We start from the raw sequence: 56,386 nt of genomic DNA on the forward strand, positions 1-56,386 counted from the left end.
GGAGCAGGTCAAGACCGCCGTGGTAGTCCTGGGCGACTGCATCGACGTCGGAATCGAGGTCGCCGCCGGCAACGAATACAAAGCCATGGAAATCAGCAAGCTTCTGGAAGCTGGAAGCGCAAGCATCCGGAGGCAAATCCAATGACACGAGAACTCGCGGTGCGTGCCGAGCTGGGCAAGGACGTTGCTAGAAGCTGGTCCGAAGAAAGAGAACATCGTCGTCGCCTCGCGTTAATCCAGGCAGAAGGCGTCGTCATCAAAACGAAAATTCGCGCCATCGGGTCAGTGATCGACGAAGCGATTCAATACCCCGACAACGCCACCGTACAGTGGCTGGCCCGACGATACCTGCCAAAAAACTGAAGGAGAGCGAACAATGAAATACTGCATTCGGTGCGGAATCCGAAGCCTTCTGGCCAAACATGAACACTCGCCAAAGCCCAGGGTAGGCATCAGTGATGCTGAGCAAGTAACAACCCAGGACCAACAGCAGAAAGCTCCATTTATGATCGCCCGCAGCTCTGCGGTCACCCATGATCTGCCTCACCCTGCAGGGCTTACGCCAGACGCCCTGACGGAGCGCGAACAGGAGAATCTAAGGACAGCATTCCTGTTCCATCGGCAAGTCCAAGACGCCCAGCGCAACAGGCCAGAATTCGCTCACCTCTATGAGGGCTTCTTGGCCACGACGTCATCCTTAGGGAAGGGCGTGCTACTGGACGCAGCGGAGAGGATCGCGGCCGATTCCAACGTGAAGGTAGTGATACCAGACTCGTCCCCTGGAGGCCCCTAATGCCATCCGTCACAGGCCGATACGTTGCTGCCCAAAGGATTTCACTGAGGGCAGCAGCGTACAGGCTGGCAATTCGACTCGCCGGAACAGGCTGGCTTTGGCCTCTCGTCGCCGGCCTCACGTTGACCATCGTGATTGCCTGCTTCCTGGTCGCCACAGCGCTCGGGTCGGCATCTGCAGAACCGTCCCGGCCGGTAGAGGATCGGGTAGCAGCTTCAGCGGCTCAATCTGCCACCGCGCCACCTGCGCCGTCGGCTCCTACCCCCGAGAGCAAGGCAACGAAAATTGCCCTTGATGGCTACCCTTTCACCGGCACCCTAGTTCCCGGAGACACCGTGATCGAGTTGGCCGTTCAGCATGACGAGGAGCCGCTGGGCAGCTTCCTGGCAAGGGTCGACGTCCTGCCTGTCAAAGGAGTCCTGATGAAAGTTGCCTATGACGGCAAGGCAGGACAGCGCTGGGTGGCTCTCCTCGAAGCAAAATTCCCGAGCCTGACACAGGCATGGGAATGGTGCGAAAAACAGTCCAGCCTCGGCATGGAGTGCTTCGCTGGCACCTACAATCGCCTCTAGGGTGCGCCCTGGTGTTCCGGGACCCGGCTCGGCTTCTCAGGACTCGACGCGCCGAAGTCAACCTTCGGTTCCTGTTGACATGCTTGCCAAGGGCAGCTGAGCGATGTCACCGGAGACCAATCTGTTTTCCAGATCGGAACGGCTCAGAACAGGGGCATTGTTCAGCAGCATGAGCCGAAGCATGCGTGCGTTGGCTTCGACATCAAGTTCGCCCGCAGATCCAAGGAACCCGTTCCCTTCATGGAAGTTCTTGTCATAGACCCGCGCGATCATTTCGAAGAAGAGACTCGGATCGACCACCGCGCATGCCTCATAACGGTAGGCCGAACGGTGTACCACTCCGTGCGTCGCGCCGGCAGCAGCGATGACAAGGATGTTCTGGTGCGATTGGAGCGTCGCCGTGACCTCGTCAACGGTTGCCTGGTTTACGACATCACGGGCAATTTGCAGGAGGGTTTGCTCTTTGCCGTCACCGTCACCGTCACCGTAGGTGATGATCAGGCGCTCGGGTGAACCGGCAGCCATCTCAACAGACAGGCCACTGGCCTCCAGCAGTTCGCAGATGATCTGGAGCCCTCCGGTGCCTGCAACCTTCTCCAGGTCCTCGGCCATGGTTAGCTCGTAGTCCCGCGGGATATGGTGCCCGGCCCAAGGCTGGGCAAGCGACAGGGCAAATCTTTTGCGATCTGCCTCAATCTTCCTGATCTCAGCTGTTACCTTGGCCACCGTCGAGGGGGACAAGGGTTCCCACTTCGCGGCGCGTTGTCCGCGCCCGGGGTTCGTTGTAGGACGCGCCCCCGTATCCTCGAAGTATTTCTGCAAAATATCAGCCAAGCTGTCCCACCGTAGCGCGGGGTCCTCGAGGTAGGGGAGTAGACCGAGCAGGCGCTCCCGGTTCATCGACCGGTGGTTGACTCGAACCAAGGTTGCGAGAACGGCGGGAAGCCCGATTTCGACTTCCGTCTCGAGGTTTTGAAGTGTCCTAAAAGTCATATCGGATGGATCGATCGCAAGCATGTCCGCGGCGGCGCCGATGGCATACGCCACACCCTGTCCCAGTGACTGGATTGCCACTTCGTCGGGTACCCCAGACTGAGCGATCTGCTCGATATCCGTCAACGGAGAGCCGGCCCATCTCTTGAGGAGCACCAAGGCCCGCCATAAAGCCGTTGCGTGTTCCCGGCCGGGCGCCCCCAAAATGTCGTTCGTTGTTAGCGACGCACGGAGCCCATCGGCGATAGTACCTGCGCCGATGACGTCCCGGGTAAGCTGCCCGAAATGGCGGAAGAGCCTGGGGGCTCCTTCAGGCTTCTGCTTGAGGGCTTCTCGTGTCACTTGCAAAATGCCTTCGAGCGCGTTCAGCGGAGTGGAGGGCATATCGAAGCTCATCTGGTACGTCATTCTCAGGCAGATGGGAGCCCGGGCCGCAAGATAGAACAAGGTCAGGGGTCCCGCGCCCTCTGCTGCCGCGTGCGCAATCTTCGCAATTGTGTCCGCGTTTTCCGCACCGAGAGCGTTGACCGCTAAGGCATGTCCCCGGGCGGAAAGGCGGACTTTGTCTCCATCCTGCACAATTGCTCGAGATTCCAGGAGGCTTCTCATCGAGCCATCGGGGAACATGTCTCCGAAGCACCCGGACAGGGTCTTGCTATGAAGCTCCTTCGCCTGCATTTCCAGATCTGTGAGACTGAGAGGTTCTCGCTCGCGGCCCAGCCGCCACAATACGGCGTTCTGAAGCCACAAATTGTTTTGCTTGGGCGAATATTCAGCCCCACCAGTCCAGTCGCTTAAGTAATGGTCGAACACTTTATCGGCGGCTCGCACAGCCTTGTGAACCGCGGTATCAGCTGCGTCGGGCCGTCCACCCAACCCTTTACGTTCGTCGATCCCTATCTCGATTGTGGCGTCACCGATGTGCGACGGCGGAAATTCGTCGGGGCTTACGATGTAGCCCAACCCTTGAAGCTTGAGACCAAGACGTCCAGCGCGCCCAAGCCGCTGGATCACGCTGTCCTTATCGAGCAGCCGGTAGTAGTCGCCAGCCGAAAGCAACATGTCACCGTTGATAACGATATCCGAGGGCAGGTTCACTCCCAGCTTGAGGGTGTCGGTGGCGAAGAGGATTCGGATGTAGCCATGTCGAAACCCATCCTCGACCGACTGCCTGGAGTGGGTGTCCAGAGTCGCTGTATGAAATCCGACGCCATGGGTCAGCGCCTGAGTCACGTAGCGTCTCAGCCTGCCGGGGGGCATTTGATTGAGGTCCTCTATAGCTTCCTCGGGCGTAAGGACGGGATTTGATGCCGGCATTGCTTCGAAACGGCCTCCTGTATATGGCTTATCAATCGAGTCATTGATCTCCCGGAGCCCAAGATGCTTGTGCATAAGCTCCTGTGTTGCCACTGCCAGATGCCGAGCGACCCGGCGGCCATGGACGAAAAACAGGATGGAAGGTGTCGTGCGCGGATCGAAGGTTCCGTCTTTCACGTGCTTGTTGAGCACGTCGAACATGAGTTCCAGCGGCCTCTGGTAGACGCGCGCTAATTCCTTCGTTTTCGGGTGGACCTGGATTTGTTTGAGCGCCGCCCCGAGGTTCGCCAACGCAGCGCGGTCCGTTTGAGGAACCCCGGTATCGTGGGTTTCTCGCTGGAGCGATATTTTCCCGTCAGTGGCAGAAACGGCCAGCGGAACGGGCCGGTACTCCGCATCAATTTGCGGGGCATGGCCAGAACCGTTTTTTGACAACCAATCGCGCAGGAGCTTCCGGGTATCGCGGCCCAGAGATGCCGACAGCCCAACCCAGCGAAGCTCCGGATGCCGCTCGAATATTTCAATCATCAGCAGTTCCAATTCCAAGCCCCGCTGCGGTTCAACAAGATGCTGGAGCTCGTCCACGACGATCAGCGGACAGTCGCTGAGATTCATGCCGATCCTCATCAGCGCAGAGAGCTTCTCCGGGATGACAACGGCGATATCAAAGGTCATGGACCGTAAATGATCGTTGTACTGAGGGTGATCCCTGGTCCCCGCAATGATCTGCCAGTCGCGTGCCTCAGTGCCCCTAATGAGGTTCTCCAGGTCCCTGACTATCTGGTTCACCAAGGCCTTGGTCGGGGCAAGCATGACTACGCGGCCAAGGGCGTCCGGATCTTCCCGTTTCCGTTTAGCGATGGCCTCAAACATGGCCATGTGGGCCAATCGCGTTTTTCCGCTCGAGGTCGGTGCGAAGACAAAAAAGGAGTTCTGTTCCCGGGCCTTGAAGATGAAATCTATCGCCACCCTGTCCAACTCAGAAGTGCCGTTGTCCAAGATCCCGGTCTTCGTGTAACCGAGCGCCTTTACACTCTCCCTGTGTTCCAGAAGGGCGTTCTTCTTTCCGGAGAATTTCCGAGCGAGCTGGCGAGGCATTGCGGACGCGCCTTCTTCGAGGCTGATGAAAGGATCGCTGTCATCAAGCGAAGCTGAAAAGCCTGCCGTCGCAAACAGCATCGATGCAATATTGCGACCGGCCAACGCGATCCCCGGCAGTGACCAGGTGGGTCGAGTGTTCCTCAGGAGACCTCGGGCCCAGACATCCTTCTGTAACTGAGCGCCTGTCTTATTCACTGCCTGATTAGCTGAAAACGACGATGGCTTCAAGAGCCAAGCTATCTGTCCGAGAAGTCCCCATCGAATGAACCTAAGGACCTCAACGGAGTGTTTGGCTTGTTTTTCCGAAAGAGCCTCGGAACCGGCGAAGAGTACAGCGCCTGGGGCCAGCACGTCCTCGGCGGTCTCCAGTACGTTATCAACGCTTTCTACGATGCTGCGAAGTATGGTCTGGCCCCGGAAATAGTCGTCCTGATGGCTCTTCAGAGGAAGGTCTAGTTCTTCCCATAGCAACCGGTCACGGCTGCCGGCGAAGGTGTAGACCTCTTTCCTCAGTTGATTGACCTGAGTATCGCTCACCTTCGTCAAGTCGCCGAGATCGTCTTTCAACTTAAAGAACAAAGGGTTAACCGTCTCGCCGATCAGAGACCACGCTTGCACCCATCCGGTGTCCCTTCCGGCATGACGAGCAAACACCTCGTGTGCCAAATGCCCTCCGTCAAGAAGAAGCCGCCTCAAACGCAGCTGATCCAGCCGGTGACGCAACTCAGCACGTTCCGATTCCGTATAACCCCTAACCGTCATAGCCTCTCCTTCACATGCCAACTTGGGGTCAGCGTAACCGCCGAAGCACCATCGGAAAGATATTTCTAGTCAAATGACAAATAAAGACTTCCCCGCACGTCTTCCCCGCCACACGCAGAAGTCGATGGAGCGGGGAAGCCCCCATCCTCAAGATGGACTCATGACTCAACAAGGAGTCCGAACACAAGGAGCTGATCCCAGTGGGGAACATTAAAGTGACAGGCGGCAATCAGCCGGAAAAGCGCTTCACTTGGAAGGACGGTGTGAAAACCGTGACTACGGACAACGGGTCCCGTATCGACCGATACTCCGGAGGAGATGGGAAACCGGACGGCCCTGGAAAGACGCACGAATGGGAGACACGGAACAAAGCCGGAAAACAAACAGGCGGCGGGATTAGGTGGCGGTAAGCCCAAAAGGAGGGGCCGGGACTAATTGTCCCGGCCCCTCCTTTCGTCGTCCGGGGGTGTCTCATTCTTTCTAGGTTGCTACATGACAGGGGTGGGCCGGGGGCTCATCATGTCGTGACGCGCAGCGCCCTTGACGGAGCAGCAGGAGCAACGACACTCAGAGGCCGGGATGGGGGAGTCCTAGGAGGCTGTACATATCCGCCGGTTGCGTTGAAGGCCGGCTGCCCAGCCCGCGGGCGAAGTCCGCGCGGGAGCGTGCCCTGAGCACCTGGCTTGGGCGCGGGCGCCAGGACGCCGACAACGGCACCCTCTCCCCCACTGTCGAAGCCCGGCTCGGGGAAATCCCGGGCTGGGACGCGCCGCGCCGGCAGAAAGAAAGATGCGAAGCGCTGTGGAATCAGCGCCTGGTCGTACCCGTCGCCTACCGGGCGGAGGGCAAGGACTGGCCGCTGCACAAGAAGGCCGGCACCAAGCAGGAGCGTGTCCTTGGGGTGTGGATCCACGGCCAAAGAATCACCTACCGCCAAGGCACGTTGACCCCTGCCAGGCAGGCAAGGCTGGACACGGAGTTGCCGGGCTGGCGGCAGGGCCGGCCCCGACGGGGCGGCCAACCCAAAACCTCCCTCGCTTGAAAACTAAGCATGCTTTCTCTTAGGTTGGTGTCAGCTTCTCCGCCTGTCCCCCATCAGGCGGAGGGGTTGCCAGGAAGGCCCCGCACGACGAGGCGGGGTTTTTCGCTATCCGCGCTTGCGCAGCAGGTCTTGGACCCGAACGGTAGAGGGAGTGTGCAATGGCTCAGGGTGATATCGAGACGTACTACGAAGACGGTGCGTGGAAGAACAAGCGCGAAGGCACTGACCGCGCGTTCGGTGCCGGCTACGGCACCAAGGACGAGGCGGTGGCCGCCGGCCGCGACGCCGCGAAAGCGGACAAGGTCGAGCACGTCATCAAGAACCAGGACGGCCAGATCGCTGAGAAGAACAGCTACGGCAACGATCCGAGGAACGTCCCGGGCTGAATCGACGCTGAGACTCGGGTTCTCTTGTTAACCCGGAAAGGAGCCGGCATGTGCCGGCTCCTTTCGGGTTTCTCTGCAAGAAATCTATGGCCAGTCTAACTGACGTGATGGCCGTGGTCTGTCCCAGCCTCATTGCTGGAGCACGGCTCTTGTCCTGAATCCTGGTTGTTGCGCGGTACGGCGGTCCGCCGCTGGTGAGTGGTTGCTGTGGTTCGCCCTGGGCGGCGGACCGCCCGACGTCCGGAAGGTTCCTGACCCGCCTGTGGTGATTGGGCTGGGGCCTGTGCCGGGCAGGGTTCGGGATCCGCCGCCCGGCACAGGAGCCGTGGCCTATCCGGCCGTCTCGGTCTTTTCGCCGCTGTCGATGATGATCTGCTCAGTCTCCGATGCGGTGTATCCCCATGTGACCAGCTGATTCAGGTAGTCCCGGTGGGTTTGGCTCGGTGAGCGCCACGAGTCTTTCTGGATGGTCTTTTCATACCCGGCGCAGACCAGCGCGATCAGTCCGAACTCCGGGCGTGCGGTGGCTTTGGCGACGTGGTCCCTGAGCGGGTTCCACGCCCACTGGTTGGATTCTTCGACCTTCGCCCCGACCATCTCTGCGGCCACCTTGCCCTCGTAACCGCTGGCGGTTTCGGCGTGGTGGGTGATCGCATGGAGGGTGAAGTACTGCCAGCCCTTGGGGGCCTGCTTCTTCGCCAGCAGGTTCTTGACCCATTCACGCCTGACCACAGTTGACTGCATCAGCTTGTTGTTCTCGATCAGGGTCTTCCGTTCGGCCTTCTGCTCCTCGGTCATGGGCCCTTTGGGGGCCGATGAGGTGCCGTAGCCGCTGTAGTAGCGGAGCGTGAAGCCCAAGTCCTTCCAGCCGGTGACAACGGCGACGGTGGAGTGCTCGCCGCGATAGTCCGTCTCGATGTAGACGGCGTTTGCGTCCTCGTCGGTAGCCGGTTCCCCGTCTGCCCTTTTCAGGGACGTGACCCGGAGGGTTTCGCTGTCCTCCCCGTACCCGCATTCGGGAACAACAGTGGTTCCGGCTGTTTCCAGCTCTGCGGTGAGGGCGGCCAGCGCGGCGGCGCGGTCGCGGTTGTCGCGCAGCTGCTGGGTGACGTGCAGGAGCATGTCGGGTTCGTCCATGATGACCGACTCCAACTCGGCGGTCGCTTCCTCGTCTGACTCAAACTCAGCGAGAATCAGGGCTGCTTCGATGGTGTATCCCTTGCCCAGGGCGGCGGCTCCGGTGTCGGTGGACTTGGCTTTGAGGGCGGATTCGACGGTGGTCTTGGTCCGTCCGGTCTTCTTGGCGATCGCGGCGGCTGAGACACCGATCAGGGACAGCTGGTGGTAGGCGTCGGCCTCGTCGGATTCGGTCAGTTCGGCGCGCTGGATGTTCTCCACTACTTGCGTGACGATGCGTTCTGCTTCCTCGGGGGAGTCGATGATCATTACCGGGATCAGGGGCCGTCCGGCTTCGACGGCGGCGCGGGTGCGGCGCTGGCCCATCAGGACGTGCACGGTGCCGTCGTCCTTGCGGTGGGCGATCACTGGTTCCATCACGCCGTGTTCCTTGATGCTGGCGATGAAGTCAGCGGTCAGGGCGGCGTCCTTCCGGACGTTGATGTCAACGGTGAGGGTGGCTGGGTCGAGCATTTCGAGCGTGGGTGTTGCGGTCATGGTTTTTGTCCTTGCAGAGACGTGAGGGGTGTGGGGCGACCAATGGTGACCGGCCAGCTCCCCTTCTCCCCCCGCTGTTTTTTGGTTGCTGGCAAGCTTGCTTGCTCGGCGGCCGACGGAGCCCTGTCTACCCGCAGGGCAAGGGGCGGGAAATTCCCGGAGGAAATAAGCGACGAAGGAGCGCCGGAGGGAAATTCCTGCACCGCAGGCCCCGGAGGAACGGAGGGGCTAGACGGGGTGGAGCGGACGCCTAGAATCCGAAGGACAGCAACCAGAAAACGTCGTAGACAAGAAGGGCCAGGGGGTCCGGAGCTCTGCGACGGCGCGCCCTGGACCCAACAGCCGGCCGCGCCAGCGGACGCCCGTCAACTGGTTGGAGCGCAGCGGAGACCAGGGTGAGCCCTGCGAGCCTGCCTCTCCCCCGTCCACGGACAACCCCAGGGTCATTGCCACGAAGGGCTTGCCGCCGGCGGCCGCCGCCCGGCACCTGGCCGCTGCGGGATTGGCGGTCCGCCGCCGGCGACCACCAGCGCAAGCCGGCCACGGCGGCGGACCGCCCGCGGTGACCGGCCCGAAAGGCCGGCCACCCTTTGGGGGTTTAGCTGGTGAGCAGTTCGGTCAGTTCGTCCGCGTCGGTTACCAGTGCCGCGCCGCCGTCTTTCAGGAGTCGGTGGCATCCTGCGGAGTTGGCGCTGTGGACGCTGCCGGGGACGGCGGCGACGTGCCGGGCGATGGTTTCGGCGTGGTAGGCGGTGTTCAGCGCACCGGAGCGCCAGCGTGCCTCCACGACGCAGGTCACCCCTGCAAGGGCCGCGATGATACGGCCCCTTTGCAGGAATCGCGCCCGTGTAGGGGCACTTCCTGGGGGCAGCTCGGAGAGCGTCAGGCCGTTGGCGCGGATCGCGGCCGCGAGGTCCGCATTTCCTGACGGGTAGTCGCGGTCAAGTCCCCCGGCCAGCACCGCGATGGTCGCAGCTCCGTCGCCGAGGCCCCCGGCCAGTGCGGCGCGGTGGGCGTGGGCGTCGATGCCGTAGGCGAGTCCGGCGATGACACAGATTCCGCGCTGGGCCAGGCTGTAGGCGATGTCACCGGTCACGGCCGCGCCGTAGCTCGTGCAGTCCCGTGAGCCGACCAGAGCTGCGCACCGGGACGGGGCCGGGATCCCGTTCCACATGTCGCCCCGGTACCAGAGCCCGTAGGGAGGGTCCGGGAGGTCATCCAAGCCGGTGGGCCAGTACTCATCTCCGGGGATCAGGAAACCGCCGCCCAGGCGTTCGATGGTGGCTAGGTCCTTCTCCGGGGCCAGGTCCGGCACGCGGGGCGCCCAGCGCTTCAGCGCGGCCGCCAATTCTTCGGGCGTTACGTCCGGGAGGGTGTGGGCTGGTTGGGCGCCGGTGGCGAGCCGCAGCGCGGCGTAGGCGCCGAGCCTGCCCACAAGGGTTCGTCCAACCGTGTCGTTAGGTTCGAACAGGCGGGTCAGGGCTGCGCGTGCAATGCGATCGTTCATGGTTTTTGTCCTTGCAGAGACGTGAGGGGTGTGGGGCGACCAATGGTGACCGGCCAGCTCCCCTTCTCCCCCGACGCTTCTATGTCTGTCAAGCGGGTGAAAGAGGGTGCGGGTGCGGACCCTGTTGTCGCTTGGGGCGGTGTTGGTGACCGGCCAGCGTCCCCTCTCCCCCCTTGTTGTTTTGGCTGCTGGCGAAGCTTGCGGAGCTGTGGCCGACGGAGGCCTGTCTACCCTTGGGCAAGCGGTGGGAAATTCCCGGAGGAAATCAGCGACGAAGGAGCGCCGCAGGGAAATTCCCGCCGCGCAGGCCCCGACGAAGGAGGGGCTAGACGGGCCGGAGCGGACACGTACAATCCGTCAGGACAGCAGCCAAAACGTCGAAGACGTAAACAACAGGGCCAGGGGCGGCGGAGCTCTGCGGAGCCGACACTGGACCCCGCAGCCGGCCGCGCCAGCGGACGCCCTTTTCAGCGGTTAAAGGGCTGAGGCCGGCCCCGTGGGGCCGGCCTCAGTTTTTCCCTCAGCAAAAGGAAAACCAGTGCTGCAGCGTCTTCGCTGCATCAAGTTACGGGTCCAGCGGGGATTTCTCCCAGGAGAAATCAACGATGGGGGCGCCTTGCTGCGGCATGGTCAACATCGAGAGCTCGAGAACGTCCTGGACGTGGGTGGCGTCGGTGGGTGCTGCGTCGTCGTCCGTGAGGATGTATTCGTGGCTCATGTGCTGCCCCCAGGCTCTTTAGTGGATCGTGTTCCTTTTCCACTGTAGCCCGGCGTTCGGCCGTTTCCCGTTTCTGGAGCTGCGCCCGCGGCAGCGTGATCGGCGGCCGGAGGAGCGCACGCGGGGGAGGCCGCCCCCGCACCCAAGGGGGCCGGACCGGTGTCCCGGCCCGGCCCGGCCCCACCCGCCTAGCGGTGCCGCTTGTAGGCGGTGGCCTGGTTCTTCGCGACCGGGGCGATGGTTCCCCGGCTCACCAGCTGGTCCATCAGTTCTGCGAGCCGGTAACCCGGCGTGTCAGCCAGGGCGAGCTTGAAGTGGTCTCCAGCGACCGACGATTGACCCTTGAGGTACGCCAACCAGCCGATCAGGGTCAGCAGGGGCGCCCGGTAGCCTTCCGGCGCGGCGTCGATGAGGTCACGCGCCGTGTCCTGCGCCCGGTCCACGCGGTCCCAGTCCGGGGCGATCCCCTCCCCTACGAACAGGTTCCCGCTTCCCTCGGCGTCGGGAAGCTCGGGGGCGATCACGTTGCAGAACAACGTGTCGCGCAGGTCCGGGCGCTGGAAGCACGCCAGCAGCTCCACCGCCGTCTCCGGATCCATCCATCCGTCCCCGGTCAGGGCCTCGGCCCACAGTTCCCGGCCCGGAGCCAGCTCCGCTCCGAGCACTCCCGGGAGCGCGTGACGGATCTGCTCCTCCCTGTCTGCCGGGCCTGCGAACGGAGCATAGTTGGTGCCGGGCGTCTGTTGGTAGCTGCTGCCACGGAACACCAGTTCCGCGTTCAGTTGCCCGTCCGTGATGGATTCCAGCGGTTCGGGCGGGCAGCACCCGGCGTCGCTGTCGCACAGCAGGTTTTGCCAGTGCGACGGGGTGACCAGCCATGCGTCCTGCAGCGGGGTGCCTGCGTTGTCCAGCGCGTCGATGACGGCTTCGACGTGATCGTGGAAAAGGCGGGGCTGCCCGGGCGCTGGGGTGCTGGCCGTGTAGATGGCCAGCAGCACCGCCGTGGCCTGCGTGTCCAGTGTGAGGTAGTCGACCATGGACCGGGCGAAACCGGCGGGTTCGGCGGACGCGGGGGCGTCTACACGCAGTGTCGCGCCGAGCGTCTTGCCCCGCATCGTCAGGAACACAAAGGATTCACGCGGTACGAACCCGAGGGAGTGCGGGATGAAACCGAGGATGTCGGCGGGGCTGGAGATGCGGATTGCGTCGGTCATGTTGTAAGTCCTTTGCTGAGGATGGTGGTGGGTGGGGCGATCAATGGTGAGCGGCCAGCGTCCCCTCTCCCCCCTTGTTGTTTTGGCTGCTGGCGAAGCTTGCGGAGCTGTGGCCGACGGAGGCCTGTCTACCCTTGGGCAAGGGGCGGGAAATTCCCGGAGGAAATCAGCGACGAAGGAGCGCCGCAGGGAAATTCCCGCCGCGCAGGCCCCGACGAAGGAAGGGCTAGACGGGCCGGAGCGGACACGTACAATCCGTCAGGACAGCAGCCAAAACGTCGAAGACGTAAACAACAGGGCCAGGGGCGGCGGAGCCCTGCGGAGCCGGCACTGGACCCCACAGCCGGCCGCGCCAGCGGACGCCCTTTTCCTGGTGAGCTCTGCGAACCCCTCCATCAGCACCCCGGGTCTGCTTTCGGCGTCCCTGACTTCAGCGGCCGCGCGCCCCCGGTCGCCGGCACTGAGTGTGCGAATGGCGGTCCGCCGACGCCCACCCACAGCGCAAGCCGGCCACGACGGCGGACCGCCAGCGGTGACCGCCCCGGTAACGGGACGGCCACCTGAAAGGACTACCCTGCGAGGAGCTCGGCCAGTTCGGCCGCCTCGGAAACCAGCACCGCCCCGCCTTCCTTCAGAAGCCGGTGGCATCCTGCAGAGTTCGCGCTGTGCACGCTGCCGGGGACGGCGGCGACGTGCCGGCAATGGTCTCGGCATGGTGGGCGGTGTTCAACGCCCCGGAGCGCCACCGAGCCTCCACGACGCACGTCACCCCTGCAAGGGCGGCGATGATGCGGTTCCTCTGAAGGAAGCGGTACCGGGTCGGGGCGGAACCGGGCGGGAGCTCTGAGATCGTCAGGCCGTTGGCGCGGATCGCGGCCGCGAGGTCGGCGTTTCCGGACGGGTAGTCGCGGTCCAGTCCTCCGGCGAGGACGGCGATGGTGGCGGGGCCGTTGCCGTTGCTTCCGGCCAGTGCGGCGCGGTGGGCGTGAGCGTCGATTCCGTAGGCGAGTCCGGCGATGACGCAGATTCCGCGCTGGGCCAGGGTGTAGGCGAGGTCGCCGGTAACGGCTGCGCCGTAGCTCGTGCAGTCGCGTGATCCTGCCATTGCCACGCAGTTGGATGGCTCGGGGATCCCGTTCCCGATGTTGCCCCGGTACCAGAGGCCCAAGGGCGCGTCTGGAAGGTCGTCCAGGGCTTCCGGCCAGCGTTCATCTCCCGGGATGAGGAATCCGCCGCCCAGGCGTTCGATGGTGGCCAGGTCCTTTTCCGGGGCCAGGTCCGGCACGCGGGGTGCCCAGCGCTTCAGCGCGGCCGCCAGTTCCTCGGCCGTCACGTCGAGGAGGGTGTGGATCGGTTGGGCGCTGGTGGCGAGCCGCAGCGCGGCGTAGGCGCCGAGCCTGCCCACAAGGGTCCGTCCAACCGTGTCGTTCGGTTCGAACAGGCGGGTCAGGGCTGCGCGTGCAATGCGATCGTTCATGGTTTCTCTTGTCCTTTGCTGAGGATCCGGTGGGTGGGGCGGCCTTGGTGACCGGCCAGCTTCCCCTCTCCCCCGGGCATTTTTTGCCTGCTGGCGGAGCATCGCGGAGCTGTGCCCGACGGAGCCGGGGCAACCCGACGGGCAAGCAGTGGATGGGTTGTGGGAGGAAATAAGCGAAGCGCCGACACAAGGCATCGGCTGCGCAGCCGTCCGCAGGACGGTTGAGCCGGTGGAGCGGGCACGTACGATCCGGAGGACAGCAGCAAAAAACAGAAAACTGCTTTTACAGCCCGAGCGAAGCGAGGCCCGATGTACGGGGTCTAGCCGAAGGGGGAAGGTATCTCGACGCTACACTCGGCTTCATGGAGAAATGTGTGTTGTGGGGGGCGCAGCCATGGCGACAGCGCTAAAGAACGGTTCGCCCAAAGTCCCGTTTCATTTTCGGGTGGGCCCTGCCTACGTTGACCTTTGGGCCCATGAATTTACGCATTGGGACTCCACAGAAGGCCAAATGCACACCATGACAGACCTTGCAGAGTCCCTGCACAACCTTCTCCAGAAGCGAGACCAGCTCCAGATGGCAAGAGGGGTTTTCGGGCAGGTGAGCGTTTACTACCCCGACGTCTACCCAACCCCGCGCCAGCAAGAAGTCCTCTTCAGCGCTACCCACGACTTTTTCCATACCTACTACTCGGCGGTGTCCGCGATGTTGTCCGTGATTCGACGACACACGAACACCTTTGGGGAGGCGCCAACGCACTCCATTGGCAAATTCCTGACCTGGTGGAAGCCGAAAGGCATTTTCATGGACCATGCGTACCCGCTGCTCGAGAAGGCCCGTGCATTCAGGGCGTTTCTTGACCACAAGGAGTCACATCCGCCGTACACATGGCACACTGTCGGCCAAAACGGCCTGACCAAGATCATGCTCGTAGGTGCAGCCAACGCTAAGGGAGGCATCCCTGAAGGAACAACGAAACACCCAAGTGGTTGGGCGCTCATGGCACCTGACGAAGACCTGGTTGTTTCTGCCCTGGCCGTGCAACTGAACGCTTTGATTCCGGAAATCGGGGCAAACGCCGATATTTCTAGGGTTCTGAAGTGCACTTGGGCACCGAAGCCCACCCCCGACGACACCGGGCGCGGCTATCCCATTTTCGCGCACCGAGACGTAACGATCAGCGATATTTACAGGCGCACGGTGAACACCAATGTCACGGTATCCCGGGACACAGCACCACCGAGAGAGTAGCCCTGCGATGCCACACAAGCACTTGGAAGCCAACGTTAGGCATCAGGCCTAGCCTGCGCCTGCTGGTGACGATAAAGAGTTGCGCGGCTCCAGCCCACGAGTCGGGCAGCGGCTTCAGCTGTTCGTCCCTTCGCGCGGGCATCCTGCGCAATCGCGAGTTTGTCAGCGATCATGGCGGGGTCAGACAGGGGCCGACCAAAGCGGGTTCCGTTCTGCTTGGCGGCGGCGATGCCTGCGTTAACTCGTTCGGTAATGAGCTCGCGCTCATACTCGGCAAGGGTTGCGAGCATGTTCAGCATCAACCGGCCGGTCGAGGTGGCCGGGTCGATGCCATCGGAGACGGACCGAACCCGGATGCCACGGCCGCGTAGCAGGGCCACCGTGTTCAGCACGTCGATCAGCGACCGGCCCAGCCAGTCGACCCGCCACACAACAACGGTGTCGCCTTCCTCGGCGTACTCGAGGAGTCTTTTCATTCCGGGCCGCTCGATCGCCGTCCTGCTTCCGGAGGTCACATCGGCGAAGACATCGCGTTTCTGCACACCGGCTGTGACCAGTGCATCCAGCTGCAGCTTTGCGTCCTGGCTGGACGTACTGACGCGGGTGTAACCCAGTAGCCTCACGAGGCAATTCTGACTCGAAAAGCCCCCGATGCACCCGCGGCGAGACGATCTACTGCGAGACGCCTTTACGAGACGCCGAGTGGCCAGTCGTTCCGCCCGTTCGCGCGGCCGCCGTTGTCCCTTCCCAGGCCCGGGTCAGTGTCTTGAAAAGCTGTTGTTTTTCGAGACGTCGTCAGCTCTTCCCTCGGCCAGCACATGGCCACAACCGCAACTGAAGTTCTGAAAAAATGTGCGGGGCCAAGCACTGGAACCACGCTCGGCCCCGCCAGCAGGCCGCACGATCTGGCCTTTGGCCTACGCTTGGCTCATGAATAACTCCAAGAGAGCTACGCTCATTTGGTCGCTGGGGGCAGTTATTTTTTCTCTCCTAGGCGTCTATACCGCGATGGCTTCCGCCGGCACCTGGTATCTCGTGCTTTCGGCCGTCATTCTTCTTCTGGCAGGCGTTGTCTTTGCTTCAAAAGCAGTCCTGACCAACCGCGCGGCTGAAAAGCCCAGCCCTTCATAGTCAGGTAAGTCTTCACGGTCACTGCCGATTGTTGCCGTCATGTTTCCCTTCGCTGCCTTGGGCGTGCCAGCTTCGGTTGTCGTTGCGTCAGGCATCGAGACTGTTTAACCACTCCGAGAAGGAGAACTGTGCTTGCCAGCGACACCTGGAAGAAGATCCGAACGACGACCGCCTACAAAGGCTTTGTGACGATCAACCGTCAAACCTATGAAGAACCAAGTGGAGCCGTGACCGACTGGGACGTCATTGCCGGCCGTGACTCTGCAGCGACACTTGCATTCACACCCGCAGCAAGCCACGTCGTCCTTTCGAACAGTTCCGCGTTGGACCCGAGAAGTCACTCCTCGAACTCCCCGGGGGATACCTCAATAGCGACGAGCAACCCATGGATGCAGCGCTTCGAGAGCTAAGAGAAGAAACCGGCCACCCAGAATCAGCCTTCTACGCTGGTTCAGAATGGTTTGCTGCAAACTCGTCACGACGTAAGCATCTTGTAATCGCGGCTAACGCATCCGAAGAATTTGTAACGACTTGGGATGAGTCTGAATCCGGCCACGTGCACCTTCTTCCTATCTCGGAACTCATGGATTTTCTTGTCAGCGGAGAACTCACCGACGCTGGTCTTGCTTGCCGCGGCCTTGCAGCTCTCGCACGCAGCAATCCCAAAACGGAAGTTCTTGCAGATCTACGTGATTGCATCCGCCAACTTCTAGTGGCACCTTAGTAGCTGCGGCGCATCAGCCCTAACGTGCTCCGGCCCCAAAGAGGAAGCGTCCCGCGACCATTAACTGAAGGATCGGCTAACGGGCGCTTGAGATCGTTCGTGTTTTGCGGAGCTGGGCGATACCGAAGATTGTCATTGCCGCTGTGCCGAGCAGAACCAGGATCAGCAGCCCCAGGAGGGGTAGCTCATGGATGGCGAGCTGGGGAATGCGGCGCGATGGCACTGCGAGAACGCCCACGAAGGCTCCAAGCAGGCCAAAGTAGCTTCCGGTCATGAACCCCCGGTGGGCCCTGATGTTTCTCTTCCAGATGGCCCACAGTCCTGCCGTCAGTGTGCAGAACGTCAGCGCTGAGAGTGCGTGAAGCCAATTAAACCCACCGTCGATGGTCCTGATTCCGAACGAGGTCAGAACTACGACGTACATAGCTACAACCCAGATTCGACCCACGGTCCTATGAACGCTGTCTCCTTTCGTCCGTCGTAGCAGGTTCACGGCTCCGAAGATCAGCGCGTAGCTGGCGGCAATGGCGTGTAGAGAGATCAGAATAGTCCAGGGGGAAGGCATGCCCGGAGCCTAGCGGATCCCGATTCCTTTCACCGCCGACCTGACTCTTCTGAGGGTCCCCTGTTTCGCGACCTCCGCACCCACCCCGCAACAACGATGCGACAAACATCGCCGCGAAAACACCGCCACTTATCGCCGCGAGTCACAACCATGCGCGACAGAGCGAGTGGGACTTCTCATATCCCATGCGTTTCGAGACGGAGCCATGTGTTCGAGGCACCCGCTAGGTCTAGCGAGGGGGGAGCGTGGAGTCCACTCGAGTGACCTGGCGCTGGACGATGATGGCAGCGGCGACTAGGGCCAGGAATGCTGCTGTTGGGATTATGGGCGTCAGGTGGGTTAGTGCCAAGGTCAGAGTGCCGCTCAGCGAGAGTATCCACGAGAGGCGAACCATGACCGGCGCCATTTTGAGGTGCATCTGACGCCAGTTCGAGTCCGAAGCGAGGCTCTTAGTGGTCCGGAATCCGACCGAAGGACTAAGTGGAAGGCTCTGACGCCTGCCTGCTGCTGCAATACGTCCGAAGATTATCCCCAGAACAATGCAGGAAATCCCAACGACATAGCCGATCCAGTCCACACGGTCTCCCTACTAGGCCCTGGTGTCGGGCGCGTTCCCAATCCTATCGGGATGAAGCAGGCGTTTCCCTCCGTCGCGGAGGACTGCCTCTATCCCGTCGAGAGCATTCTGGGTTTTTACGTCGTCACGGGATCCTATATCCCCTACATCGGTGTCGTGAGTCGCAAGGCTTATGAGATACCGCTCTGTGAGCGTTTGTGCGCTTTACCGGCCAGTTTTCCGACAAGGATGGCGGTGAGGACTGTCGATTCGACTGCCTGCACGCCGGAGAAGAACGGCAGCACGGCCAAGGCCGCGGGAAGGATCAGCAACTGACCGGGCCTGACAGACCAAGTAAACCGGCAGTGGGTAACGGCAGCGACGGCAACGGCCATGCCGGCAAGCAAGAGAACCCCGGCGAGCCGGCGATAGAGGCTGCCTCATCCGGTGAAGTCATCCAGGGCAAGTGCGGCGGCCAGATTCACAGCCGCCGCAAGGAGGACCAGTGACAGCCCAGCTGCAAAGGACTCAGTCGCGCAGTTAACCTGCCGGCCTTAATGAAAAGGTTTCTGCCGGCACTGCTGCTCCTAAATTGAAGAGGCCTGCTGACATGGCGCAGGTGCCCCAAAGCTGTCCAGACCATCAGGAGCTCAACAGGGTCCAACGGCCTGATGGAATACGGCTTCACGGGGCCAGAGGAGTGCGACTGCCGTGTAGGCGCCGCCGCAGGAAAGCAAGCCGCCGAATGGGGGCAGGCATGCCTGCCCGCCCGTAGGGTGCCTTAGCGTGGACTGGTTGCTGCGTTCGTTGGCCCCGTAATGCGCGAGGTGATGAGGGAAACGAGTTCCTCGGGCGCAGCGCATGAGGCAATGATCGTGGTGTTGCCGCTTCGAATGCGGATAGACGGGCCGCCAACCAGGTAGCCCGTGCCTTCACCCGGGAGTAAGCGCAAACCCATGCCCTGGACAATTCCTGTGGTTGGTCCCACGGAGACGGCAGATATGTCCCTATAGGGGATGGTGGTTCCGAATACGGCGGCGACCCGGATCGACAGGCACGTTTGCTCCAGCCGAATCCGAACAGTCATCATCATGGCAGCAGCAAGGGCAGTGGCGATCACCACGGCCAACCCGGGCCACGGAGTCATGGTCACCAGAACCGACACGGCCGCGAGGCCAACTGCGGCCAGCAAGGCACGGTATCGGGCGGGCATCAGAGTCCGGACCAGTAAAGGTTTCGAGGTTGCCTCGGGCATAATTCCTGCAATCCTTCCCGGCACTTTCGTAGGAGGACAGCCCACATCCTGACGTAGAGGTTAGTAGCTGACCTCGACGTCGAATTCCGAAGCGGGCTTGCCCGTTATTTTGGCCGCGGCTTCCCTCACTGCTTCCGGAATGTCCTCAACCCTGTGGGCGGTGGCCTGCAACTCCGACAGCTCAAGCGTCCGAAGATCAAACCACCCATCTGCGGCGTCTTTGATGTAGGCAGTGAGTTTCATGTGCCTCCAGTTTCCGCAGTCATGGCTGCCGTTGCACCAGCATCCTCATGGAGGAAACTGGCTCCGGTTGGGCGGTGCCCGGAAGTAATCTTGAGCATGGAGTGGACCAAATATGCGCAGGAGATCGCCAGGGAGTTCGTGGCAATGCGCCCCGAAAACTTTGTGGACCTCTGGCGCAAGTACCAGGACTACGGAGGCCGTGCCGGGCCGTCGGAGTTTCACGCCCTGATCCACGGGGAGGGTGAAGCATTTGAAAAAGACCTCTTCCTGTTGAAAGCGGCGTTTGAAGACATTTCAAAGTAGTCCCCCAACGACCCATACCGCCGATAGAGGGAACGCGATCCCCATAGCTGCCGGTAAGGGCTTGGGGCCGTGTACCAGCCTTTGGGCAGCCAACCCCTTTTTCGGGCCTCAGGTGGTGGCCAGGTCTTTGCGGCGGAAGGTCCCGGCGATGGAGAGCTTGCGGCCGTACTCAATGGACCCGTACCGGAACAGGTGCACGGCCAGGCGCAGGATGAGGATCCCAACGACGAACAACTCGACGATGACGATCCCTGCCTCGAGCGGGCTGAGGGTGCCGAAGCCGTTGCGGAGCAGGGCGGTGACCGGGGCGGTGAGCGGGAAGTAGGTGAAGACCTGCACGATGAGAGCTTCCGGGTTGGAGATGACCATGCTGAATGTGTAGAAGGGGATGAACATCATGGCCATCAGCGGCCCGAAGATCGTGCCGGCTTCCTTGGCGGTCGGCATGATCGCCCCAATGGCCACGAGTACCCCGGTGAAGACGGTGAACCCGCCAATGAGCAGCAGCGCCCCGATAAGCATGGGCCCCGGCTCGAAGACCAGGGATGACAGGTTCATCTCCGGCAGGGCCAGGGAGTCGCGGAAGAACAGGTAGGCCAGCCCGACCGGGGCGAGGAACACCAGGATCTGCACGAGCCCGACCATGAATAGGGAGATGATCTTGCCCGTGATCAGGGTCGTCGGGTTCAGGGTGGTCAGGATCATCTCGGTGACCCTGTTTTCCTTCTCCTCCAGCGTGGAGTTCAGCATCAGGTTCGAGAGCAGGATCATCGACAGGTAGAACACGACCAGGAACAGCAGCGGCGGGATCACTCCCCCAACCCCGGCGGCAATCTGCCCATTTTTGTAGGTCTCCGAGTCGAACTTCACCGTCCCGGTCAGGGCAGCGGCCAGGCCCGGGTTCTTGACCTGGTACTGGGCCGAGGCCTCCAGCAGCTGCTTCGCCACCGCCTCGTATTTGCCGTTCTCGAACATGCCCTTGTCCGCCCCGTAGACCTTCACCGGTTCTTTGGCGGGGTCGGCCGGGTAGGCGAAGTAAGCCTCACTCGTTCCGCTCTTCACCGCCTCAATCGCCGCCGCCGAATCAGAGGCCAGAGTCCCGCCTGCAGCCTGGGCGCCGGCTGCGGGAATGATCCCTGAGGCGTCGGTGTAGGTGAAGGAGAACTTGGCGTTCTTCTGCGCGTCCGCGGTGGCGTGAGTGCTGGTGTTGGAAGCGTAGATGAGGGCGAACACCACGATCAGCAGGACCGGGATCGCCAGGGTCGCGATGGCGAAGCCGCGCTTCTTGATGGTCCTGACGAATTCGAACCCTATGACGGTTCCGAGGTTGTGCCGTGCCAGTGCCATTACTTTGCCTCCGCCAGTTCGTGCTGCTCGCCGTAAACCTTGATGAAGATCTCGTCCAGGGAGATCCGCGCCGGGGTGAAGGACCGTAGACTGACGCCTGCCTCGACGAGCTCGCGCAGGACCTTCTCCTCGGACGCCCCCTGCCCGGGTGTCAGTTCCGCCCGGCCGTCACTGGCGGCCATGACCTCGTACAGGTCAGAGGCGGGCAGGACGCCGTCGTAGCTCACCCGGTAGACGGTTCCGCCGAACTCTTCTTGGACTTCTTCGACGGTGCCGTAGGCGCGGGAGACGCCGTCCTTAAGCAGGATCACCCGGTCACAGAGCCGCTCTACCTCTTCCATCTGGTGGGTGACCATGATAACGGTCGCTCCGGCCCGTTTGTGCTCTTCAATGATGTCCATCAGCAGCCGCCGGTTCACCGGGTCAAAGCCCTTGGTGGGCTCGTCCAGGATCAGCAGCTCCGGGTTGTTCATGATGGTCACGCCCAGCTGGACCTTCTGCTGCTGCCCGCCGGAGAGCTTGTCCAAACGGGTCTTGGCCTTCTCCGGGATTCCGACCCGTTCCAAATAGTTCTCCGACCAGGACCGGGCGGCGGCCTTGGGAAGGCCCTTGAGCCGGCCGAAGTAGACCATCACGTCCAGGACCGGTTCCTTCTTATACAGGCCGCGTTCCTCTGGCAGGTACCCGAGCCGGGCCCCATCACTTGGTTCGAAGACTTTCCCGCCGATGTGCAGGATGCCGGCAGTGGGTTTGTAGATGCCCAGCAGGGCCCGCAGCGTCGTGGTCTTCCCCGACCCGTTACTGCCCAGGAAACCGAAGGTCTCCCCCGCATGGACATCGAACGACAGGTCCTTGATGACTGTCGTGTCCCCGAAGTCCATGCGGAAGTCCTGAATGTGCACAAGCGGCTCCGCCGCGTCCCCCAACGTCATGGAATCAGCCTATCTCTGGCAGTGCGTCCGGCGCTGACCGGCATGCGTAGAGGAGACTCCTACTGGAGTCTTGAGCGAACCTTGTGGCCAACGTGGGTGGTCGTTGCGGGAGAGGTTCTAGCGTGGAGAACAAGGTCCCGCGGTTGGGGGCAGGACCTTGCAAATGGGACAGGGGCCGGCAGCACGGGGCATTCATGAGACGGCGAATGCGGCCCTCCAACACCGCTGCCGGCCCTTACCCCTTGTGCCCAAACTCTGGCTTGGGCATCGCCAGGGTGTTGCCGAGGCATGTGCCCGTGCTTGAATATGGCCTGTGCCGCGCCGGCACTTTCGGGACCTAACGAGCGTCAGGAGAAGCTGTGGCTGGAATCAATGCGAAGTTCGATAAGGAATACCTGGACAAAGGAATCGATGAGCTGGCCAAGGCGCCGGTCGAGGCCTTGAAGGGGCTCTCCGAGGGCGACGCCCAGAAGCTGAAAGAAGCGCTGAACATCAAAACAGTCAAAGACCTTGGCACCAACAAGTTCTTCATCTGGGCCCAATCGGTGGCAAAGCTCGCCGAGTAACAGAAGACACACCGCTCAGGAGACGCCGGGCAACAACAGCTGGGGATCGCGTTGGCGTATAGCGACCTGTTAGCCGCCACCTGGTCTGAGCAGGTCGTGGGCAGTAAGGATTCGCTGGCCATCGGCGGTCAAGGCTTCGATGGTGCTGCCCAGGGCAGCGGCTTCCAGTGCCGCGGTTGTGAGATTTCCCTGGGTGACCAGCGATTGCAGGATGCGGCAGCGGTCCTCGGTGTCGTGGGCGCCGACCCCGGAACCAGCTACGCCTGGTCCAGCGATCCAAACCCCCTCACAGTCTGCCGACGGAACCTTGCGCAAAGCGGTTGCGAAGCATCGGGCCCGACCGTCCAGAGCCGGAAAAGGCACAAGGCCCTGGGGAAGGACAAGGTAGCGTTATGTGCCAGCCGGGCGGCAGTTGGTGCCTGTCCCGTAGTGCAGCCAGTCCGGCAGCGCAGCGGTGAAGGCGTCACGGATTGAAGGACTGTTGGTGACGGTCCAGTCGATCCTGCCGTTGACCTCCGCCTCGTTCTTGTCCCATTCGAACCAGTTGATCATCTTCAGGTTGGGGAACTGGGCGTGGGTCTGGGGGCTGAACACCTGCTCCCACCAAGTGCGTTTGATGTCCACCTCTGCAGCGCCACCGGCGGCGGGGTTGTAGAGGGCAGCTGTTTCGGGGATGGCCACCGGCTTGTTGTGGTCCTTGCCGTAGGTGCCGTAGAAGTCGGGCAGCAGACTGTCATCGCCGTTGGCGCCGTTGTAGGTTCCGGTGAGCTGTTGGGTGAACTTGTCCGCCTCCGGGATCTCGTTCTCGCCCCACGGGTACTTGGCACCCCAGTGGTACAAAGACATGCCAACCCAGTCCACCGCCTCATCACCCGGGTAGTACGGGGCGTAGGGATCGTCCGCCATGGTGAGGGCGCCGTCGTGGTCCGTGTCCAGGGCAGCGAAATCCGCAGTGCCGGGCTCGGCCTCGAACTGGCCGCCGGCAAAGGGGTACCCGCCGGCATAGTTGGGCGCCCACATCATCGCCGACCCCCGGGCGTCCCTGTGCACGGCGTCCGCCACCCGCGTGAACAGTTGCTTGTACTCCAGCGGTTGTTGCGACCAGGGGTACCAGGAGCCGTTCATCTCATGGGCAAGGCGGACAATCACCGGCACCCCCTGGCTGTTGATCCACGCGAGGTCCTTCACCAGGGCGTTCACTACCTCGGGAGTGACGGCGGCCAGCCCCTGCTTGGGCTCAAGCGTCAGCAGCATCATGTGCCCGTCGCCGCGGATCTGCGCAGCGGCCTGCTGCAGGTGGGTCCGCTCCTGATCCGTGTAGGGGAAATCGGCGAAGGAAACGCTAACGGCGGGTTTATGGCCGAAATCAGCGGCGTACTGGGACAGCGGCTTGGCGTCCAGGTTCAGGTTCACCCCAAACAACGCGCCCGACGCCGGCACTAGGGTGTTCCGGTCCGCAGCCTCGCAGTTGGGGGTGGCGGCAGCGCTTTGGCTCGCCGCTGTTTCCTGGGCTTTGCGGTCGCGGTCCGCCAAGGCACCCGTGATGCTGGCAGCGCCCAGACCGGCGGCCACCACCGCCACACCAATCGGAAGTGCCCAGGACTTAAGCCTGTCCATCACGACCCCACGACGCGTGGTCATTGCGCGCCCTTTGTGCTGATCCCCCGTCACAGAAAAACCCCCCATTGACCTGCTGTTTTTCCCATCCTAAACGGCCCGGACAGCGCCTTCCGCTGTTACAGTCCTGTCGAAGACAAACCGTTCAGGACTCACGTGAGGGGGACACATGTCCTTTCAGGCTTATCTGGATGCGATCGAACAAAAGACCGGCCTGACGCCGGCCGAACTGGTTGAAAAGGCGCATGAGCGCGGACTGGACACCCCCAGTACCAAGGCAGGTGACATCCTGGCGTGGCTCAAGGATGACTACGGACTAGGCCGGGGCCACGGGATGGCGCTGGTACACGTGATTACCAAAGGACCCAAAATCAGCTCGAAGCACGTCGGATCCGACGGCGTACACCGCGATGCCTCCGACACGCTAAGCCTTGACGGCACCGCGGCACGGGAAACCACCACGGAGGCGTAATCGGCCGTCCATCGGGGCCTATGGCTCCCAAAAGACTTAACCGCCTCACACAAGCCTGATCGTGGTGATCTGGTCCGTGCTACCGTGAACGCGATTGGGGAGGCACAGTGTCATTACTCGGGTGGGACCTGTTGGAGCGTTTCGTCCACGTCGACGTGTTGATCCGCACGACCCTCAGCGCGGGTGCACCTCCTATGACAGCTCTCGCCGTGCTTGCGGTGGCTGTTGCCGTTGCCGTCTTCATGGCCTATACGTTCCAATCACTGCTGTACGCCCTGCGCGTCCCAACTGCCAGTACCTATCCTCAGGGTCCGGAAGACCAGCCCAAACCAGGCGCCCTGTCCTTACTGTTATCAACACCCGTCGGTGGGACCGGTCCCCGCGCTCCGGGCGTGACGTCACGTCGCCCCGGGAGCCCCAAAACAGCCCACTAGTACCGGCAAACCAGCCAAAAAGCAGCTGGACCCTGCCGATGCGCTTGTTTGCCCTTGCTCCCCTCGGCGACCTCAGGAAACTTTCTGACGCCGTTACCAGGAGCCAATACCCATGCACCGCAATACCCCCTTCCTTCGCAGCAAATCCCCGCGCTACCGCTCACTGCCCCAGCGGCACCTTCGACTGCTGTGCAAGCTCACCAATCGACTCACACGACGATGGGCTGTGCGCACCACCCTCTTCGGCGGGTGGGCCTGGCTCGCCGCCGGCTCGCTCATTGGATTCGAAGCATTCGAGATCATATTCGGAGCGGTCGCCCTGGCCCCCGAGCTGCTCCCGTTCATCATCCTCAGCCTCGCACTCACCTGGTGGCTGCGCAGGCGTGCTCGACGAATCCGCGCACGCGCCAGCGCTTATCGCCGCCTCAGGCGAATCAAACACAATCCCTCAACCATCGGATGTCCCGAGCGACGTGCGATTGCGCCAATAATGCCTTGCACCAGGTTGTTCTGGTGCGCATGGGCTCGTGCCAACGGACCAAGGAGTACGTGGCTAAACGCACGTCAGAGGGAAAGAGCAAACGCGAAATCATGCGCTGCCTCAAACGCTACGCAGCCAGAGAAATCTACCGTCAGATCACCAATCCCCGGCCCGCACCCGACAACTCCGACCTCCGCCGCAGGCGGACAGACCTCGGCATGACCTTAACGACCGTCGCCGGCGAACTTGGTCAATGGGTTTCCATCATTTCGCGTCTGGAACGCGGACATATCCGCAACGATGCCCTGGCCGGCGCCTACCGGAAATGGCTCATCGACCAGGCCGAAATGCCACGCCGCACACCTCCGACGACAGCTGCAGCAAGGACAAATGCGTTACCGGGCGCCGTTAGCTGAGACTCAAGGCTTGACGCTTTACTCAAACCAGACTTACTCTAAAACCATAAAGTTATATAACGACAAGGTTATGGTTTTGATGGTTGATGAATTGAGTGCAGTGTTCGCGGCGTTGGCCGATCCGACTCGGCGGGCTATTCTGCAGCGGCTCGCTGACGGTGACGCGCAGGTGTCCGACCTCGCGGCGCCTTTCAGGATCAGCCAACCGGCGATTTCGAGGCATTTGAAGGTATTGGAAAATGCTGGCCTGATCTCCCGGAACCGGGTAGCGACTGCCCGGTTCAGTCATCTGGAGCCCGACCGGCTTAAGGAAGCGAGCGAGTACATGGAGCGGTACAAGAAGTTTTGGGGTGAGTCCTTCGACAAACTCGACGGCGCGCTGGCCTCGTTTCAGCGCGACACCCCACCTACGGGAAAGGGCCGAGATGTCTGAGGGGCGCCAGCAGGAAGTCACAGAACACGATGTTTTCATTTCCCGCTCTTTCGCCGCCCCCAGGGACACGGTCTGGCGGTTCTGGACCGAACCCCAACTCCTCGCCTCATGGTTCGGGCCTGAAGGAGTTCACGTACCCGTGGACAGCATCATCGTGGAGCTCGTGGAGCAGGGCCGGTGGGAGTTGACCATGGTCGACAACGCTACCGGGGCCGGCCACCCCATCCGGGGGCGCATCACCGCCTTTCAGGCACCGGAATCCCTCGAGATTCAACTGACAGCGCTGACCGAGGCTGGGCCCGTGGACGACGTCGTGCTGCGGCTTCAGTTCCACGATCACGGCGACCGGACGCGCATGACCCTCCATCAAGGCCCGTTCACCGACGAGATCCGGGACATGACCCACGCCGGATGGATACTGTCCTTCACCAAACTCGACACCCTCCTCGAAAGGCCCACAGCATGAAAACCAGCGCCGCCCAAAGCCAGGTCACCCAGATCACCTCAGCGGACGGAACCCCCATCTCCGTCGAACACATCGGCTCCGGCCCCTCCCTGGTCCTGGTTGACGGCGCCTTCTGCGGCCGGTCCTTCGGCCCGGCGCGGGCCCTGGCCACCACGCTGGCCGACTCCTTCACCGTGTACTTCTACGACCGTCGCGGCCGCGGCGACAGCGGTGATACACGGCCCTACTCCGTGGAACGCGAAATCGAAGACCTAGCCGCCGTCATCACCCATGCGGGCGGAGACCCCTACGTCTATGGCATCTCCTCCGGTGCGGCCCTCGCCCTCGAAGCAGCAGCGGCGGGTATCCCGATGCGCAAGCTCGCCACCTACGAGGCCCCCTACACGGGAATCGGGAACGTCGACGGAACGCCCGTCGACCACGCCGGGCACCTGAACTCACTGCTCGCCCAAAACAAGCGCGGCGCGATGGTCTCCTACTTCCTGGTCAAGATGATCGGCGTCCCTGCATTTGTGCCCCTCATGCTGCGCCTCATGCCAAAGATCTGGAAGAGCCAAAAGGACGCCGCCAACACCCTCCCCAATGAAATTGCCGTTACCAACAACTTCACCGCACCCACCGGCCGGTTCGCCAAAATCACGGTGCCGACCCTTGTCATGGCCGGTGGAAAAGCCGCCCCGGTCATGACCTCAGCTCAAGCAACAACAGCCGCCGCGATCCCCCAGGCCCTTCACCGCACCCTCGAGGGCCAAACACACCAAGTCTCAGACGCAGCAATGGCAGCCGAACTCCGCGGGTTCTTCACCAACTGACCCGTTGACCACTCTCACCAAATTCATTTCGCCCACAGACCGGAATAGACCATGCCCAAAATCAGCTATCAGACCGAACATCAGGGATCCCAACGACGCCCGCCCGCCTCCTCTGCCACGCGGGTATTGCTGGCCTGTGGCATCACCGCCGGCCCCCTATACCTTCTGGTCAGCTATGCCCAGGCGTTTCTTCGCCCGGGCTTCGACGCGGCACATAACGACCTCAGCGTCCTAGCCAACGGCGACCTAGGCTGGATACAAACCACAAACCTGATCCTCACCGGCGCCCTAACCCTCCTGACCGCCGTCGGATTCCGTCGCGCACTCAACCCCGGACGAGGAGCCACCTGGGGGCCGGTTCTCGTCGGAATCTACGGTGCCGGATTAGTGGGTGCGGGGATTTTCACCGCCGATCCCATGAACGGATTCCCTCAAGGCGCACCTCCCGGACCCCCTACCTCCGGGTCCCTCCACGGGTTTCTTCACTTCGTTACCGCAGGGATTGGCTTTGCCGCCTTCATCGCTGCCTGCTGCGTTATGGCCCGCCGGTTCTACACATCCGAAAACCGGAGGCTCGGAGCATTCTCCCTTGCTACCGGAATCCTCTTTCTCGCCGCCTTCGTCGGCATTGCCAGCGGGTCAACGTCAGCCGTCATCGTTCTTAGCTTCACAGCAGCCGTAGTCCTCGCTTGGACCTGGCTGGCAATAACGGCCGCCCACCTACGACGCAGCCAACCCCTGCCTCCCACCGTCCGCACCAGCTGAGCGAGCCAACCACTAAAAAGCACGATCAACAGCAATTTGACGACTATAGGAGCATCGTCGTAGACACACCAGGGCCAGGGACGGCGGAGCCCTGCGGAGCCGGCACTGGCCCTAACAGCCGGCCGCGCCAGCGGACGACCGGCAGGGTGAAGCGCAGCGAACCCCAAGCGAGGGGCACCGAGCGCACAACCAGCGCAAAAATCCGGTGTCACCTAGGCTGGTGACCGGTTGACGGGCTCGTGAGGGGAGAACTGGAGTCGATGACGGACAGTCGGCGGGTGGCACCTGACCCTGAGTTCGTCCAGCTGTACCGGGAGGGGACGCCGACATCGAAGATCGCGGCCTGGGCCGGCGTCGCGGAAACGACGGTCCGGTACCACCTGCAGCTCGCAGCGAAGCAGGACCCGGGTATCCGGGGCGAGCACAAAGCGGCGTTGGCGGCGCCGGCACCGCGGACCTCCGAGGCCGGGTTGCGGAACCTTGCCGCCATCCTGGACTTTTATGAGAGCCAGGGGCGGCTGCCGGTCGGGCACGGGAAGACGGCCCGGGAGCGGGCGCTGGGATCATGGCTGGCGAACCGTCGCCGGCAATCCGCCCAAGGGACCCTCTCCCCCGTCTACCGGGACGCGCTGGCCGTCATTCCAGGCTGGGATACGCCCTCGACCCGTAAAGCCCAGGATGCGCAGCGCTGGAAGCAGCGGCTGAAGGAGCTTCAGCGGATCCGCGCCGCCGGTGGCGAGTGGCCCCGCCACCAGAAGACGGACGACCGGGAAGAACGCACCCTGGGGGTCTGGCTGCACCAGCAACGGATCGACTACCGCGCCGGCAGGATGGATCCGGCAAAGGAGGACAAGCTGAACCGGCTCGTGCCGGGCTGGCGGGACGGCCGTGGTCACCGTGGCGGCCGCAGACGCCCGGTCCTCCCCGCCTAGGAGTCGCGGGCGCCTGGCGCGGGCCTGACCGGTTCGGCCAGGCCAGCCCGGGCATGTGGCTTAGGTTTCCTGGTCCTTTCGGGTCTTGGAGGTGGCGCGGTAGGCGGTGATGGAAGCGCCGAGCGCTGCCAGGGAGAGCACGAAGTTGATGATGGTCAGTGGTTCCATGATGGTTTCCTTATCGTTGAGCAGGACTTAGTCTGGGAAGGAGCCGGTGGCCGCAGCCTTGCGGTTACGACCACCGGGTTCGTAGCTACACCTGCTTCCTTGCTTTACGCTTACGCTTCCGAGTTGCCGCTCGGGAGCGTTGGCTCGTTAAGAGCGCGTTCCGCGTGGAGAGCAGAGCGATGAGAGCTGTCATCAGGCTCACGACCGCTGTCGCGAGCTTGATCGCTTCGTCGATGCTCATGTAGCCACCTCCTTCCTGCCCCGCCGTGCGAGGCCCCCGCTGTCGCAGCCGGTCGAGGGTGGGCCGTCAACCCCGAAGAGTGCGCGGGGAATCCCGCGAAATAAGGGAGCCCTGGCGACCGCGTGGGATTGTCCGTGTAAGTGGGTTGATGGGTCGGGCCCCCCGGACGGCTACGATGAGCGGCCCTTGTACGGAGAACAACCCAGCCAGATGTAAGGGAAAAACAAGCATTTACAGTCCGGAGCGCAGCGAAGGACCATCTCCTGGATGCAGCGCAGCGGAGACCATGGCTCTTGGCCCCGGGTTATGCCCATTGGCGGGCAGGTGGAGCCCTCCGCACAGCTCAAAGCTGTCCCCACTGGGTATAACCCGGGGCCTCGTTGTCGTACCTCTCCCCCATGATGGGAGCCGGCGGCCAGCACCATGGCCGCCGTTCTTTGGCGTGTCTATTCGAATATATATTCTAAGGTTGTGGTATGTCCTCCGAAGAGTTCGCTGCCGCGCTGCAGGCGCAGTACGCGCGGCGGGCCGGCCCAATCGGGTTGACCGTGGAAGAGCTCGATTTCGAGCACTTCCCGGTCAAGAACGGGTATCCGGGCATCCCGGTGAAGGCGTGGATCCGGTTCCCGAACTGCGCTGAGCTGGTGGAAGGGGAAGTCTTTGCCTGGACAGCGAAGGCAGCCGAAGTGACATGGAAGGACGGGCCGGTCACGTACCGGACCTGGGTGTGGAGTTCGGCGGTCACCCGCCGGGAGGAAATGATGAACAGGAATTTGGGAGAGCGGACCCGTGGCAAGAACAGCAACTGACAACCCCCTGGACGTGCCGGTGCAGGTCCGGTTTACCGCCAAAGGCATTCCCCTGGCCGTCAGATATGACGACCGGATTTGGGCCGTGGCCGCGGAACCAGTGCGCTGGTTCACGCGGTCGGACTGGTGGAACACCGCCAAGCGGGCACCGGTGGGCTGCGGGGACCTGGTCAGCGTTGAGCACTGGCAGGTACAGGTCAGACTGACCTCGACCTCGGCGCTGCGCACCTTCGAGCTGCGCCGTGACCCGCTGTCGGAGCAGTGGCTGCTGGCGGCGATCACGGACGCCGGGGCGGCCGCCGCCTAAGCCCGACAGGGCCGGCAGCTGTAGCGTGGCGCTATGACAGAGGATGTGCCCCCGGCCCTGCATCCGCCCGTGTCGCTGGCCCTGGCCAAGGCCGTTGATTCGATCCCGACTGAGGCCGCATTGCCGGGCGGCAGCCGATATGAACCCAAGTGGGACGGCTTTATTCACTGAACACTGTCAAGCAGCGGCCTCTCGGACTGCCGCCGAACACCTCAGATCCCAAGAGTTTTAGACAATCCGCTTGTGTAACTTTCAAGCCCCCTTCGCGGGACAGCCTTGCGGGCGGTTCATGCGGGAATTAGCTGCCATCCCTCCGGTGCGTCCCTGACGGCCGCATGCGGCGCGGCCGGTTGAGGACCCTTTACCAGACGAGGAACGTGGCAGGCCAGCTGCTTCCTGTGACAAACCGATGGCTGTATCAATTGTTGTTGCGGACGAGAAAGTTCGGCGCTTGCCGACTCCAGCCGGCCTCGTTCTTCACTGACTCCAAGCTGCTCTCTGCAGCCGCAGGAACCACTAACCAACCCGCTTCAGTTCTATCCGGAGTCTCGATTTTGAGGCCGTAGGACTCGAAGCTCTTCAACAATGTGCATCCCAGCGATTTGCTTTCCCCTCGGGCATCGACGGGAATCATGCAGATCGTCTTTCCGGCAGCGGCGGCGTTTGTGATCTGTTCCGGGGCCGGGGCACCGTAATACCTGATCGTTGCGCTGTGTCCCAAGAACCTGGTCTGTGACGGGTCAATACCCGTATTGGCTAGAACCGGCAGGGCTCCCGCAGGCAGCTTATCCACTTCCTGCTGAGCCCTGGCCAGTGATCCGATGACTCTTGAAGCGTCTTCCGATCGGTCCTCGGGCGTTAGAGCCAGTGCCAACGCACTAAGAACTAACCCACCAGCGAGAGCGCCGGCGCCTACCCGCAGACCCAGTCGTTTTCGAGTACTTGCCGATGAATCCTGCGGCCGCAGGTGTTGAAAGTGGGACCACTGACGCTGAGCATGCTCGCGGTTCTTTACTGCCTCCGACATTTCTATTAGCTGCTGTCGGAGCGCATCACTGCGGTCAGTCTGAAACTGTTGCGGTCTCACCCTGTTCTCCCCTCGTGAAGTGAGTGATCATGTCGTGGCTGGGGTGAATCCAGTTCCCCGTACAAAGCACCGAGCCTGGTCTTCGCGCGGTGAAGGCGGGATTTCACGGTTCCCTCTGCAACACCGAGGGCCGCGCCGGCTTGCCGCAGGCTTAGCCCTTCAAGCACACACAAAGTGATTACGTCGCGATCCTGAAGTTTGAGCCGCGAGAAAGCATCCCGCAAAGCCTTGGCCTCCGCCGCACGCTCCGCAGCGTCAACAACTTCATCGGCGACATCCACCGCTGGGGCCGGTGGCGGAAGCTGTTCCAAGAAGGACCTATAACGTCTTCGCTGCCGATTGTGATTCCGGATTGTGTTGTTTGCCGTGACCAAGAGCCAGGCAAGGATGCTGCCGTTGACTACGCGCACGTACTTCCGGCGGCGCCAGGCTTCATAGAAGACGATGGCCGTGATGTCTTCCGCAGTATGGGCAGATCCAACGACCCTCATTGCGTGGGTCAGGACCCTGTCCCGGTGACGATCAAAAAGGGCCCCGAACGCATCGCCATCACCGTCGACCGCGAGCAGCCACAAGGCCTCATCTGTGTCCTCTGATCCCCCACTCATACTTCATAGTGTCCGGATCATCGGAATGGTTCCATCTTTTGTAAGAGAAAATGCAGAGGGCAAATCAAGACACCGAAAGTCCCCCAGCAAGTCCCGGTGGAGGATCCTCACACGCCGTCCTGCAGCTGCGATCGAACATTGGCCGGGCATAGACGTAGGATTCGAGCATGTTCGCCAGCATGCCGAAGGTTCTGGGTCAGAGCGGGATCGATTTCACCGTGCAGACCCTGGAGACAACTGACACTCACATTCTTATTCGCGTGCGATCGACGGAGATGATCCCAAGGAAGACATCACGCAAGTGCAGTCTTTCCGGCAATCGCAGGCGAAGGGCTTACGCTCTCAGACAATCACGGCGCCTTAGCGCCGATGGTCCAGAGTAGTTCGTCTTCAGGACTTTTTCTCGGGCTCGTCGACTTCTCTTATTCCTTGGACGCAGGCCTCGATCTCACCTCCCCGCTGACGCTTTCCTCTGCCAACGCCCAGTTGACCTTCCAGCTCTAAAGACCCAGGATCCCGTTGGTCGATTGGCTTATGGGCGGCGCACTCTTTGCACGCGCAAGCTGGCCTTCGATGCGATGACCGCCTAACAGGGCAAGATGCTTGCATGAGCAAGTTGAACCATGAATGGGCAATCAAGGAAATCGACCAGTTCCTACGCGTGACTGACCAGGTCGGCTACGACAACAGCGGCGGAGGAGTCGTAGTGCTTGGAACACGCATGCGGGGATCGCAGACTGAAGCGTCCCAGCGTGCGCATGTTGTGGAACAAATACTTGATCGTGCTCTGCCCGGTTGGAGACAGGATCGGCCAGAGAAGGACGCGAAACTTGCTTGGCTCCGGGACCAAGCCTCAAGAGCCAAAGCCGCGATGCAAAGGGCAGCAGAGCTCGCTGAAAACCTAGGGGATAACGCTCCGGACATGGACGCGGCCAATCTTCACCCCTGGGCTTGGGAAAACGGGCGATCCTACTGGAACACAGGGCATTATCATCAGGCCGTGATGCAGGCCGCTATCCGTGTCAATGCCGAGACGCAAGCGAAGATTGGGCGCATGGATGTCTCTGAGACACCGCTGTTCAATGAGGCGTTTTCAATGGATGCGCCAAAGGAAGGCGCGCCGCGACTCAGGCTGACAGAAGATGACGGGGGTAAGACGTATCAGAACCTTCACCGGGGCGCTCGATCTTTCGCGGATGGGCTTTATACAGCTATCCGTAATCCTGGCATGCATAAGCCACAGGCAAGTCACGGCGGCGAGGAGCAGCTTGCCCTAGAACAACTGGCAGCCTTCAGCTTGCTGGCTCGTTGGATCGACCAAGCAAAAGTCCGCCGGATATAAGCTTCGGATCGCCATCCTTTATTGGGTGCTGCTCTCGGTTCCACGGCTGGACAAGGAGACAGAGACGACTTTCACCGAGGACAGAGGCCTAGTGTTGGGTCATGGATCGCTCTGGTGAGGCCCTCCCGTCGACGCTTCGCCCGCCACTGGAGGTGGTGTTGGCGAAGGCCGTGAAGGGCATTCCCGCGCCTGCTGCTCTACCCGGTCAGATGCTCTTCGAACCGAAGTTCGACGGCTACCGGGTTCTGATCTTCCGCGATCGTGACCGCGTGAGCTTATGGTCACGCCAGGGCAAAAACCTGACCCGGTATTTTCCGGATTTAGCGGAGACGGCAGGTCGCATGCTTCCCCCCGGCTTCGTGGTTGATGGGGAAGCCGTGGTGTGGTCGGAGGGGAGGTTGAATTTTGAGGCCCTCCAACGCAGGTTGTCTGCAGGTGGGGCGGCACTGCGGTCCGCGGCCGCCGAACGGCCAGCCAATTTCGTGGGCTTTGACATTCTCGGCGTGGCTGGGCAGGATGCCAGGGCCCTGCCACTGGCGGATCGTCGGGTCCTTTTGGAAGAGCTGGCAACGCTGTGGGCTCCCCCGTTTTCGTTATCGCCTCAGACCACTGACCGGGAGCTCGCCCGGCAGTGGTTTGAGGGCCTCGCCGGGGCCGGGATGGAAGGGCTTGTGGCCAAGAGCAGCATCCAGACCTATACCGGTGGGAAACGGATTTGGCTTAAAGCAAAGCACGTCTCAGAGCTGGACGTCGTTTGCGCTGCCGTTGTCGGCCCGATGGAGAGGCCGACCGAAATGGTGGCCGGCCTGCCTATTGACGGCGAGCTGCGTATTGTCGGCCGCAGCTCCACCCTGAAAGCCGCTGACAGTAAGGCGCTTTCCCGCTGGCTACGGACACCTGAAGGGCCTCACCCTTGGCCGCCAGTGGTGAAAGGAACAACGCTGGACAGGTTCAACCGTGATGCCTCCCCTACTGAGCTGACTCTCGTTGAGCCCGTCGTGGTCGAGGTGCTAGCCGATGCTGCCTGGTCCGGTCAGTCGTTTCGGCATTCACTGAGGTTCCGGAGAGTTCGTCCCGAGCTGGACCCCATGGAGGTCGAGCTCCCCTCAAGCCTGACCGTCGGTGACACGGACAGACCTGGGTGATCCAGTCATTTCGTTGCGTCGGCGACGAAGGTGGACCAGGTTCTCCTCGAGGGCTTTGACCTCGCCCAGCCACTGGTGCTTCCGGGCTTCGTCCAGGCGGGCTTCGGCGTTCGCGGTCATGTCCTCTACACGTCCTGCCTGGGCGGGGTCGACCTGCAGAAACCGGCACTTGATGCAGGCGTGCTCGTGCACGCAAGGGGTGGCGTAGGGCCGGTGACACGTCCCCAGAGCGACCCGGCGCAGGAGGAAGTGCTGTTCGAACTCCTGCCATTCCTCCGATGACGCCGTGCGCAGTTCATGGCCGGGACGGGTTTGTCTACGGCGTTCAATAAAAGCATGGTGGGCCTGGATGACGTGCTCGGGGAACACTGCCGTGTAGCCGCGGGTGGTTTCCAGGTTCAGGTGGCCAAGGAGGGTGGAGACGATATGTAGAGGGAGGCCCGAGCCTACGAGCTCGGTCGCGAAGAGCCGTCGAAAATCGTGCGGTGTGAAAGTCACGGGCACCCCGCCATCGCTGAGGCCTCCATGGGAGGCGATCCCGATGAGTAGCTTCCGAACGTAGTGGTTAGACAGAACGTTTTGGGTGGGCCCGACCAGCCGGGCGAACAGGTGAGGCAGGCGTTCGCTGAAGGTTTTGTCGTTGGGATCGTATCGAGTAGAAAGTGGCACGGCTTGGCCGGTGCCGCGGGCCCGTCGTTGCACCTCGACGAGGATTTTTACCAGTTCAGGGGACATTGGAATCAGTCGCTCCTGGTCAGTCTTGGACGGCACGATGTGCAGGAGCGGCACGATGGTGTTGTTTGTGGGAGCCACATAATGGCGCAGCGACAGCTGAGTCAGCTCCAGCAATTCTTCGATCCGAACGCCGGTTTCCTTGAGGGTGGACGCCACCGCCCAGCCCCAAAAGCTGTCGGCCTCAACAGAGGTGACGTCGGCCCGTTTTCCCACCGGAACAGGTGGCCTGGAACCCGCCTCGGCGCTTATCACCTCTGCCCAAATCCTGGCGCGAGTGTTCGCCTTGGTCCGTACCACCGGATCATGGCGCCGATAGGTCACCCCGTCGACGGTGTACGTCTCCAGGTGGGTGGCGGCCACGGTGCGTTCGAGCAGGCGGTGGCCTTTTTCCTTCAGGTCTTCAGCGGAGCGAATGAACCCCGGCAAGAGAGGAGTGAGGGATCGGGTGCGTTGCTGCATGCGTGCCTCGACTTGGCGTCGGCGCTTCGAGGAAGCCTTGGATTCGGCGCGCGGAAGTGGGATTGGTGCAACCCAGATGGCCCAGCGTTCGGGTTGCTCGTGCGACCACTCGGCGATGTCCCGGTAGAGGGCCCGCACGGCGAAGAACGTTGAGGCTGTTTCTTTGCGTGGTGTTCCCTCCAACGTGGTCTTGACACGCTCACGCCACTGAACAGCGACGTCAGGAGCAAGATGCAGGTTCTGCTGGGCGGGGTTGATGTCCAGTACCTCGGCCCAAAACAGCCGGATCAGCCTGTAGGAAAGGCTTTCGAGCGAGCCGTAATCCATGCTGGGTTTGAGCTCTTCGAGGTAATCGATGAGCAGATTCCTGACTCCTGATTCCGGAATGCCGTACCGTCGAACCAGGGTTTCAACGGTGTGTCTGCGGTTGACCACGTTTGCGTGCCAAGCTGCCCGCAGCGTCGCGGGCTCTCCTGCGAGGGGCCCGAGGGTGACAAGCAGTTCCCATGCCAGGTGCTCCTTCGCGTGCCGCGTGCTGGTACGAGCTGTGTGTGAATAGGCCAGGATGTCTTCTCCTGTCAGCTGGCCCAAGCGTTTGCCCGTTCTCACCATAGTCAATCACCCTTGCAATGGCGTTCTCAGCGTTCCGGCGCACGAGTTGGTGCGCTGCCAAGTATTGGGGAAGGCCACGCATGCGAGGCGTCTCCACCGGTTCGGCCGCGTCGAGGAAGCTGACAGCTCCCTGGCTGAGGTTCCATTGCTTCGAAGAGAACATCCACTCGTAGGACGGGCGGACGAGCCGGGCCCGGACGATGCTCGTTATGCCCAGGCTGATCTGCTGCCTCGGTCGTGCCAGTCGTTCACTGAGTCCACTCAGCCCAGTTCTCGGCGCCTGGTCCAGGCCGGACGCGAACCAGCGTTCTTCCCATGTCTCCCCCGGAAAGCGCAGCAGCCATTCCAGCACGTCGCGTGTAGCACGGCTGGTGGATCTTTCCCGCTTTGGGCTCCTCCCGTAGGCGCCGTTACTGCGATCAACCCAGGCGAGGGTTTCCTCAGCTCCAAGCGACTGGAGATGCCGGAACTCCCAATGTTCGTCCTGCGGACCCAGAATGCCGGCGTCGTACGCTGGACGGGGCATTGCCTTATTCCGTGCCGTAAAAGTACTGTCCGCCTGCAGCCGCAACTCCTTGACCCGGGCAGAGGTCTGGGCTGCGGAGATCTGGGCCGGGGACCGGAGGTCCTGCGTGACGGCTTCGCCCCTCATTCCGGCAATCCCAGCAGTTCGCGCAACGCCGCGTCGTCGTACTCCGGTTCGATGCCCGGCGCCTCTTGCGGAGGTCTGGCGTAGTGCTCCAGGACTTTCTGCAACACGTCCTCCATCCGGGGCTGGGTGTAGATGGTTGTGGTCGTGACGTTTACGTGGCGAAGCACGGTTTGCACATCGACAAGAGTGAAGGCTGGATCGGCGATCATCCGTTCCGCGGCCGTGTGCCGGAGATCGTGAAGGGTCCAGTTCGAGCCCAACTTTTTCTGCGCTCTGGCGAACATCTGCCGCGCGGCCGCGTACTCAAGCGGGCGCCGGTTCTTGGGGTGCAGCGTCCACCAGACGCGGTCCCCGGGGGAGGCCGGCTGACCTTCGCGCATGTACAGCGCCAACCACACGAAAGCATCAGCGCTGGCAGGAATGAGGTCGCGGTTGCGGGTTCCCTTGCTCGTCACCACCAGCGTGTGTTCTCCGAAGTCGTAATCCCCGTGGCACAAGCCCAGCAGCTCCTCCGCGCGGGCACCGCTGCTAAGCCAAAAGGACAACATGGCCCTGTCCCGATGACTCGTCAGCCCGTTGAAGATAGACGCCATAGCCGCGTCCGGGATTCCCCGCCAGGCTGGTTTTGGAACACGTTGCCGATAGGTCCCCCGCCGGCTCGGCCGAAACTGCTCCATTGGATTGTGGTGCGCGTAAGCCCTTGCCCCCGAGCCCCGCTGCCGGGGCACCGGATTAACCAGTGGACCCAAATTCATCTCGAGGGCGAAGTCGTAAAAGCTGGATAAAACCGTGAGCTGATGATTGATGGAATTGGCTGAGAACGTGGTCCCTGGTCCTCGCTTTCGCGTCACGGTGTTGGTAGTGACGGTCTGATCGTTCCCCCTTCGCAAAGTGTTAGCCGTGGGGGAAGCGCGCATGTTTTCCACCAACGCCCGGACATCGAGTCGTTCAGCCCGTTCCCAAGGCACGAACCGGTCATGAAGAAACCGGAACCAGCGCAACAAGTCGTAGGCGTAACTGCGCAATGTGGCAGGAGAACAGTCGGAAGCAGAAAGGTCACGCAGGAACGATGAAACAGCCAGGTGTTCCGTGTCCGGGAAAATCAGCCTGTACGGAAGACCAGCATCTGACTTCATCACCCTGCCCATTTTGCGTGTCACAGGTTCCAGCCTTCCTGACGCGGGTTTCCAAGAGACCAACATAAGGTGCAGTTAACATGCCGCACTACCGCCTTTAACGACGGCGGCACGGTGACGCTGTGGTCCAAACAAGGCAAGGAACTCACCCGAATCCTGCCAGACGCAGCTGCCGCCCTCGCAGAACAGTTGCCACCGGTTATCTAGCCCCGAAGAAGCTGTCAGCTGTAAGGGTGAACTGTTTGAGCCTTTTGCTTGTGTCAGGCATTGTCGCCATTGGCTTGCGGTATTCGAGTTACGGGTGGACCTCCGCACAGAAACCTACCAAGCGCCCGGCGGACCGAAGCCTCATGGATGCACCCGCAACTCATGGGTCACATCAATCGGACATCTACAAGCAATGGCGCAATCCAGCACGTCATCCGTCCCCCCGCGGGTTCGGCCCATGCCACGACTCCGCAGCCAGAGCAATGCGTCGATCTGACGGAGACGGAGCCTCCATTAGAGTGACCTCGAGGGCACTGAGCATCGGGTTTGAATTACCGGCAAGGTCGAAGCGTCAGCCGCTTTCCCGCTCCCCGCGGAAGCCGATCGTCTAACGGCGTGCTTGAAAGAGCACTAATTCAGAGCGCCCACCACCGGGGCGCTAAGGGATCGGCTTCGGGGAGCTTTACACCGAACTACGTCAGCGCGAAGGGATCGGCGGCGAACTGAAGATTGTCGGCCGCTCCACCGTCCTGTCCACGATGGCCGGGCGTGAGCTGGGCCGGCACCTCCACCCGGCCGGACCCGGGCACCCCTGGCCCGAAAAGATCAGCGAGTCCTCCCTGAACAGATTCAGCAAGGACAAAGGCCCGGTGCGGCTGACACTGGTCGAACCAGTCGTGGTCGAGGTATCAGCCGACGTCGCCTGGTCCGACACGTCCTTTCGGCCCCCCCTCACTTGGAAGCGTGTCAGGCCGGAGCTGGACCCTGCGGAGGTCAAGGTTCCCCCGGAACTGAACAACAGGCACCGCTGACGACGGCGCCGCGGCGGGCTATGCCCAGTGTGGACAGCTTTGAGATTCATCCTCCGGTCTCCACCTGCCCACAATGGGCATAACCCGCTCCGGTTCCAGGGGTGCGATTGGTCAAAGAACACCCATTGTCAGCCCCGACGCGCACACTGATTAACTCGAACATATATTCGAATAAAGGTGTGTCGTGGGCGTTATTGTCGGTCCCCGCGTGATAGACGCGGGTGTCTCCCTACTATCGGTGCTGGTATCCCCGGTGCCGGTTGCGGCGGGCTTCCCGTCGCCGGCTCAGGACTACTTCGATGGCCGGATCGACCTGAACGCGCACCTGATTAAGGACATCACCAGCACCTACGTGGTACGGGTGTCCGGGGAATCCATGGAAGGTGCCGGGATCAGCGACGGCGATGAGCTGATCGTGAACCGGGCGCTGGAACCGCACGACGGGTGTGTGGTCATCGCGGTCCTGGACGGGGAACTGACCATCAAGCGGCTGCGCATCACCCCGACAGGGGTAGTGCTGCAGGCGGAAAACCCCGCATACCCGGACATCCAGGTCCCGGCACTATCGGACCTGACCATCTGGGGCGTGGCCACCAGGTGTTTGCATCATGTCTAAACCGGCGCTGATGCGGCACATGCCGCAGATCGCTCACGTGGACGTGAACTGCTTCTACGCATCCGCGGAGCGGGCGTTCGACCCTTCACTGGAAGGCAAGCCCGTGATCGTGCTGTCCAACAACGACGGCTGCGCGGTCACCCGCTCCCCCGAGGCCAAAGCCCTCGGCATCGGCATGGGCGACCCGTGGTTCAAGCTCGCCCCCCGGGCGAAGGAATGGGGCCTGGTCGCGCTGTCCAGCAACTACGAACTCTATGGCGACATCAGCGCCCGCGTGATGGAACTGCTCGGCCGGTACTCGGCCTGGCTGGAGGTCTACAGCATCGACGAAGCCTTCCTCGGCGTCAAAGGCACCCCCACCGAGCTGCTGGCATTGGGCCGGTCCATGAAGGCCGCGGTCCGGCGGAACGTCGGTGTGCCCGTCTGTGTCGGGATAGCGCCGACGAAGACGCTGGCGAAGCTGGCCAACAAGTGGGCGAAGAACAACAAGGCCTTCGCCGGGGTGTGCCACTGGGACTCCGTCCCCTCCGCTGAGCGGGAGGCGTTGCTGGGCCGGCTGTCCGTGGAGGAAGTGTGGGGCATTGCCGGGAGGCTGACCAGGCGGCTGAACGTGATGGGCATCTTCACCATCGCCGACCTGGTCCGGGCCGACCCGGTCGCGATCCGGGACAAGTTCAACGTCGTCGTGATGCGGACCGTCCTGGAACTGCAGGGAACGCCCTGCATTCCCATGGAAGAGGAACGGATCGGCCGGGACCAACTGATCTTCTCCCGCTCCTTCGCCAAACCCATCACCACCGCCGCGGGGATCCGGCAGGTCATGAGCGTCTACGGCCAACAAGCCTCGGCGCGGTTGGCCAAACACGGCCTGCAGGCCAAAGTCCTCACCGCGTTCGCCGGAACCTCACACTTCAACCCCAACGACACCTCCTACCCCTCGGTCTGCGTGCCGTTGCCGATGCCGACCGCCGACCCCGTGATCCTGACCAAAGCCGGCCACGCCCTCCTGCCCCGAATCGTCGAGGGCGTCCGGTACGCCCGCGCCGGGATCATGGTCACCGACCTGCGCCCAACCGGGAATCAGGCTCCCCTGTCACTGTTCGAGAACCCGCACGAGGAACGGCACATCGGCAGCCTCCTGGAGGACGTCACCCGACGATACGGCCGCGGCTCGATCGGCCTGGGTCACGGCGGGATCCGCGGCGGGCCGGATTGGACCATGAAACGCGACATGCTCTCCCCCAGATACACCACCCACTGGGACGAACTCCCCCTCGTCAAAGCCGCCTGACCCGCCCTCTGCACCGCCCAGGAAGACACCAAGCACATGACCATCACCCCAGAAGCCCCCACCCTCAACACCCCAGTGGATGTCCGGTTCACCAAGGCTGGCACTCCCCTGGCCGTCCGCAACGACGGACGCATCTGGGCCGTCACCGAAGAACCTGTCCACTGGTTCACCAGAGACTCATGGTGGGAAACCCGCCGAAGCGTCCCCGTAGGCGTCGGGAACGTCGTAGACATCGAACACTGGCGTGTACAGGTTCGGCTCGGCGGGTCGGACTCGCCCCTGCGGACCTTTGAACTTCGCCGCGAACCCCTCTCGGAGCAGTGGCTGCTTGAATCCGTCACCGAAGGCTGATACCAGGCTGCGAACTGTGTAGCACCGGGCAGCTGAAGCGTAAGGAGGCTCTTAAATTCCGAAGGCCCCGATTGCTCGGGGCCTTCTAACCAGCGGCCGAAGCCAACTGGGGGTGTGGCACTACCTTACCAACAACCGGATCCGACGTTCCTACTGCTTCAAGAGAATAGATCCATCAGTTGGCGTCCCATCTCTCGAACTACCGCTTGGAGAAGTGCTTTCGCAAGGCCTGTCATGGCGTCGCTCACGATTCGTCGGTTCCTTGTGGCCCGATGACGGGGGCCTTCAATCTGCCTCATACCACTGAACATGCGTAGGTTTTTCCAGCACGGGGTGGGAAGGCTCAGTTGTGGGCACAGCAGCGAAAAATTCCCCCATCCCGGGCTGTGAGCATTACTGCTCCACGTGAACCGTCAAAGGCATCTCTTAGAGTTCGAGTACGCACGCAGCCGTTCGGGCTCACCGTCCCACCGCACAGTCCCTGATAATGTCTCGGCAGGCAGACACTTGCTAGCCTGCCGATGATTTGAGTACCACTTGTGAGCCGTGGCTATCGGTGAACCTTGCTGGGACCACGTTTGTGAGAGAAGAAGACCTTCCATGGTGAAGCTCAACCTAAAAGCTGTCGAGGAGCGCGTCGCCCCACTCGGAAACCGTGAATCTTATGATCGCGACTTCATTTTTGGCCTGCTGCTGGCTTACGGCAAGCCCCAAGGCAACGTGACCCGCCTACGCAACGGTTCCCTCAACGTTGCCCATGACCCCGAATCTGAGGTCGCGCAGAAGAACGTCGTCTACTTCAAGGAGACGACCGGGGATCCTCTAGCGGTCATCGACGAGCTGAAGACATCACCGCTTGTCGTCCGGTACAACACCCGCTTCGTGATCGTCACCGACTACACCGAACTACTGGCCATCGACACGAAGACCGGCGAGAACCTGATGATCCCGATCCGGGACATCGACCAGCACTTCACATTTTTCCTGCCCTGGGCCGGCATGGAGAAAGCTCAATACGTCGCCGAGGCACACGCGGACGTCAAAGCTGCCGAACGGATGGGCAAACTTTTCGACGAGCTGCTTGTGGCGAACCCCGAAATGTTTGACATGGCGCACGGACGCCATGCGCTCAACGTCTTCTTCACTAGGCTCCTGTTCTGCTTCTTCGCAGAAGATACCGGCATCTTCGAAGAGGGAGCGTTCACCAACGCAGTCGGCTCCCATACCCAGCCCGACGGTTCAGACGTTGCTGAGTTCCTCACTGAGGTCTTCAGGGCCTTGGATACTGAAGACGCCGGCAAAAAACCTATGCACCTGACGCAGTTTCCGTACGTCAACGGCCGACTGTTCACGATGGCACCAGAGCATGTGGTCCCGCAGTTCACCAAAAAGGCCCGCGACCTGCTGATTGAGTCGGGCTCTCTGATCTGGCGCGACATTAACCCAGACATTTTCGGCTCGATGTTCCAGGCGATCGTCACGCCGGGGAAGCGCAGCGACCTGGGTCAGCACTACACCTCTGTGCCGAACATCCTCAAGACCATCGAACCTTTGTTCCTGGACGGCTTGAAAGAACAGCTCGATGCAGGGTTTGATTCCGTCAAGAAGCTGGAAGCACTGCTCGAGCGAATCAGCGCCATCAAGGTTTTCGACCCTGCTTGCGGGTCCGGCAACTTCCTCATCATTGCCTACAAGGAATTGCGCCGTCTGGAGCACGCGATCCTGGAGCGACTGTTTGAGATCGATCCGAAGCACCAGATGCTGTACGCCGAATCGAAGATCAACATCGAGAACTTCTACGGACTGGAGATCGACGATTTCGCAGTCGAAGTAGCGATCCTCTCTCTCTGGATTGCCAAGCACCAAATGAACTCTGAGTTCAAGGACAAATTCAACATTTCCATCCCCCTGATCCCACTGAAGGAAACCGGCCAAATCCAAGCAGGTAACGCCACGCGTGTTGATTGGAATTACGTCTGCCCGAACGATGGAGGCGAAATTTATCTGATCGGAAACCCGCCCTACGCAGGTTCCAAGACGCAGACGAAGGCTCAGAAGGCGGACTATGACTTTGTCTTCGGCCGACGCCCATACTCGAAGAACCTGGATTACATCGCACTCTGGTTCGTCAAGGGTTCGGACTACATCGAAGGCAGCCGAGCCGAGCTCGCCTTCGTCACCACGAATTCGGTCTCTCAGGGTGAGCACGTGGGCCTGATGTTCCCGATAATCTTCGCCAAGGACATTGAAATCGGCTTCGCCTATACATCCTTCAAATGGGAGAACAACGCCAAGCGCAACGCCGGCGTCACGGTCGCAGTTATCGGGCTCCGGATGGCACGATCCGGACCAAAGTATCTCTACACCGACGATCTGCAGATCGCGGCGAGCAACATCAACGGCTACCTCGCCGATGGCGATAATGTCTTCGTCACGAAGCGAACCAAGCCGTTGTCGGCACTTGCTCCAATGTCCTTTGGGAGCATGCCCAACGATGGGGGCGCACTGATCTTGACCTCGGATGAGCGCGACCGCCTAATCGAATCCGATCCCACTGCGGTTCGATTTGTAAAGAACTTCATGGGCGCGAGCGAGTTCATCGCGAACGCTGACCGATTCGCACTTTGGATCGAGTCATCGGACATCGAACTCGCTCGAAAGAATCCGGACATCGCCCGGCGGATTGAAAGGGTGCGGGAACATCGAGAAAACAGCCAGCGAGAGTCAACGAAGAAGCTGGCAGCCGTAGCCCATCGGTTCGGAGAAGTACGTTACAAGCCAACGAATTCGATCATTGTCCCTAGTGTCTCCTCTGAGCGACGTCCATATATTCCGATCGGCTACCTCGCCCCTGACACCATCGTCTCTAACCTTGCGTTCGCGGTCTTCGACGCCGAGCCATGGGTCTTCGCGCTGTTGACCTCTGCGATGCACATGACATGGACACGCGCGGTCGGCGGACGCATGAAGACCGACTATCGCTACTCAAATACGATCGTCTACAACAACTTCCCGGTCCCGCCGATCACTGATGCCGCAACGGAGCAGCTCACCGTTGCGGCACTTCGAATATTGGACGTGCGCGAGTATCACTGCGAACGGACGCTCGCTGAGCTGTACGACCCTGACCTGATGCCGGACGACCTGCGTCAGGCGCATGCGGAAGTCGACTCTTTGGTCGACTCGATCTACTCCAAACGTGGCTACGAAACCGACGAGCAAAGATTGTCAGACCTCTTCGGGATATATGAGGAGATGACCGCCACCGAGGCCACAAAGGGAAGTAAGAAAAAGTGAACAAACCGATAAACATCGTCGACGTGACTTATGCCCGCACCAAGGCGTCCGTCAATACCGACGCCCTGGGCATGCGCGAAATGCAGCAGCGAGTCTTCGCAAAACGAGATGCCCAGCACCTTCTGGTCAAGGCACCGCCGGCATCAGGCAAATCGCGTGCGCTGATGTTTGTTGCGCTCGACAAGCTCTATAACCAGGGCCGGAAAAAGGTCATCGTCGCCGTCCCCGAGCGATCCATCGGAGCCTCTTTCTCCTCGACAAAGCTCACCGCGCATGGATTCTTCGCAGACTGGGAGATTAAAGACGAGCACAACCTCTGTGACGCCGGTTCCTCGCAGGGCAAAGTCGGAGACTTCATCGACTTTCTCAAAGGCCCTGACGCCACACTCGTCTGCACGCATGCGACGCTGCGGTTCGCCTTTGAAAAGCTCGCTCCGGAGGCGTTCAACGGCACCGTGCTGGCGATCGATGAATTCCACCATGTCTCCGCTGACACTGAAGCCAACCGCCTCGGCGCGCTCCTGCGTGAAGTTATGAACGGCTCAGACGTGCACATCGTCGCAATGACCGGTTCGTACTTTCGCGGAGACTCAGTGCCGGTTCTGTCTGCTGAAGACGAGGCACGGTTCACACCGGTCACGTTCAACTACTACGACCAGCTCAACGGTTATGAGCACTTGCACTCGCTCGGCATCGGGCATCACTTCTACCAAGGTCGCTATACCGATGCGATCGGTGAGGTCCTGCACCTAGACAAGAAGACCATCGTTCATATTCCGAACGTCAACTCCGGGGAGTCCACCAAGGACAAGATCGAAGAAGTCGGGTTCATCATCGATGCGATCGGCCACGTCGAAGACACCGACCCCGATACCGGAATCATCAGCATTCGCCACAAGGACACCGGTGAGATTCTTCGCGTCGCTGATCTCGTGGATGACACTGACCAGAAGAAGCGTGCTGACACGCTCCACTATCTCTCCCATGTCGCCTCCAAAGAGCGCGACGCTGTGGACATCATCATCGCCCTGGGCATGGCCAAGGAAGGCTTCGACTGGCCTTTCGCCGAGCACGCCCTGACCGTCGGCTACCGTGCCTCGCTGACCGAAGTCATCCAGATCATCGGCCGCGTCACCCGCGACAGCCCCGGCAAGGAGCATGCCCAGTTTACGAACCTGATTGCAGAGCCCGACGCCTCCCAAGGTGAGGTGAAGGTCTCGGTGAACAACATGCTGAAGGCCATCACGGCATCGTTGCTTATGGAGCAGGTGCTCGCCCAGAACTTCACCTTCAAAACAAAGAAGTTCGATGGGGACGACTCGAAAATTCCCGGTCAGCTGAAAATCAAGGGCTTCAAGGAGCCCTCCACGGAGCGTGTCAAGCAGATCGTCGAGACCGACCTGAACGACCTGAAAGCTACGATCTTGCAAGACGACACCTTCGCACGCGCAGCAGCGGGCTCAATCGACGCAGAGACCGCCAACAAGGTCCTGATCCCGAAGATCATCCGTGAAAAGTACCCGGACCTCACAGACTCGCAGGTCGAGGAGGTCCGGCAGCAGGTCGTCGTGGACTCGGTGGTCAAGAACGGTGAGGTACGCGAAGTCGGAGACAAACGGTTCATCAAGATGGCCGAGAAGTTCGTCAACATCGACGAGCTCACCATCAACCTCATCGACTCGGTGAACCCCTTCCAGCGCGCTTTCGAGGTCATGTCCAAATCAGTGACTCCCTCGGTACTCCGGATCATCCAGGACCAGATCACGGCCACCCGCGTAGAGTTCACCGAGGAGGAGGCCCTCTCACTCGTCCCCCGGATCAAGAACTGGATTAAGGTCAGCGGTCGACGCCCGGACTCGCGGGCCGAAGACCCGACCGAGAAACGGTACGCGGACGCGCTGCTGTGGCTCCAGCGGGCCAAGCAGAAGCTCGAAGCCCAGAAGCGCGCGGCTGAAATGGTGACGGACGAATGAGCGAGAACGACGACATCCTGGAAGCGGTACCATCCTCCCTGCAGGATCTCATCGACAACGACCTCGACGGGCTGCTCGACGCGCCCGAGAAGCCCAAGAAGATCACCTCGTCCGACCGGCTCGAGCGGGCGTTCCTGGAGATTGTAGAGTTCCGTCGGAAGCACGAGCGCCTACCGAGCTCAGCAACGCGGAACATCGCCGAGCGAAAGCTCGGGGCCCGCCTCGAGGGCATCCTCGCCAACGACGAGAAGATCGCGGCGCTCCGACACCTCGACAAGGAGTTCGAGCTGCTGGCTGTAGAGACAGCTCCCGCGTCGCTGGACGAGCTTCTCGAGAGCGACGATCTAGACGATCTACTGGGCGACGAGAGCGGCATCCTCGATGTGTCGGATCTACCCGTGATCAAACGTCCCGAGTCCCCGGACTCAGTCGCTCAGCGGGTGAAGGCCGAAGACTTCGACCTGTTCGAGCCGCTGTTCAAGGCGAAGCACGCCGAGCTGGCCCAGGGCACGTACAAGCTGGTGCCTTTTACTGGCATGGATCTCATTCGCAAGGGTGCGTTTTTCGTGCTGAACGGCGTCATGTGCTTCGTGGCTGAGGTAGGCGAGGACGTGGACCTGATTGTCGGTGGCAAGCCCAGGCAGAAGCAGCGCCTGCGCGTCGTCTTTGAAAACGGCACTGAGTCGGCGATGTACAAGCAGAGCCTCATGACCCGCATGTACGAGGCGCAGGGCCAGGTCTTGGCGCGGACACGCCACGATGCCACCGAAATCCTCGACGCGGACGTGGAGAGTGGTCATATCTACGTGCTGCAGTCGCTCAGCGAGGATCCTGTTGTCGCGGGGATGAAGGACCTCCACAAGATCGGCTTCTCCACGACCAACGTCGAGACCCGCATTAGAAACGCGGTGAATTCGCCAACCTACCTGATGGCACCCGTGAAGGTGCTGGCGGACTACCGGCTCTACAACGTGCGTGCGTCCTGGCTGGAGCACCTCTTGCACCGCGTGTTCGCCGAAGTGCGTCTGGACCTGACGCAGGTCGACCGGAACGGACGCGACTACGACCCCTCGGAGTGGTTCGTGGTGCCATTGGAGACCATCAACAAGGCCGTCGCAATGATTATGTCCGGCGAGATCACCGCCTACGTCTACGACAAGCCGCTGCAGCGTCTAGTCAAGCGTGGTTGAGCAGGGGGGCTCAGTGGATCGCTGACCCGGGTGGCGTCTACTTCAGCGATCGGTTCGTACGTAGACCCTCAGGTGCTCAAGGACTCGGGGACGTTCGACATCTCGGTCGTCTCCGACCTCCCGGTCTTCATCGACCCGTTCCTGCTTTTCAACAGCGACAAGGACGAGTACCGCGCTGCATGAGCAAATCGTTTGTTATCTCCGCTTCCTGCGCGAGCATGCGCATGAGCCGCTCGGCAGGGGCCCATCAAGAGCTGGTACACGGGCGCGCCGGCTAGGTGTACTCAGCTGAATGGATGGGAGTCGGCTGAGGGTTGTTAGATCTGCCGGACTCATATGACGCTCCAAGCACTGACAGCGGGCTACCGTCACCGACCGGTCAAACTTCTGGGGGTTGCCTAGAAGAGGCCAGACAGATGGAAACGCTGGGCATCGCTCTCGTAGCGCAGTGCAACAACAGAATTGATCGTGAGGCTCGCTCGAAAGGCTTCAAGTTCGTTTCTTTGGTGTGCAGTTAACTTCTCACATGGCATTGTGTGCGCACCCTCGAACCATGTGGGTAATAGCGACTGGTCCATTTCTCCTGCGCCTGTAGGCCTCCAGCCATACAGCCATACGTTTGGGTCCGATTCGCTACGTCCTGGGCGAAGCTCTAGGTACCAGTTCATGTAAGCCCTTGCCCCGCAGACCAGCTCACAGTGGGTGACTTCACGCAGGGGAATGTCGCTGAACTTCGAGGTTCCGGCGGACAAGCTGTACGGGAAAACAGCGCCCCGCCCTCTAAGAGACACGGGGTACTTGGAGCTCTTCGTGCGGACCGACAGAACCTCGAGTACATCGCCCTCAAAGATCACTTGCACATCTACATCCGGAAACTCAAAGAACTCATTTCGACCGTCAGAGGTAGCAAAGCTTGTCCTACTGAGCTCTGCGGCCCTAACCGGATCCCCTAGTAGGTCATAGACCCGCTTTCTTGGAGTGCCTAACGGAAGTTGGCTCAGGTTTTTTCGAAGATCTCGCTTCTTCCCAAGACTTTTACGTACCTGCCTAAAGACGGGGGGCAACGCAATAAGAAGAGCTAGCACTCCTGCTACCCAGGACATAGGCTCCAACCACTCCCCCAAAGAGGAAAAAACTATGGCATCCATGAGGTCCTCTCGCTGAACTTGCGCCAGTGCTGGAGCTGGCTGCCAAATACGTCCTGGTGGTTCAAAGGTAGTTGTGCGATGGTTCCTGCGAGGACTTTGTGTCACGGTGTCGACGAACAGCGTGAGGGTCGCGATGTGTGCGGTCTGCCTTTCTATACTCCCGTGAGGCGCCCGAAGATCAGCTAGCGCAAGGCTACGATGGGGGGATGGCCGGCCGACATTTGAAAGAGATATTCAAAGCGTTCCATGCTCGTGATGAGCTGGCGTTTCGTCGTGCCGCAACTGAAATTATTGAAGAAGAGCAAGCCAAGCATCACAACGCATTGGCGCGAGATCTCCAGAGGCTTCTTATCTCCGGCGGGGGCTCCATCGACTCGGGAGCCACGGTAATTGTCCCTTCGCCACCCAAGGATCGTGAGGGCGAATGGGACCTTGGTGAGGTGAAAGAGCCTGAGCGGCTTCTTGAAGACCTCATTCTTGATGCCAAAGTCGTCAAGACACTCGACGGCCTTAGCAAGGAAGTGCGGCAATGGCCTTCCCTCGATGCAGCCGGGATCGGTCGTCGGCAGCGCATCCTCCTTGAGGGCCCGCCTGGCTGCGGCAAGACAACCGCTGCAGAAGCGTTGGCGGCAGAATTAGGTCGTCCGTTCCTCTTGGTCAGGCTGGATGCCGTTGTTTCTTCCTATTTGGGAGAGACGGCCAGTAACCTGCGACGCATACTTGACTACGCAGATCAAGCCCCGTTCGTAGTTCTCTTTGATGAGTTCGACGCCTTGGGACGCTCCCGTGATGACCAATCGGAACACGGAGAGATGAAGCGGGTCGTCACAGCTTTCTTGCAGATGACCGATAGATACAGGGGGCCGAGCCTCCTTCTTGCAGCCACCAATCACTCTGGCTTGTTAGATCAGGCACTTTGGCGCCGCTTTGACGAAGTCCTCACCTTCAGAAAACCAACGGTGCATGAAATTCGCAGACTCATTCGGCTGCGCCTCCGGAACTTTGCCCATTCCACCGTTGACGTTGATCAATACGCGAGTGCACTGAAGGGGCTTCCCCACGCCGCCGTTGACAAACTAATTGCTGATGCACGCCGTGAAGCACTGCTTAGGAACGCCGAGGCCGTAGGCCCCCAGGACTTCGATGCCGTGCTTTCCGCCGTAGTATCCCGCCCTTGGTGAGTTAGGAACCAATGCCAGATCATCTCCTACTGCCCGACCCGCGTCGGCTTCCATCACGGCGAGCATCCGGAAGCGGAGGTGGGGGCCCCAAACGGCAATGGGGACAGCACGGAAATCATTTGAAGGCCCAACTGTCCCAAGTCGTAGGAGCACCGCGACGAATCGATAAAGGGATAGACCCTGGCCTCGTTTTCAAGATCCGAGCTGCGTCCAGACCTACAGACAGTGGGTTTGAAGGCCGCGGCCTTCAGATTCTCGGCGAAACCGTTGATTACACCTACTTCGTCATGTCGGAAGACAACGGTACGGCGCTATCGGGGGCTATCTCGAACTATTCCAGTCGAGGGGCACTTCACTCGTTCTTCAATGCCGTGAATGACATCGAACCCTACGGTCCGGATGATCGGCGAGGAGCCGGTGTCCGAGAGCTGACCGGTTTCAGCGGAACAATCGTCGTCGATGTTGCCCTTTGGGCTGCCAGCACCCATGCCGAGGCCGTTCAGAGGGCTAGCACAGTGGAGAGCGTCCTTGCGTCTTCTCAAGGGCGCGTTCTGTTGCGCTCCACCTCGGCCAGAAGGAACTTTCTGCGCGTTGAAGTTGATGAACGGGGATTGCAAGACTTACTGGAAATTAGCTTCGTTGAAGTGGTCAGAACACCCCCGGTACCCTTCTTGGACTTTCGAGAGTGGAGGAACCTGTCCCTTGACGAACTCATTCTCTCCAAAGAATCGAGCGCCACGGTGGGTGTCCTGGACGACGCCCCCGCTACTGCACACCCCTTACTGGCAGGGCTGGTCCAGTCTGTGGATTCACTCGCTCCTGACGGATACCAGTGGCAGATGCAGGGCCATCATGGCACAGAAGTTGTTGGTCGCGTTCTATACCCGAACCTGGCGGAGGAAATACGAGAGCTTCGTCCGATAACAGCTGTAGGTGCTGTCCGCGTGGTCCGGATACTGGAGCCGGATCCGCACCGTGCCGATTCACCACCTAAGTTCGCGGGTTACGATTTCCCGCACGAAATCGTCAGCCAAGCCATACGGCATCTTCACGACACTTATGGTGTCAGAATCTTCAACCTGTCAGTAGGCTACGCAGAGCCATTTGACGACCTTCACGTTGGTCCGCTGACCGAGACCATTGACGACTTGGTCAGGGAACTCAACATCGTCATAGTCGTTCCCACCGGCAACATAGGTACAACCATGGACGGACGAACTGACAGCGGCCACCACGTACTGCACGACAAGCCCGAGTACTTCTTCTCTCCGGAGCACCGGCTGGCAGAGCCCGGTCCGGCTGCTCTCGCCGTAACTGTCGGCTCGATGGCATTGAGCGGCGCTCCTGCCGAGATACCGAACAGGTATGGGTGGCAGGCCGTCTCGGTTGAGGACGAACTCTCGTGCTTCAGCCGGACTGGACCAGGGCTCGGTACCGCGGTAAAGCGCATGAATAAGCCAGATGTTTCTCACTACGGTGGCAACCTAGTCATCAACGACTCCGGCTACGTCGTGCGTAACGACCCCGGAACAGGGATGGTCACCCCGTCCTACCGAAGTGGTGACGGGAGGCTATTCGCATCGGTCATCGGAACAAGCTTCGCTGCACCCGCAGTAGCTCGTGTGGCAGCTGATATTGCTCACGCGTACTCGGACTCCTCAGCAAACCTCATTCGGGCACTTCTCGTGTCAGGAGCTGCTCCCACAGCACCCGCTTCAACAATTGGGGACCTACATCGCCGCAAGGGCATGTACGGAAACGGGCGGCCGTCCAGCCGCCGTTCCATCGATAGCGAAGCGAAGAGAACGACCATGACATACGACGGCGCCATGCCGATCGACACGGTACAGATTCATCCTCTGCCACTTCCCGAAATATTCAGACGCGGGAGCGGAGGGGAACGAACGATAACTGTCGCGCTTGCCTTCGATCCTCCGGTAAGAAGACAACGGCGCGAGTATCTGGCCTCGTCAATGAAATTGGATATATACCGAAACATCGATCCAGATGAACTGGCTGAAATGCTGATTAAGCAGGATCCGGATGATGCGATGGACCTCATCAAGGACAAGCGCAGGCTAAAGATGACCCCAGGGAGCAATTCCTTCACGAACAGCACGTTGCAGGTGCGGCAATGGGCTGCACGCAATTCCTTCACGGACGACGATGAAACGTTTTTCATTGTGGTCACCCACAAAGCCCAAACCTGGGCGCGATCCAACCCCGACTATGAGAGGCAGTCCTACGCTTTGGCCGTAACCCTTGAAGACCAGCATCTTGTTCAGGCAGATCTTCATCAACTGCTGACGCAACAGGTCAGAGTGCCGGCCAGGGTGCGTGTCCGGTCCTAAGTCTCACGGCCCGAATCAGGCATTAAGGGCGTCTCCTCTGCGGCTGGCGGGGTCGCGAACGCTATTCCAAAACTCAAAGAGCGCTACGCAGCAGCATTTGCGACTTCTGGGGCGTCATTTCGGCTAAGAGCTCGGGTCAGTGAGGAAACACTGACGCTGAGTATCTGGGCCGTCTCCTTCAGGGTTTTACCCTGGCTGCGCAGCTGCCGGGCTGCCTCTGTCTTGGACGGGGTCATGGTTCGAGGGCGGCCGCCAAGGCGACCACGCGCCTTCGCCGCAACCAGGCCGGCCTTTGTCCGTTCAGACAACCGTGATCGTTCGTACTCGGCAAGCGAGGCGAACATATCAAAGATGAGCTTTCCATGGGCGTTGGTAGTGTCTAGCCACGGTTCAGCGAGAGAACGGAACCCTATCCCCCGCTGTCCCAGTACGGTCACAATGTCGGCCAAGTCAGCCGTACTGCGGCCCAGCCTGGTTAGATCAGCAACGGTCAGGACATTCCCGGGCTGCAGGTAGTCCAGGCATTCCTTCCACCGCGTCCTTGCTTGGGTGGCCCCAGAGGCGTACTCCTGAAACACACGCACGGCCCCCGTAGCGACGAGCGCATCCACTTGCGAATCCAGCGACTGCCCTCGGGTGCTAACCCTCGCGTACCCAATTACGTTGCCCGACACGTCAAAAAGCCTCCATCGCAGGTTTTGACCAGCTTTCATTTTGAAAACCAGTTTTGACCAACGATATGAGTGCTTTTCGACTTTTTTCGGTGTCATTTTCCGAAGTCGTCTGCACGAAATGTCCAAAGTCGTCTGCACGGGCCCTACGTGTCAGGTAGCGGATCAAATTGCCGGGGCGCAGCTTGAGGGCAGCGGCGCCTTCGGGCTGGGTTCACACTAGGATCTCGGCCCACTCACGACGCCGTCGCACGCAGCGGTATTGGAAGAGGCGCCGGGGTTAGAGAGGGCCGCTTTTAGAACTTCGACGGGGACCGCGTACTGACTCGTCCCGCCCGCGTAGACGACGCCAACAAGTTGCCCTGCATCGTCAATATGGTGCCCGGGCCGAGCCGGTCACCATCTCCTGGCCATCGGCCCTAAAAAACACTAGCCATTAGGTAATTCTTTGTATAGTTTCCAGATAGATGTTTTATCATCAAGTTTGTCGTAGACCATTTGGTAAGTATGCTGTACCTTGTTGGCCGACGCACTAACTATTACTGTTTTTATAGGCTTGCCGTTTTCATCAACGCCCTCGATGAGGCCTTTGACAAACTTCGCGTCAGTCAGAGGGACCGAGTAGGTGATAGCCTGAACCCCACTATCGATTTCCGCGATTCTTGCTTGGTAGAGCGGAGGGGTATGCTCGCTTATAGTGTCGTAGAAGAGTGCTGACAGTGCTTTTTTCGATGTATTCTTATTGAGCGTGAAGTCACCAATAACATTGTTTAGTGGTTGAGCGTAAGCTAATTCTGATTGAAACTCAAACTGCCTAATGATTTGCTCGGCTGTGTTTGTCTCGGCGCTAATATCAAGCGGATTAAACTTGTAGAGATCCCCAGTTGGTCCAGCAAACCATTCGGCGTGCTTATCCGTCTCTGAGAGAAGGAATTTAAGATAAGGTCCTTTTTGAGCATTCGATAATACATTGAATGCTTCCGGAGACATGCTTTTTAGGCTGTCTAACGTGTATTTGTTAGCTACAGCCGGGGTCGTCTCTGGACCCGCCGAGGAGGGGGTGCTGGTGACTGGTGGCGCGGCCGATGGGCTACCCTGAGTGGGTGTCCCGGCTTGGGCAGCACAAGCTGACAAGCTGATTAGTAGGATTCCGGTCAGTGCAGGGACCATGACATTGGACGAGTCGATGCGGCTGAATTTCAAGTGAGTCCCTAAATAGAGCGTGAACCTGGCAGAAGTACCAATGGCGCGATTTTATCCCGCGCGGACACACTAATGTCTATATTTCGGGCCTAGGGATTTAGCAGGGCTTCCAGCTGCCTGGGTACCACGCAATACAGTACTGGGCTTGGTTGACCATTATGCCTAGAAGCCGCTCCCCGCCGCGCGGCGGCGGTCGTGAAGTATTGGTAGTCCACCGCAGGCATTGGCGACTGTCAGGGCTGAGACTTAGCCGACAGCAAGGACGACTAGTTGCAACGTATTCGAAACTGACTTCGAAAACGCCGCTGCGCGTTTAACCAGAAGAGTCATAAGCAAAGCCGCGGCGACCACGGATAGCCATAACAGTTGAACGCCATTCACAGGGGAAACCTACCCCTTCAACAATCGTCATAGCGGAAGCGCCTGGTTAGGAACGGTGTGGCGGATAAGTGGCGCTGCATGATGAACACATCGCAACGTGTCTCGCGATCGATCGTTCGCAAGACACTCCAGGGCATGTTCATCAAGGCCCGGAAACACGCAGCCTGTTTTGTAATGCTTCCCGTGTACGCGCCTGTGTAATGCTCAGCAGGGTTGGTGATACGTTTCGGTGATGCGAATCGGATACGGACGGGTCTCCACCCGCGATCAACATCCCGAAGCCCAGTACGACGCCTTGATGGCTGCCGGCTGTGAGCAGGTTTTCCTTGACACGGCTTCCGGGAAACTGGCCCGCAGGCCCGAGCTGGACAAGGCGTTACTGTCGGCCAACCGGGCAGGAGACCAACTCGTCATCACCAAACTCGACCGACTCGGCCGGTCATTGGAAAACCTCATAGAGGTCTCCAAGGCCCTCCAGGAGCGCGGGATCGATCTGGTCGTACTGGACCAAAGCATCGACACGTCCACCCCGATGGGGCGAATGTTCTTCCAGATCCTCGGCTCAATCGCCGAGTTCGAACATGCCCTAATGTCCGAACGTACCCGTGATGGTCTAGCCGCGGCGAGGGCGAGAGGCCGAACCGGCGGGCAGAAACCCAAGCTAGGCCCGCGCCAGGTGAAGCTGGCCCGGGAAATGTATGAAGAAAAGGGCGCGGACGGGAAGCGTGCTCACACGGTGGAACACATTGCCCAGGAATTCGGCGTCACCCGTCCCACGATCTACCGGCACCTCGCGAAACCATGACCTGCCGGCCGGCCCGCGGAACAAGACACCGGCACGTCCGTGGGCAAGAGCCCGGCGCAGATATTGTGCAGGTTGAAAAGTTACGGATTGTGCAGAGGAGTGTTGAGCGCAATGCCGTTTCGTGCAGGCGACTTCTGACACTTCGGTATCCATACTCGTCTGCGCAACCCCGGGAACACGCGGCCAGTTGCGCAGGCGGGTACTGAAATTGACAGATCCTCTGGCGGCCGATGCCCGCAGGGTCCGCAGCCGGCGGTCTCGTTACAAAGGCGCGGGAGCCGTCATTGGAGCAGAGGAATTAACCGACGGTAATAAGGCCAGCTGGGATCTTGGCGACGGCATTTTCGGAG

Annotated in this window: 56 protein-coding genes and 1 pseudogene; 35 read left to right on the forward strand and 22 right to left on the reverse strand. The window is 60.9% G+C overall.

Going from position 1 to position 56,386, the window contains the following annotated elements:
- The first annotated feature begins 141 nt into the window (after positions 1-141).
- Together AB4Y79_RS06600 and AB4Y79_RS06605 are read left to right on the forward strand one after the other, a co-directional pair.
- Positions 142-363, forward strand: coding sequence for a hypothetical protein (locus AB4Y79_RS06600; RefSeq protein WP_441859885.1), 222 nt, complete (start codon positions 142-144; stop codon positions 361-363).
- 552 nt (positions 364-915) lie between these two features.
- On the forward strand, positions 916-1,365 hold the full coding sequence (locus tag AB4Y79_RS06605) for a hypothetical protein (RefSeq protein ID WP_441859887.1): 450 nt from the start codon (positions 916-918) through the stop codon (positions 1,363-1,365).
- A gap of 57 nt (positions 1,366-1,422) precedes the next feature.
- Here AB4Y79_RS06605 and AB4Y79_RS06610 read toward each other — a convergent pair whose 3' ends face one another.
- Positions 1,423-5,538 carry a DEAD/DEAH box helicase gene (locus AB4Y79_RS06610; protein ID WP_441859889.1) on the reverse strand — a complete coding sequence of 1,372 codons (4,116 nt, stop codon included), beginning with the start codon at positions 5,536-5,538 and terminating at the stop codon, positions 1,423-1,425.
- An 814-nt stretch (positions 5,539-6,352) separates the two neighbouring features.
- On the opposite strand from AB4Y79_RS06610, the gene AB4Y79_RS06615 reads away from it, so the two are divergent.
- Entirely contained in the window at positions 6,353-6,580 is a 228-nt protein-coding gene (locus AB4Y79_RS06615) for a helicase associated domain-containing protein (RefSeq protein ID WP_441860220.1), read from the forward strand.
- Between the two features lie 158 nt (positions 6,581-6,738).
- Positions 6,739-6,966, forward strand: coding sequence for a DUF2188 domain-containing protein (locus tag AB4Y79_RS06620; protein WP_441859890.1), 228 nt, complete (start codon positions 6,739-6,741; stop codon positions 6,964-6,966).
- A 330-nt stretch (positions 6,967-7,296) separates the two neighbouring features.
- Here the strand turns inward: AB4Y79_RS06620 and AB4Y79_RS06625 are convergent, their stop codons facing one another.
- The 5 genes and pseudogenes from AB4Y79_RS06625 to dprA (AB4Y79_RS06645) form a co-directional block, all read right to left on the reverse strand.
- Positions 7,297-8,640 carry a ParB/RepB/Spo0J family partition protein gene (locus AB4Y79_RS06625; RefSeq protein WP_441859892.1) on the reverse strand — a complete coding sequence of 448 codons (1,344 nt, stop codon included), beginning with the start codon at positions 8,638-8,640 and terminating at the stop codon, positions 7,297-7,299.
- Positions 8,641-9,238: 598 nt separating this feature from the next.
- Positions 9,239-10,147, reverse strand: a complete 909-nt coding sequence (gene dprA, locus AB4Y79_RS06630; protein ID WP_441859894.1) for a DNA-processing protein DprA — start codon at positions 10,145-10,147, stop codon at positions 9,239-9,241.
- 565 nt (positions 10,148-10,712) lie between these two features.
- The gene (locus AB4Y79_RS06635) at positions 10,713-10,865 is read right to left on the reverse strand and encodes a hypothetical protein (RefSeq protein WP_441859896.1); all 153 of its coding nucleotides are present in this window, start codon (positions 10,863-10,865) and stop codon (positions 10,713-10,715) included.
- 188 nt (positions 10,866-11,053) lie between these two features.
- Positions 11,054-12,079 (reverse strand): DUF4192 domain-containing protein, encoded by a 1,026-nt coding sequence (locus tag AB4Y79_RS06640; protein ID WP_441859898.1) that lies wholly within the window; start codon positions 12,077-12,079, stop codon positions 11,054-11,056.
- 581 nt (positions 12,080-12,660) lie between these two features.
- Positions 12,661-13,556: pseudogene (dprA, locus tag AB4Y79_RS06645) on the reverse strand (DNA-processing protein DprA); the annotation flags it as partial.
- Positions 13,557-14,076: 520 nt separating this feature from the next.
- Between dprA (AB4Y79_RS06645) and AB4Y79_RS06650 the strand changes: the two are divergent.
- Entirely contained in the window at positions 14,077-14,808 is a 732-nt protein-coding gene (locus AB4Y79_RS06650; protein WP_441859899.1) for a hypothetical protein, read from the forward strand.
- A gap of 35 nt (positions 14,809-14,843) precedes the next feature.
- Here the strand turns inward: AB4Y79_RS06650 and AB4Y79_RS06655 are convergent, their stop codons facing one another.
- Entirely contained in the window at positions 14,844-15,431 is a 588-nt protein-coding gene (locus AB4Y79_RS06655) for a recombinase family protein (protein WP_441859901.1), read from the reverse strand.
- Positions 15,432-15,738: 307 nt separating this feature from the next.
- On the opposite strand from AB4Y79_RS06655, the gene AB4Y79_RS06660 reads away from it, so the two are divergent.
- The 3 genes from AB4Y79_RS06660 (at position 15,739) to AB4Y79_RS06670 (ending at position 16,663) form a co-directional block, all read left to right on the forward strand.
- Positions 15,739-15,939 (forward strand): hypothetical protein, encoded by a 201-nt coding sequence (locus AB4Y79_RS06660; protein ID WP_441859903.1) that lies wholly within the window; start codon positions 15,739-15,741, stop codon positions 15,937-15,939.
- A gap of 128 nt (positions 15,940-16,067) precedes the next feature.
- A complete protein-coding gene (locus AB4Y79_RS06665; protein ID WP_441859904.1) occupies positions 16,068-16,349 on the forward strand; it encodes a hypothetical protein in 282 nt (93 codons plus the stop codon).
- On the forward strand, positions 16,325-16,663 hold the full coding sequence (locus tag AB4Y79_RS06670; RefSeq protein ID WP_441859905.1) for a hypothetical protein: 339 nt from the start codon (positions 16,325-16,327) through the stop codon (positions 16,661-16,663). Before AB4Y79_RS06665 ends, AB4Y79_RS06670 begins: the two co-directional genes overlap by 25 nt.
- Before the next feature lie 76 nt (positions 16,664-16,739).
- On the opposite strand, the gene AB4Y79_RS06675 is transcribed toward AB4Y79_RS06670, so the two are convergent.
- Entirely contained in the window at positions 16,740-17,228 is a 489-nt protein-coding gene (locus AB4Y79_RS06675; protein ID WP_441859906.1) for a DUF2306 domain-containing protein, read from the reverse strand.
- Positions 17,229-17,457: 229 nt separating this feature from the next.
- Positions 17,458-17,805: an SdpI family protein gene (locus tag AB4Y79_RS06680; RefSeq protein WP_441859908.1), complete on the reverse strand. Its 348-nt coding sequence runs from the start codon at positions 17,803-17,805 to the stop codon at positions 17,458-17,460.
- Positions 17,806-17,856: 51 nt separating this feature from the next.
- Here AB4Y79_RS06680 and AB4Y79_RS06685 point away from each other — a divergent pair, with 51 nt between their 5' ends.
- Positions 17,857-18,120, forward strand: a complete 264-nt coding sequence (locus tag AB4Y79_RS06685; protein ID WP_441859909.1) for a hypothetical protein — start codon at positions 17,857-17,859, stop codon at positions 18,118-18,120.
- A gap of 29 nt (positions 18,121-18,149) precedes the next feature.
- Positions 18,150-18,293: a hypothetical protein gene (locus AB4Y79_RS06690; protein WP_441859911.1), complete on the forward strand. Its 144-nt coding sequence runs from the start codon at positions 18,150-18,152 to the stop codon at positions 18,291-18,293.
- A 272-nt stretch (positions 18,294-18,565) separates the two neighbouring features.
- Here the strand turns inward: AB4Y79_RS06690 and AB4Y79_RS06695 are convergent, their stop codons facing one another.
- Positions 18,566-19,039 (reverse strand): hypothetical protein, encoded by a 474-nt coding sequence (locus AB4Y79_RS06695; protein ID WP_441859913.1) that lies wholly within the window; start codon positions 19,037-19,039, stop codon positions 18,566-18,568.
- A gap of 60 nt (positions 19,040-19,099) precedes the next feature.
- Positions 19,100-19,282 carry a hypothetical protein gene (locus AB4Y79_RS06700; RefSeq protein ID WP_441859915.1) on the reverse strand — a complete coding sequence of 61 codons (183 nt, stop codon included), beginning with the start codon at positions 19,280-19,282 and terminating at the stop codon, positions 19,100-19,102.
- Between the two features lie 96 nt (positions 19,283-19,378).
- Between AB4Y79_RS06700 and AB4Y79_RS06705 the strand changes: the two genes are divergently transcribed.
- Entirely contained in the window at positions 19,379-19,585 is a 207-nt protein-coding gene (locus AB4Y79_RS06705) for a hypothetical protein (protein WP_441859917.1), read from the forward strand.
- 108 nt (positions 19,586-19,693) lie between these two features.
- On the opposite strand, the gene AB4Y79_RS06710 is transcribed toward AB4Y79_RS06705, so the two are convergent.
- Complete coding sequence (locus tag AB4Y79_RS06710) at positions 19,694-20,932, reverse strand: ABC transporter permease (protein ID WP_441859919.1); 1,239 nt, start codon at positions 20,930-20,932, stop codon at positions 19,694-19,696.
- On the reverse strand, positions 20,932-21,864 hold the full coding sequence (locus tag AB4Y79_RS06715) for an ABC transporter ATP-binding protein (RefSeq protein ID WP_441859920.1): 933 nt from the start codon (positions 21,862-21,864) through the stop codon (positions 20,932-20,934). Before AB4Y79_RS06715 ends, AB4Y79_RS06710 begins: the two co-directional genes overlap by 1 nt.
- 359 nt (positions 21,865-22,223) lie before the next feature.
- Here AB4Y79_RS06715 and AB4Y79_RS06720 point away from each other — a divergent pair, with 359 nt between their 5' ends.
- Positions 22,224-22,430 (forward strand): hypothetical protein, encoded by a 207-nt coding sequence (locus AB4Y79_RS06720; protein WP_441859922.1) that lies wholly within the window; start codon positions 22,224-22,226, stop codon positions 22,428-22,430.
- A 390-nt stretch (positions 22,431-22,820) separates the two neighbouring features.
- On the opposite strand, the gene AB4Y79_RS06725 is transcribed toward AB4Y79_RS06720, so the two are convergent.
- Positions 22,821-24,071 carry a glycoside hydrolase family 26 protein gene (locus tag AB4Y79_RS06725; RefSeq protein ID WP_441859924.1) on the reverse strand — a complete coding sequence of 417 codons (1,251 nt, stop codon included), beginning with the start codon at positions 24,069-24,071 and terminating at the stop codon, positions 22,821-22,823.
- A 145-nt stretch (positions 24,072-24,216) separates the two neighbouring features.
- Here AB4Y79_RS06725 and AB4Y79_RS06730 point away from each other — a divergent pair, with 145 nt between their 5' ends.
- The 7 genes from AB4Y79_RS06730 to AB4Y79_RS06760 all read left to right on the forward strand — a co-directional run bounded on the left by AB4Y79_RS06730 (position 24,217) and on the right by AB4Y79_RS06760 (position 29,258).
- A complete protein-coding gene (locus tag AB4Y79_RS06730) occupies positions 24,217-24,519 on the forward strand; it encodes a DUF4287 domain-containing protein (protein WP_441859925.1) in 303 nt (100 codons plus the stop codon).
- 983 nt (positions 24,520-25,502) lie between these two features.
- Positions 25,503-25,850: a hypothetical protein gene (locus AB4Y79_RS06735; RefSeq protein ID WP_441859927.1), complete on the forward strand. Its 348-nt coding sequence runs from the start codon at positions 25,503-25,505 to the stop codon at positions 25,848-25,850.
- Between the two features lie 10 nt (positions 25,851-25,860).
- The gene (locus AB4Y79_RS06740) at positions 25,861-26,283 is read left to right on the forward strand and encodes an ArsR/SmtB family transcription factor (RefSeq protein WP_441859929.1); all 423 of its coding nucleotides are present in this window, start codon (positions 25,861-25,863) and stop codon (positions 26,281-26,283) included.
- Positions 26,276-26,749, forward strand: coding sequence for an SRPBCC family protein (locus AB4Y79_RS06745; protein ID WP_284987857.1), 474 nt, complete (start codon positions 26,276-26,278; stop codon positions 26,747-26,749). Before AB4Y79_RS06740 ends, AB4Y79_RS06745 begins: the two co-directional genes overlap by 8 nt.
- Positions 26,746-27,561 carry an alpha/beta fold hydrolase gene (locus AB4Y79_RS06750; protein ID WP_441859931.1) on the forward strand — a complete coding sequence of 272 codons (816 nt, stop codon included), beginning with the start codon at positions 26,746-26,748 and terminating at the stop codon, positions 27,559-27,561. Before AB4Y79_RS06745 ends, AB4Y79_RS06750 begins: the two co-directional genes overlap by 4 nt.
- Positions 27,562-27,612: 51 nt before the next feature.
- Positions 27,613-28,326: a DUF998 domain-containing protein gene (locus tag AB4Y79_RS06755; protein WP_284987855.1), complete on the forward strand. Its 714-nt coding sequence runs from the start codon at positions 27,613-27,615 to the stop codon at positions 28,324-28,326.
- Positions 28,327-28,604: 278 nt separating this feature from the next.
- Positions 28,605-29,258 carry a helicase associated domain-containing protein gene (locus tag AB4Y79_RS06760; protein WP_441859933.1) on the forward strand — a complete coding sequence of 218 codons (654 nt, stop codon included), beginning with the start codon at positions 28,605-28,607 and terminating at the stop codon, positions 29,256-29,258.
- Between the two features lie 253 nt (positions 29,259-29,511).
- Here AB4Y79_RS06760 and AB4Y79_RS06765 read toward each other — a convergent pair whose 3' ends face one another.
- Positions 29,512-29,667, reverse strand: a complete 156-nt coding sequence (locus tag AB4Y79_RS06765) for a hypothetical protein (RefSeq protein WP_441859934.1) — start codon at positions 29,665-29,667, stop codon at positions 29,512-29,514.
- Positions 29,668-30,143: 476 nt separating this feature from the next.
- Here AB4Y79_RS06765 and AB4Y79_RS06770 point away from each other — a divergent pair, with 476 nt between their 5' ends.
- From AB4Y79_RS06770 to AB4Y79_RS06780, 3 genes are read left to right on the forward strand one after another with little or no spacing between them, the layout of a single operon-like run.
- The gene (locus tag AB4Y79_RS06770; protein ID WP_441859936.1) at positions 30,144-30,476 is read left to right on the forward strand and encodes a hypothetical protein; all 333 of its coding nucleotides are present in this window, start codon (positions 30,144-30,146) and stop codon (positions 30,474-30,476) included.
- Complete coding sequence (locus AB4Y79_RS06775; RefSeq protein ID WP_441859937.1) at positions 30,457-30,783, forward strand: hypothetical protein; 327 nt, start codon at positions 30,457-30,459, stop codon at positions 30,781-30,783. Before AB4Y79_RS06770 ends, AB4Y79_RS06775 begins: the two co-directional genes overlap by 20 nt.
- A gap of 33 nt (positions 30,784-30,816) precedes the next feature.
- Positions 30,817-30,954, forward strand: coding sequence for a hypothetical protein (locus tag AB4Y79_RS06780; protein WP_441859939.1), 138 nt, complete (start codon positions 30,817-30,819; stop codon positions 30,952-30,954).
- Between the two features lie 247 nt (positions 30,955-31,201).
- Here AB4Y79_RS06780 and AB4Y79_RS06785 read toward each other — a convergent pair whose 3' ends face one another.
- Together AB4Y79_RS06785 and AB4Y79_RS06790 are read right to left on the reverse strand one after the other, a co-directional pair.
- Complete coding sequence (locus tag AB4Y79_RS06785; protein WP_441859941.1) at positions 31,202-31,417, reverse strand: hypothetical protein; 216 nt, start codon at positions 31,415-31,417, stop codon at positions 31,202-31,204.
- A gap of 449 nt (positions 31,418-31,866) precedes the next feature.
- Positions 31,867-32,361, reverse strand: a complete 495-nt coding sequence (locus AB4Y79_RS06790) for an RNA polymerase sigma factor (RefSeq protein ID WP_441860222.1) — start codon at positions 32,359-32,361, stop codon at positions 31,867-31,869.
- 724 nt (positions 32,362-33,085) lie between these two features.
- On the opposite strand from AB4Y79_RS06790, the gene AB4Y79_RS06795 reads away from it, so the two are divergent.
- Together AB4Y79_RS06795 and AB4Y79_RS06800 are read left to right on the forward strand one after the other, a co-directional pair.
- Entirely contained in the window at positions 33,086-33,820 is a 735-nt protein-coding gene (locus AB4Y79_RS06795) for a TIGR02391 family protein (RefSeq protein WP_441859943.1), read from the forward strand.
- 101 nt (positions 33,821-33,921) lie between these two features.
- Positions 33,922-34,965: an ATP-dependent DNA ligase gene (locus AB4Y79_RS06800; protein WP_441859945.1), complete on the forward strand. Its 1,044-nt coding sequence runs from the start codon at positions 33,922-33,924 to the stop codon at positions 34,963-34,965.
- Here AB4Y79_RS06800 and AB4Y79_RS06805 read toward each other — a convergent pair.
- Both AB4Y79_RS06805 and AB4Y79_RS06810 read right to left on the reverse strand, forming a co-directional pair.
- A complete protein-coding gene (locus tag AB4Y79_RS06805; protein ID WP_441859947.1) occupies positions 34,927-36,771 on the reverse strand; it encodes a tyrosine-type recombinase/integrase in 1,845 nt (614 codons plus the stop codon). The genes AB4Y79_RS06800 and AB4Y79_RS06805 overlap by 39 nt on opposite strands.
- A 648-nt stretch (positions 36,772-37,419) precedes the next feature.
- On the reverse strand, positions 37,420-38,583 hold the full coding sequence (locus AB4Y79_RS06810) for a tyrosine-type recombinase/integrase (RefSeq protein ID WP_441859949.1): 1,164 nt from the start codon (positions 38,581-38,583) through the stop codon (positions 37,420-37,422).
- A gap of 722 nt (positions 38,584-39,305) precedes the next feature.
- Between AB4Y79_RS06810 and AB4Y79_RS06815 the strand changes: the two genes are divergently transcribed.
- From AB4Y79_RS06815 to AB4Y79_RS06850, 8 genes are all read left to right on the forward strand, one after another.
- Entirely contained in the window at positions 39,306-39,578 is a 273-nt protein-coding gene (locus AB4Y79_RS06815; RefSeq protein WP_441859951.1) for a hypothetical protein, read from the forward strand.
- Positions 39,579-39,762: 184 nt separating this feature from the next.
- The gene (locus AB4Y79_RS06820; protein WP_223917588.1) at positions 39,763-40,194 is read left to right on the forward strand and encodes a LexA family protein; all 432 of its coding nucleotides are present in this window, start codon (positions 39,763-39,765) and stop codon (positions 40,192-40,194) included.
- A complete protein-coding gene (locus AB4Y79_RS06825; RefSeq protein ID WP_441859953.1) occupies positions 40,187-41,485 on the forward strand; it encodes a Y-family DNA polymerase in 1,299 nt (432 codons plus the stop codon). Before AB4Y79_RS06820 ends, AB4Y79_RS06825 begins: the two co-directional genes overlap by 8 nt.
- Before the next feature lie 36 nt (positions 41,486-41,521).
- A complete protein-coding gene (locus AB4Y79_RS06830; protein ID WP_441859955.1) occupies positions 41,522-41,836 on the forward strand; it encodes a hypothetical protein in 315 nt (104 codons plus the stop codon).
- 600 nt (positions 41,837-42,436) lie between these two features.
- Positions 42,437-45,133 carry a DNA methyltransferase gene (locus tag AB4Y79_RS06835; RefSeq protein WP_441859957.1) on the forward strand — a complete coding sequence of 899 codons (2,697 nt, stop codon included), beginning with the start codon at positions 42,437-42,439 and terminating at the stop codon, positions 45,131-45,133.
- Complete coding sequence (locus AB4Y79_RS06840) at positions 45,130-47,106, forward strand: DEAD/DEAH box helicase (protein ID WP_441859959.1); 1,977 nt, start codon at positions 45,130-45,132, stop codon at positions 47,104-47,106. The genes AB4Y79_RS06835 and AB4Y79_RS06840 overlap by 4 nt, the downstream gene beginning before the upstream one ends.
- Positions 47,103-48,296 carry a GIY-YIG nuclease family protein gene (locus tag AB4Y79_RS06845; RefSeq protein WP_441859961.1) on the forward strand — a complete coding sequence of 398 codons (1,194 nt, stop codon included), beginning with the start codon at positions 47,103-47,105 and terminating at the stop codon, positions 48,294-48,296. Before AB4Y79_RS06840 ends, AB4Y79_RS06845 begins: the two co-directional genes overlap by 4 nt.
- A gap of 30 nt (positions 48,297-48,326) precedes the next feature.
- Positions 48,327-48,479 carry a hypothetical protein gene (locus AB4Y79_RS06850; RefSeq protein ID WP_441859963.1) on the forward strand — a complete coding sequence of 51 codons (153 nt, stop codon included), beginning with the start codon at positions 48,327-48,329 and terminating at the stop codon, positions 48,477-48,479.
- 215 nt (positions 48,480-48,694) lie between these two features.
- Here AB4Y79_RS06850 and AB4Y79_RS06855 read toward each other — a convergent pair whose 3' ends face one another.
- Positions 48,695-49,444 (reverse strand): hypothetical protein, encoded by a 750-nt coding sequence (locus AB4Y79_RS06855; RefSeq protein ID WP_441859965.1) that lies wholly within the window; start codon positions 49,442-49,444, stop codon positions 48,695-48,697.
- Positions 49,445-49,650: 206 nt separating this feature from the next.
- Here AB4Y79_RS06855 and AB4Y79_RS06860 point away from each other — a divergent pair, with 206 nt between their 5' ends.
- Positions 49,651-50,625: an AAA family ATPase gene (locus tag AB4Y79_RS06860; protein WP_441859967.1), complete on the forward strand. Its 975-nt coding sequence runs from the start codon at positions 49,651-49,653 to the stop codon at positions 50,623-50,625.
- Positions 50,626-50,744: 119 nt separating this feature from the next.
- A complete protein-coding gene (locus AB4Y79_RS06865; RefSeq protein ID WP_441859969.1) occupies positions 50,745-52,976 on the forward strand; it encodes a S8 family peptidase in 2,232 nt (743 codons plus the stop codon).
- An 83-nt stretch (positions 52,977-53,059) separates the two neighbouring features.
- Here AB4Y79_RS06865 and AB4Y79_RS06870 read toward each other — a convergent pair whose 3' ends face one another.
- On the reverse strand, positions 53,060-53,650 hold the full coding sequence (locus AB4Y79_RS06870; RefSeq protein ID WP_441860224.1) for a recombinase family protein: 591 nt from the start codon (positions 53,648-53,650) through the stop codon (positions 53,060-53,062).
- Between the two features lie 426 nt (positions 53,651-54,076).
- Positions 54,077-54,637 carry a hypothetical protein gene (locus AB4Y79_RS06875; RefSeq protein WP_441859971.1) on the reverse strand — a complete coding sequence of 187 codons (561 nt, stop codon included), beginning with the start codon at positions 54,635-54,637 and terminating at the stop codon, positions 54,077-54,079.
- An 826-nt stretch (positions 54,638-55,463) separates the two neighbouring features.
- On the opposite strand from AB4Y79_RS06875, the gene AB4Y79_RS06880 reads away from it, so the two are divergent.
- Positions 55,464-56,036: a recombinase family protein gene (locus AB4Y79_RS06880; protein ID WP_441859972.1), complete on the forward strand. Its 573-nt coding sequence runs from the start codon at positions 55,464-55,466 to the stop codon at positions 56,034-56,036.
- Positions 56,037-56,386: the final 350 nt, after the last annotated feature.

It is taken from the genome of Pseudarthrobacter sp. YAF2 (assembly GCF_052113345.1).
Taxonomy (GTDB): domain Bacteria; phylum Actinomycetota; class Actinomycetes; order Actinomycetales; family Micrococcaceae; genus Arthrobacter.

Excerpts from the sequence above, each read along its gene's own strand:
- AB4Y79_RS06790 (WP_441860222.1), bottom strand. The coding sequence starts at position 32,361 with ATGAGGGTCGTTGGATCTGCCCATACTGCGGAAGACATCACGGCCATC.
- AB4Y79_RS06855 (WP_441859965.1), bottom strand. The coding sequence starts at position 49,444 with ATGGATGCCATAGTTTTTTCCTCTTTGGGGGAGTGGTTGGAGCCTATG.
- AB4Y79_RS06710 (WP_441859919.1), bottom strand. The coding sequence starts at position 20,932 with ATGGCACTGGCACGGCACAACCTCGGAACCGTCATAGGGTTCGAATTC.
- AB4Y79_RS06610 (WP_441859889.1), bottom strand. The coding sequence starts at position 5,538 with ATGACGGTTAGGGGTTATACGGAATCGGAACGTGCTGAGTTGCGTCAC.
- AB4Y79_RS06800 (WP_441859945.1), top strand. The coding sequence starts at position 33,922 with ATGGATCGCTCTGGTGAGGCCCTCCCGTCGACGCTTCGCCCGCCACTG.
- AB4Y79_RS06640 (WP_441859898.1), bottom strand. The coding sequence starts at position 12,079 with ATGACCGACGCAATCCGCATCTCCAGCCCCGCCGACATCCTCGGTTTC.
- AB4Y79_RS06765 (WP_441859934.1), bottom strand. The coding sequence starts at position 29,667 with ATGAGCATCGACGAAGCGATCAAGCTCGCGACAGCGGTCGTGAGCCTG.
- AB4Y79_RS06805 (WP_441859947.1), bottom strand. The coding sequence starts at position 36,771 with ATGGTGAGAACGGGCAAACGCTTGGGCCAGCTGACAGGAGAAGACATC.
- AB4Y79_RS06785 (WP_441859941.1), bottom strand. The coding sequence starts at position 31,417 with ATGATTCCCGTCGATGCCCGAGGGGAAAGCAAATCGCTGGGATGCACA.
- AB4Y79_RS06825 (WP_441859953.1), top strand. The coding sequence starts at position 40,187 with ATGTCTAAACCGGCGCTGATGCGGCACATGCCGCAGATCGCTCACGTG.
- AB4Y79_RS06635 (WP_441859896.1), bottom strand. The coding sequence starts at position 10,865 with ATGAGCCACGAATACATCCTCACGGACGACGACGCAGCACCCACCGAC.
- AB4Y79_RS06730 (WP_441859925.1), top strand. The coding sequence starts at position 24,217 with ATGTCCTTTCAGGCTTATCTGGATGCGATCGAACAAAAGACCGGCCTG.
- AB4Y79_RS06705 (WP_441859917.1), top strand. The coding sequence starts at position 19,379 with ATGGAGTGGACCAAATATGCGCAGGAGATCGCCAGGGAGTTCGTGGCA.
- AB4Y79_RS06660 (WP_441859903.1), top strand. The coding sequence starts at position 15,739 with ATGAATAACTCCAAGAGAGCTACGCTCATTTGGTCGCTGGGGGCAGTT.
- AB4Y79_RS06815 (WP_441859951.1), top strand. The coding sequence starts at position 39,306 with ATGGCCGGGCGTGAGCTGGGCCGGCACCTCCACCCGGCCGGACCCGGG.
- AB4Y79_RS06625 (WP_441859892.1), bottom strand. The coding sequence starts at position 8,640 with ATGACCGCAACACCCACGCTCGAAATGCTCGACCCAGCCACCCTCACC.
- AB4Y79_RS06650 (WP_441859899.1), top strand. The coding sequence starts at position 14,077 with ATGACAGACCTTGCAGAGTCCCTGCACAACCTTCTCCAGAAGCGAGAC.
- AB4Y79_RS06750 (WP_441859931.1), top strand. The coding sequence starts at position 26,746 with ATGAAAACCAGCGCCGCCCAAAGCCAGGTCACCCAGATCACCTCAGCG.
- AB4Y79_RS06835 (WP_441859957.1), top strand. The coding sequence starts at position 42,437 with ATGGTGAAGCTCAACCTAAAAGCTGTCGAGGAGCGCGTCGCCCCACTC.
- AB4Y79_RS06675 (WP_441859906.1), bottom strand. The coding sequence starts at position 17,228 with ATGCCTTCCCCCTGGACTATTCTGATCTCTCTACACGCCATTGCCGCC.
- AB4Y79_RS06860 (WP_441859967.1), top strand. The coding sequence starts at position 49,651 with ATGGCCGGCCGACATTTGAAAGAGATATTCAAAGCGTTCCATGCTCGT.
- AB4Y79_RS06685 (WP_441859909.1), top strand. The coding sequence starts at position 17,857 with ATGAAGCAGGCGTTTCCCTCCGTCGCGGAGGACTGCCTCTATCCCGTC.
- AB4Y79_RS06830 (WP_441859955.1), top strand. The coding sequence starts at position 41,522 with ATGACCATCACCCCAGAAGCCCCCACCCTCAACACCCCAGTGGATGTC.
- AB4Y79_RS06875 (WP_441859971.1), bottom strand. The coding sequence starts at position 54,637 with ATGTCTCCGGAAGCATTCAATGTATTATCGAATGCTCAAAAAGGACCT.
- AB4Y79_RS06880 (WP_441859972.1), top strand. The coding sequence starts at position 55,464 with ATGCGAATCGGATACGGACGGGTCTCCACCCGCGATCAACATCCCGAA.
- AB4Y79_RS06725 (WP_441859924.1), bottom strand. The coding sequence starts at position 24,071 with ATGACCACGCGTCGTGGGGTCGTGATGGACAGGCTTAAGTCCTGGGCA.
- AB4Y79_RS06695 (WP_441859913.1), bottom strand. The coding sequence starts at position 19,039 with ATGCCCGAGGCAACCTCGAAACCTTTACTGGTCCGGACTCTGATGCCC.
- dprA (WP_441859894.1), bottom strand. The coding sequence starts at position 10,147 with ATGAACGATCGCATTGCACGCGCAGCCCTGACCCGCCTGTTCGAACCT.
- AB4Y79_RS06770 (WP_441859936.1), top strand. The coding sequence starts at position 30,144 with ATGTCCTCCGAAGAGTTCGCTGCCGCGCTGCAGGCGCAGTACGCGCGG.
- AB4Y79_RS06715 (WP_441859920.1), bottom strand. The coding sequence starts at position 21,864 with ATGACGTTGGGGGACGCGGCGGAGCCGCTTGTGCACATTCAGGACTTC.
- AB4Y79_RS06795 (WP_441859943.1), top strand. The coding sequence starts at position 33,086 with ATGAGCAAGTTGAACCATGAATGGGCAATCAAGGAAATCGACCAGTTC.
- AB4Y79_RS06700 (WP_441859915.1), bottom strand. The coding sequence starts at position 19,282 with ATGAAACTCACTGCCTACATCAAAGACGCCGCAGATGGGTGGTTTGAT.
- AB4Y79_RS06755 (WP_284987855.1), top strand. The coding sequence starts at position 27,613 with ATGCCCAAAATCAGCTATCAGACCGAACATCAGGGATCCCAACGACGC.
- AB4Y79_RS06845 (WP_441859961.1), top strand. The coding sequence starts at position 47,103 with ATGAGCGAGAACGACGACATCCTGGAAGCGGTACCATCCTCCCTGCAG.
- AB4Y79_RS06745 (WP_284987857.1), top strand. The coding sequence starts at position 26,276 with ATGTCTGAGGGGCGCCAGCAGGAAGTCACAGAACACGATGTTTTCATT.
- AB4Y79_RS06600 (WP_441859885.1), top strand. The coding sequence starts at position 142 with ATGACACGAGAACTCGCGGTGCGTGCCGAGCTGGGCAAGGACGTTGCT.
- AB4Y79_RS06670 (WP_441859905.1), top strand. The coding sequence starts at position 16,325 with ATGGATGCAGCGCTTCGAGAGCTAAGAGAAGAAACCGGCCACCCAGAA.
- AB4Y79_RS06620 (WP_441859890.1), top strand. The coding sequence starts at position 6,739 with ATGGCTCAGGGTGATATCGAGACGTACTACGAAGACGGTGCGTGGAAG.
- AB4Y79_RS06780 (WP_441859939.1), top strand. The coding sequence starts at position 30,817 with ATGACAGAGGATGTGCCCCCGGCCCTGCATCCGCCCGTGTCGCTGGCC.